The sequence below is a fragment of the Candidatus Binatia bacterium genome (assembly GCA_029243485.1).
Taxonomy (GTDB): Bacteria; Desulfobacterota; Binatia; order UBA12015; family UBA12015; genus VGTG01.
In genome coordinates, this window is the sequence record JAQWRY010000028.1 from 167,982 (window position 1) to 224,222 (window position 56,241).

Sequence of the window (56,241 nt, forward strand, 5' to 3'; positions counted from 1 at the left end):
GCGCCTCCGGGCGGACGGTCACGACTTGTTCGTCCGATTCACGGTTCCCGAGCCGATCAGTCTCCAGGCCGCGCCGTACTCGCTGGCTCTTCTCCTCGATACTGATGGCGATGCCGTCACGGGCTCCGGGCTCGACTACGTGGACGGCGAGACGGATGTGGGGGCCGAGCTGGCGATCGTGTTCTCGCCGCCCGGCGGTCGGCCGCGTCCCGGTGGCGGGAGTGGGGAAGGGGTTGCGGCGCTGCTTCTGCCGACGGACGAAGAAGATTCCAAGGCTCAAGGTTTCGGGCATGAAGGCCTGGATCTCGTCTTCGCCCCGACCCACGAGGCGACCGAGTTCGAACTGCGAATCTCTCGTCGGCTCTCCGAGCAGCCTCTGCTATCCGCGGCCTTCGAGAGTGGGCGCGTATCGGCGCATCTCTTTGGGGTCGGGAAGGATACGAAGCTCCTCTGGGCGGAGGCGCTCGGGTCCATCCCGTTGCCGCCTCTTGCCGCGGTGCCGCATCGGTTGGATGCCGCCTGGCCGGCGCGATCGGCGGAGGACGTGCGCGTCGTGTCGTGGAACGTCCTCTTCGCCACGCCGATGCGAAACCCCGAGCCGTTTGCACGCATCCTTCGCGCGCTCGATCCGGATGTCGTGCTCGTGCAGGAGTGGGAGAAGGCGACAGCGGATGATCTGCGGACATGGTTCGACACGCACGTCTCGCCCGGATGGCATGCTCTAGATTCGCCCGGGTGGGGCGTCGGTGTCGTCGCGCGGGGCGAGCTTCGTCGACTCGGTCCCGAGCGCATCGAACGCCCCGTCGATGCTCCCGCGGATAGTTTCCGACCAGATCGGGCGTTGCGACTCGCCGCAGCGGTGGTGGAAACACGACTCGGTCCTGTCGCCGCCGCGTCGCTCCATTTGAAGTGCTGCGGCTCTCCTGGTGGCTCTCAGGACCGTGCACGTATCGCGGAGGTGAGCGTGATTCGCGGTGCACTCGCCGATGCGCTGGGAGATCTTAGAGACGACGCGCCTGTTGTTCGAATCTTCGGTGGGGATTTGAATCTGGTCGGATCGGCGCATCCCCTGAACATGCTGCGTGCGGGCTTGGCGGCTGACGGCGGGGATCTCGCGGTGGCGAAGACCGACGTCTTGGGTGATCGCGCGCTTTATACGTGGCGGGGCAGGGGGTCCCGGTTCGGCGCCGGACGGCTCGACTTCCTCGCGTACGCCGGCGCGGAACTCTCTCGGGCGTTCGCCGTCGATACGGCGCGACTGCAGGACGACGTTCTCGCCGAAGCGGGGCTCGAGCGGGCCGATTCGGCGGCCAGTGATCATCTCGCGCTTGTGCTTGATCTGCGGCCTTTTCGGAGTTCGTCTGTTACGGGAGCGGAATGATCCCGGACGTCTTCACTTGGGCCTACGACCTCGCCGTGAGTTGGCTTCCCCCGTTGCCCTCCTTGCTATGGGGAGAGACAGACGACGAGAACTCGACGTCGACCGAGGAAACCGCAACCGCGCCCGGAACCTCGGAGGCGCTAGCGCGGGCAAAGGAAGCGCTCCGGAAGATCGAAGCGGACGATACGAAATCCGCGCGAAGCTCCGCCCGCCCACTCGACGCTCGGTTTCGTTCGTCTTCTTCGTCGATTCTCGGTGGCGGTGGTGGGATCCACCGGCTGGTCGGACGACTCGAAGAGGTCGACGTCGGCCAGTTGGCGTCGCCCGATCGCGAGGCCTTGATGGGCGCGGCGACCGATCTCATGACGCGCCTTCGTCAGCGCTGAAGTCTCACCACTCCGTCGGAAATCCCCGGAACGGGCTTTCGATGCGCTGCACGTCCTGAAGGAGTTCGCGAGCCGGTCCTTCGGGGATGTCGGTCGGGGTGCCAAGCGTGATGCTGTCGGTGATTCCGCCGAACCGGTCCCGGAGCTTGCCCACGAGATCATCGTACGGCGCGATGACGGCAAACGTGTCGAGCACTTCGTCCGGGACCTCGGCGGCCATCTCCTTCCACTGTCCGTTCTTGGACATGGCGTGGAGCTTCATGCCGAGATCTTCCCAGCCGTGCACCGCCAGGACCGGGTGGTAGCTGCGTGTCGAGCCGTAGAACGCGATGCGGTACCGGATCTGTTCGCGTCCCTTCGCGAGTGCGGCCTCGTCTGTTCCGGTGACGACGAATCCGCCGCCCCAGACCTCGAAGGAAGAGCGATCGCGTCCGGCCTTGGCGAGCCCCTCGCGAATCTGCGGCATCGCGACTTCGTCGACGTATTTCTTGGTGGCGAATCCGTGGAGGCGCACGCCGTCGCAGGTGCGTCCTGCGAGTTTCAGCATCGCGGGGCGCACGGCGGCGATGCTGATCGGGATGGGGGAAAGTCCGGACGGCGGCGGTACAAACTCGGGTGTCATCAGCGTGAAGCGATAGTGCTCCCCCTGGTAGTCGAGCTTCTCTCCCTTCTCCCAGCAGCGCCAGATCGCGCGGAGGGACTCCACGTACTCGCGGAGCCGGGGTAGGGGCGGCGTCCACGGCACGCTGAAGCGTCGCTCGTTGTGTCCTTTTACCTGCGTGCCGAGTCCGAGGGTGAAGCGTCCCTTCGAGTGGACGTGCAGATCCCATGCGGTGTTGGCCGTAACCATCGGGCTGCGCGGAAAGCACACGGCAATGGCGGTTCCGAGTCGCACGCGCTCCGTGGCGAGCGCCGCGAACGCGAGCGGTGCGAAGGGGTCATTGGCGATCTCGAAGCTCAAGAGGCCGTCGAACCCGGCTGCTTCGGCCGCCGCGGCCGCCGGGCCAACCTTACGCCAGTCGGTGATGGGAAGTCCGGTCTCTACTCGCATACAGGTTCTCTTTTCGGTCAGGAGCCGATGCCGCCCGCGTCGCGGACCGGCAATAGGATACGGAACGTGGCGCCGCCGCTGGTACGGCTCACACCGGTCAGCGCGCCGCCGTGCGCATCGACGATCGAATCACTGATGGCGAGACCCATGCCGAGGCCGTGATCGCGGGTCGTGAAGAACACGTCGAACATGTGAGCCGCGACGTCGTCCGACAGTCATCTGGTCCATCGTAGCGACTCGTAGGAAGTTGGCGAGGGCTCCGCGCTGGATCTCCGCGGACTCCTCCGCGCGGCGGATTTCGGTCAGGTCGACGCAGGTACCGACGTAGCCGATGAACGCACCGGGCTGGTCGTGGATGGGGTTGCCGCTCGCCATCATGAGGCGATACTCCGCGTCGGCCCGTCGACCCGTCGGAAATGATTCTCGAGGGAGAACCCGATTCGCTCTGCGAACGAGTCCGTCCAGATGCGGTACGCGCGTTCCCGCTCGTCGGGGTGGATCAACTCGACCCACCGGGGCCCGAGCATCTCCTCGACAGTGCGACCGGCGAACGGAGGAACTCGCTGTTCACGTAGCTACAGCCCAGATCGAGCCCGGCGGGCCAGACGGCGAAGGGCGAGGACTCGGCCATCAGGTGGAAGAGGGCCTCGCTGTCTCGCAGTTCCGTCACCTGCTTGGTCCCGTCTCTCATGACGCCCGAGACGTGGCGGCCGGAGGTCCCCGGGCGGGTCGCGATGCCCTCGCGGGCGTTGACCCAGCGAAGGGTGCCGTCCGGTCCTACGATCCAGAAGGTGAGATCGAGCCGCTTGTTCGCATCCGCGGAGTACGCGGCGGCACTGGCGAGGTCCCGGTCTCCCGGGTGCACCAGGTCGAGTGCACGCAGGGTCGCGTCCGCGAGTTCCGCCTGTTGGGCTTCCTGCTGCTTGTCGGTCTCCATCCGCTGGCCCACCCTAGCGCGGATTCGCCGAAAATGCCGAGCGGTTCCCGGTGCCGTCCCGGTGGAGTATAAGCGGAGCCCTGTGGCTGGCGTCGTCTCACAAGATCGTGGCCCCACGGGCGCATCGATCGACCTTCAGGCTCTGCGCGAGAGCATCGATCGCGAGATGGATCACGAGTGCTTCGTCGCGCGACTCCAGGTCGCTCGGTTCAGCGCGGACGACATCCTCGACATCGAGCTTTCCTACAACCTCGCTAAGTTCGGCCACCACGAGCAGTTTCGTGAGAGCGGCGAGCCGTACTTCGAGCACCCGAGGGCCGTCGCGGTCCAGCTCATCGAGATCCGTACCGCGTTGCTCGAGGGGGGGCGCGAGGCCGAGGCGCTGGCGGGCGTCACGAAGGATGGGATCATCCTGGCGCTCCATCACGACACGGTCGAGGATACGAAGTTGTTCGGGGGCGCGGGGCTTCGAGGCCCGTTCGCAAAAGAGATCAGCGCCTTTCGGTTGCTGTGGGCTTACGGTGTGGATGTCATGTGCGGCATCGAGGCGCTCACCAAAGTCGAAGCGGGAGACCACGGGATCAGCCCGGCCGAGGCGAAGCTCGCTTCAGTCGAGAAGGTGACGGCGTCCGACCCGATGACGCGACGGGTGAAGCAGAGCGATCGCCTTCACAATCTGCGCACCCTCGGCGCCACCCCGCCCGCGAAGCAGCGTCGCATCGTGCGCGCGACCGTGGAGCAGTACATCCCGAGCTGGGATCGCGACGCGCGCGGTGACGACTCCGGGCGAGTCGTTTCGCAGATCCTGTTGGATCTGGTCAACGAGACCATCGAAGAGTTGCGGGCGTCGTGGCTAGGGCAGGACGAGTCGAAGCTCTCGCCCGAGCCTGCGTCGGAGCCGGTTCCGATCGACCTGGAGCGCGCGACGGCCTACGAGATCCTCGACGGCATTCCCGGCCTGACGATCGTCGAACGGCAGCTGGTCCACTTCGCGTATGACATCGCTGCCTATGGACACACCTCGACCGAAGATGCGGGGCAGGACGGCGAGCTCTCGTTCGAGCAGATCAAGGGGGCGACTTTCGACCTGATCGACGAGATGACCAAGCGCAACTCGCACGACTGGAAACTAATCGCCGCCTCTCTTTTGCGAGACACGGTCGAGCATACGTACATCTTCGGCAGCGACTCGATTGCGGGCATGCGTTACGACCAGGTCGCGGCGCGCAACATCGGCAAGGTCTTCGGCAGCGAGGTGCGTCACCTGGTCCTGTCCCAAACCCGGCAGGAGCCCGGCCCTCGCGCGGGCGCAACCGAGTCGACGTACCTCGAGAGCCTTCAGGGGGCGGGGCCCGCGGCCGTGGTTCTGCAGATGACCGACACGGTCGAGCGACTCAAGAGAATCAACGACGTTCCGGGCGACGAGCAGAGCTCCTTCATCGAGCACCTCGAGAGGGACTACATGCCGATGTTCGAGGTCTTCTCGGAACGAGACGGGCGCCTACAGGAGTTGATCGGGCGTTATCTCCACAAGATCCAAACGCAGAAGCGCGGCGTCGAACAGGCGCGGAACGGCTGAATCAGCCGAGCCGACGGGGCGTGCTCGCCGGCGGAACCCCGACGTCGAACGTTTCGGCGTCTCCGGTGGAGCTGCGCAGCTCGATTCGGTGTTGGCCGGCGCCGAGCCAGGCGGCGGGGAGCGTGAACTCGAGGGCCGGGCCCTCGCTCGGGCGGGCAACGGGCTGACGGAGTTCGCGGCCCGAAGACGTGACGACGCGGAGTTCGAGTGGCCCGGTTCCCGGCAGGTGTGTGACGACGGTCACGTGGAGTTTGTCGCCGTCGCGCACGGCTTCGACCGGCGGGTTTCGTGGAGCTGGAGCCATCGACTCGAGTGGGGCTGCCGAGGCCGGGCGCGCCGGGGCCGGGCGTGCTGGCGGCGGAGCCATCGGCTGTATCGCAACGTCCCCCTCGAGTGCGAACAGCTGATCGCGTTTCTCGATACCAGCAGGGGCGCCGGCGCGTTCCCGCTGCGCTGTCGCGCGCTGCGCGACGACAGCCTCCTTCATTGCCTTCCTCGCGGGTGCGAGCTCGCTAGTCACCGGGCGCCGAGCCGATTGCACGATCGGTTCGACCACGACGTCACGGCGTAGGTAGAGGAGCGGCAATGTCACGACGAGAAGCGCGGCGTACGCAAAGGCGGGCGTCCAGATGACCCGTCCGACCTGAGTGGTCCAGGGCACGATGTCGTCTGCGTCGGCTTCGATGTCCGGCTCGAGTGCGAATTCGATCTCCGGCTCGGGTTCGATGTCCGGTTCGGGCTCGTCTTGGGTCGGAAGGGTAGGCCTCGGAGCCGGAGTGTCGAAGCGCCTTCCGGCCGAGGAGAAGCTGCGTTCCACCACCGGCTCGCTCATCGCGAACCCGGAGGGGATGGCGTCTTCCGACTCGGGCAGTGCGGCGGCGGCCACTGCACCGAAGTCCTCTTCGGGCGCGAAGGACTCGAGGGACTGGATTTCTTCCGTACACGGGTCGCAGGAGGCGACGTGGGCAAGGAGGCGTGTTCGATCCTTGCTGGACAACGACGCCGGGGCGTCCTGCAGCATCAGGATCTCGTCGATGGAGGGATGGGCGTCGGCTCCGAGCTCCATGTGGAGCTCGGTCCAGATGTGGATCTCGGCCGAGCAGTCCCGGCACGCGGGATAGTGCTCGCGGAACGAGAGGAAGTTCTCGTCTGTGGGATCTTCCAGGAAACCCGGGAGGTCCAGCTCCTCGATTCGTCGACAGGACATGGCCTCGCTCAGTAGGTCTCTTCGCACGGCTCAGCCGGATCAACCAATGTCATGACAATCCCGCCTCGGAGAGTCGTCGACGCAGATGATCGAGCGCGCGGCGTTGGTAGCGTTTCGCCGTTCCCAGGGGCAACCCGAGGGTGTCGGCCATCTCCTGAACGGTGTGGCCCGCCCAGTACGTCCCAAGCAGAAGGCTTCGGTCGGGCTCGCCCATGTGCTCGACCTCGGACCGAAGGCCCGCGGCGTTGGCTTCGGGGTCATCCTCCCACCCGGCTTCGAGAGAGCCCCTCGGGGGAACTCGATTCTGGTTCTCGTCTTCCCAGGCCTGGGTATCTCGCTCGTGGTGGCGTTTGCTGAGGGAGAGGCGGTCGAAGAACTTGTTGCGTGTGATGATCCGCACGTAGCCCTCGAATGCGCGTGGGTCGCGCAGTCGATCCTGCTGGGCGTTCGAAACGAGCGCCAGCAGCACTTCTTGGCGGAGGTCGTCCCACTCACCAGCGAAGTCCCACGCGCGCAGCTGCCCGAGCACTCGCGACACCAGACGGTTCACCTGCAGAACGGCTGCGCGGTCGCCCGCGAGGAGGCGTTCCTGGATCTCGGTCCAGTCCTGTCGGGCCATCGCCACCCCCCCACGGTAGCGGAGCCCGCGCCGAGCAGAAACGCGACTCCGGGGCTTCTGCGCAAAAAAGTGCTCGGCGGGTGATCCGGCAGGGCTCGGTCGCAAGACCTCCTGTTGTGAAGCCCAAGCCGAGCCCTGCGGGGCCAGAAGGAGAAGCCCATGTTCGAAGATCTGCATGCCTTTCCCGTCGGAGCGCCCCTGCTCGCTCTGCTCCTGTTCGGTGGTGTTCTCATACGCCCGAGCACGTCGTCCGGATCCCAGGTTCCACCGCCGCCGCCCCCGGGGTGGAGCGCCGAGGCTCCCCTGGGACTCGAGGCGTTGGGTCCGGACGGTGCTCGGCTGGGCCCGTGCCCGCTCGAGCACACCGATGTGCAGGCCGAGATCGCGGGCTTCGTCACGCGGGTTCGGGTGAAGCAGACGTTCTCGAATCCCTTTGAGGAGCCGATCGAGGCAGTCTATACGTTCCCGCTTTCGTCGGACGGCGCCGTGGACGCAATGACGATTCGCGCGGGGGAGCGCACGATCAGTGGGGATATCCGCCGCCGCGAAGAGGCGCGCAAGATCTACGAGGACGCGAAGAGCGCCGGTAAGCTCGCGGCGCTCCTGGACGAGGAACGCCCGAACATCTTCACGCAGTCGATCGCGAACCTCATGCCGGGCGAGTCGATCGACGTCGAGATCCAGTACGTCGAGTCCCTCGACTACGCGGACGGGCGGTTCGAGTTCTCGTTTCCGATGGTTGTCGGACCGCGCTTCGTGCCGGGCGCGGCCGCGGAGAGGGAAGGGACGGGGTGGTCGCCCGATACCGATCGGGTTACGGACGCTTCGCGCGTGACGCCGCCCGTGGCACCGCAGGGTGTACGCGCCGGGCATGACGTTTCCCTCTCGGTGGAGCTCGCGGCAGGGCTCCCCATTGCGGACCTGCGATCGCGATTACATGAGGTCGACGTAGAGGAGGTCGATGGCACCCGGCGCCGCGTTCGCCTTCGTAACCGGAACGAGATCCCGAACCGCGATTTTGTTCTGGAGTGGACGGTCGCGGGAGAGCAGCTCGCAAGCGGAGTGCTCGTCCATCGCCCCGAGGGCGATGTCGACGGCTACGTCACCTTCTTATTGGTTCCGCCCGAGCGCGTCGCGCCGGTCGAGGCCGCACCGCGTGAGATCGTATTCGTCGTCGACCGGTCCGGCTCGCAGTCGGGGAAGCCTCTCGCGCAGGCGAAGGCCGCGATTCTCTACACTATCGGAAGGCTGAACCCGCGCGACACCTTCCAGCTCGTCTCCTTCAGCAGCGCGGTTGAGAAGCTCTTCGATGCGCCGCGCCCGGCGACCGCGGCGAATCGGCGAGCAGCGAAGTCGTATGTGGAGGCACTCCAGGCCAACGGCGGCACCATGATGGCCGAGGCGGTGCGAGAGGTCTGCGCGGATCGGGCACCGGAGAACCGGCTGCGTATCGTGTCCTTCATGACCGACGGGTACGTCGGCAACGATCACGAGGTCCTCGGTCTGGTTCAGAAGCTGCGCGGCCGGTCGCGCTGGTTCCCGTTCGGAACCGGCAATTCGACGAATCGCTACCTGCTCGATCACATGGCGCGCGTAGGCGGCGGTGAGGTGGAGTACGTCCTGCTGGACGAGGACCCCGAGGCGGCCGCGCGCCGGTTCTACGACCGTATCGCGGCACCCGTTCTGACGGACGTCCGCATCGACTTCGAGGGCCTGGCTATCCGGGAACTCGCCCCGCACCGTCTGCCCGACCTGTGGGCGCACAAGCCGCTGATCGTGCACGCGCGTTACACGGAGCCGGGAGCGGGGCGTGTCGTCCTGCGAGGATTCCGTCAGGGGGAGAAATGGGAACGCGCGCTCGAGGTGGAGCTCCCGGCTCGATCGACGACGAATGCGCCCATCGCTTCGATGTGGGCCCGGGCACGGGTGGACGAGCTGCTCGCGCTTGATCTTCGCGGGCTGCAGCGGGGCGAGTTCGTAGAGGCTTTCCGAGACGAAGTGGTGTCGATTGCGCTCGCCCATCACCTTCTCACGCCGTTCACTTCATTCGTGGCGGTCGAGGAGAAGATCGTGAACGAAGGGGGGAAGACGCGAACGGTCACGGTCCCCGTCGAGGTCCCCGACGGTGTCGACCGCGGCGCGATCTTCGTCGAAGTCAGCGCAACGATGGGCCCGGCTGCGGCTCTGGCGATGGCTCCCGGAATGAAGCTGCGCGCACTGGGATACACCCAAGGCGCTCCGGCGGTCGCGCGGGAAGAGGAGCGGTACCGGCCGTCGGCGGAAGTCACGCGAGGCGGGCGCGTTGACGGGGTGCGGAAGGACGTGCGCGCCAGGGCTCTTCTCTCTGGCCCCGGTTCGGACAAGCTGGGCCGTCTCCTCGTCGCTCAACTGGAAGAGGCGCCAGAGAACACCGCGGAGTTGTCGGTGCGGGTGACTCTCACCCCCGGCGTGAACCCCGAGGCCGAGCGGGCGCTGGCGAAGGCCGGGCTCCGGATCGGGTTGGTGTTCGGCCAGGAGGTGGTGGGCACGATCTCGGTGGCCGATCTCGAAGCGCTGGTGGCGCTCGGGTGGGTGGAGAGGGTCGACCTCGCCTAGGGCGGGCTTCCCGGGGGCGCGTGCGCGCACCCCCGGGGGGCCCCTTCAATCGGCGTCGCGGTGGACGGTATCGGGTGCGAACGCAGGGAGACAGATCGCGAAGTATTCGGCGCCTCCGTCCTCGGGGGTACTGTACCGGACCCATTCGCCGGGCGCGGTCACGACGGCCTGCCCGGCGCGTACCTGAAGCTTGCCGGCTGCGTGCTCGACTTCGAGCATCCCGGCGAGCACGACGGTCAGCTCTTCGAATTCCGGTCGCTGGCCCGGCTCGAGCCAGCCCTGCGGCGACTTCATTCGCGCGACACTCGCGCTCTCGTGTCCGGAGTTCACGCGCCCGAAGTATTCCTCGATGCGTTTGGGCTTGGTCCCGGCCGCTTCGATGATCGATGGTTGTTCGATGAGCCTTGGCATGGAGGCAGACATGCCACGTTCGGCTCCCCGGTCAAGGACGCCCCTGCAGCGCTCGATCTTCGACGCGCCTGCGACTCCCACGCCCCGGGGTCGTGCACATCAGCTCGCGTCTCGGTGTTGGGCCGGCCGAGTTGCGGGGGGACGGCCGTGGACTAGAGGCTCTCGTTCGTGGGTCGGCCGAAGAGGAGGTTCAGGAAGCTCTGGTCGTCCGTTTGGGTGAAGAGGCACACGTAGTCTCCGGGCGAGAGTGAGCTGTCGCGGCGTGGGGGGACCACGTCCGGGCCGCGCAGGATTAGGGTGACGACCGTGTTGTCCGGCAGCGGGAGATCGCGCACGTAGGCACCCGAGACGGCCGAGCGCGCGTCGAGGTTGTACCAGACGAACTCACCGGGGTACTCGCCGTGCGAGAACAGCTCGACGCTCGCGGGCGGCGCGGTGGGTCGCGGGTCGGCGAGGTCCGCCTTCTTGGCGAGCCACGCGACGGTCGAACCCGGAATGAAGTTGTTCACGAGGACGGCGAAGAACACCACGTCGAAGATGAGGTAGGCGTCCGGAACGCCGCGCAGGAGCGGGTAGGTCGCGAGGATGATCGGGACGGCGCCGCGCAGTCCGACCCAGGAGATGAAGAGCTTGTGCGGGAACGGCAGACGGATCGGGAGGAGGGTGATCAGGACCGCGGCGGGGCGCGCCACCAGCGCGAGCGCAAAGCCGACCGCGAGTCCGTCTTCCCAAACGGCTGCGAGTCGCGACGGGAACACGAGCAGCCCGAGCAGAAGGAACATCGTGATCTGCGCGAGCCACGCGAGGGCCTCATGGACGCGGCGAACGCCGGGTCGGTAAGGAAGAGGGCCATCGCCGAGAAGGATTCCCGCGATGTAGACGGAGAGGAATCCGCTCCCGCCGACGCTCGACGGCAGACCGTACGCGAGAAACGCGAAGGCGACCGTAAACGCGAGGTAGAGGCCGGGGGAGGGCAGTCGGATTCCGGCGAGCAGGAACTGTCCCCCGTACCCGATGGCGACGCCGCCGGCCGCTCCGATCACAAGCTGCTGTGCGAGGAAGAAGCCGGTCTCGCCGCCGAGTGTCGTCGTGCCCAGGATGATCTCGGTTCCGACCATCGTGAGGAGTACGGCCATCGGATCGTTCAGTCCGGACTCGACCTCGATGATCGGGCCCAGCTGGCCTCGCAGGTGGATGCCTCCCCCGCGAAGCACGGAGAAGACGGCCGCGGCGTCGGTCGAGGAGACCACGCATCCGGTGAGCACGGCAATCGGGACGGGCAGCCCGACCAGAATCCCGATGCCGGCCGTGATGCCCGCTGTGAGCACGACCCCGACCGTCGCGAGGAGGCCGGCGGGGGCCAGGGATCTTCGCAGGGCCGCGACGGGCGTGTTCAGCGCTCCGTCGAAGAGGATGAGGACCAGGGCGATCGTGCCGATCCGGTAGGCGTCGTCGTAGCTCTCGAATGGGATCCCGCCGAGGCCCTCGGATCCGGCCATCATCCCGACCACTAGGAAGAAGAGCAGGGACGGAATGCCGAGCCTGTGGGAGAGGGGGCTGGTGAGCGCCGCGGTGACCAAGAGGAGACCGCCTGCCGTCAAAAAGAGAGAGGTTTCGAGCGGTTCCATGGGCGCCTGGCGCGCAGTCGTATGATACCTGCGGGCCCGAAACCAGAACGACGCCCCATCAGATGCTGGGGCACCCACGCGTCCCTATGATTTGAGCCACTCATTCGGCCAAACTACATTTGTTAGGTTGGCCGGTTTCCCGAGGTTCGGTAAGATGACTTTCGTGGTTGCGGCCCGAAAGCCAATGAAGGGGATCAAGGACGTCTTTTACGAGACGCGGGTCCTCCTCGGCCGGGAGTACACTCTGCGGCGCTTTGTCGACGAGGTTCTCGGCAAATCCGTCGACCCCGTAATGCTCGGTTACATCGAGAAGGGGAAGCGGTTCCCCAGTGAGGCCCTGGTCCGACGCTTGGCCGTCATCCGCAAGGAGGATGCCCACGAGCTGCTCGCGATCTTGTGGCGCGACCGGATGATCCACGCCTTCGGTCGCGAACTGAAGAAGGTTCTCCAGACGCCGCGTGCGCCGACGGGCGTCGACGATGCCGACCTCGCCGTGCTTCTGAGTCAGGGCATTGCCGCGCTTCCGGACGACGGTACCTGGGTCGCGGCCGACGGGTGGCGCAAGACGCTCAAGGCGTCGCCCCGTCGCCGGCCTCGCGCGAAAGTCCCCGAAACCCTGGTGAAGCAGGTCGAGAAGGTCTTGAAGGAGCGCGACCTCATCGAGACCCGCAGCGGCAAGGTCCGAAAGAAGGCCCGTCACTTCATCGCCGAGGGCCAGGCGGAGAAGCAGGCTCTCGCGCTCGAGTTCTGCGCACTCTTCGCAAAGAGCATGCTCGACAAGCTCGCCCTCGTCGACAAGGACACGCACACCTACCTCCGGGACCACTACTTCCACATCGACGAAGCCCGCCTCCCGGAGTTCCAGGAACGCCTCGACCAAGCCGTCCGAGAGCTCGCCGAGGAGTTTGCCGGCGACGCGGACAACCCGTTCCTGAACGTTCTGATCAGCTCGACGACGATTTAGTGCGGCGCACTAGGTTTCACCGCGGCCCTCATCGGGGGCTCGGGTCCGCCTTGAGATTCAGCCCCGGTGGGCATAGATCGATCGCGTGCCGTTTCTCGGAATCGATCTCGGAACCTCGGGCGTAAAGACACTCCTGGTCGACGACGACCAGAACGTTCTGGCCGAGGCGACCGCGCCGCTCGACGTCAGCCGACCGCAGCCCCTTTGGTCCGAACAGGACCCGGCCGCCTGGTGGACGGCGACGGAAGCGAGTGTGGCCCAGATCCGTGGCTCGCACGCAAAGGAGCTCGCCGCCGTGCGAGGTATCGGTCTGTCGGGCCAGATGCACGGCGCGACCCTGCTCGACGACGGAGACGAAGTCCTTCGCCCGGCGATCCTCTGGAACGACGGGCGCAGTGCCGCGCAGTGTGCGGAGATCGAGAAGAGGGAGCGGCGGTCGCGCGAGATCAGTGGCAACCTCGCGATGCCCGGTTTCACCGCACCGAAGCTTCTATGGGTCGCGCAGAACGAACCGGACATCGCGAAGCGCGTCGCACGCGTTCTTCTTCCGAAAGACTACCTTCGTCTCTGCATGACCGGCGATCATGCCTCCGAGATGTCGGACTCGGCGGGTACGCTGTGGCTCGACGTCGCGAAGCGCGCGTGGTCGCCGGAACTCCTCGCCGCGACGAACCTCACCCAGGCCGCGATGCCCGAGCTCTTCGAGGGCTCCGCACCGACTGGGCAGCTTCGCCCCGAGGTCGCCGAGGCGTGGGGAGTCGACCCCGGCGTCGTCGTTGCCGGCGGGGGAGGGGACAACGCAGCAGGCGCGATCGGCGTCGGCGTGATCGACCAGGGCCAAGCCTTCTTGTCGCTCGGCACGTCGGGCGTCTACTTCGTCGCGGGCAGCAACTACGCCCCGAACCCGGAACGGGCCGTGCACGCATTCTGCCACTGCCTCCCGGGACGTTGGCATCAGATGGCGGTCATCCTGAGCGCCGCGAGCTGCCTCACGTGGGTCACCGCACTCACCGGTGCGAAAGACGAAGCCGCACTTCTCGCCGAAGTCGAGTCGGCCGATCGCGACTCTCGCGCCGTCTTCCTTCCGTACCTTTCCGGAGAACGCACGCCGCATAACGACCCTGAAGCCAAGGGCGTGTTCTTCGGGCTCACGCACGATACGTCGCGTGCCGATCTCGGCCGGGCCGTGCTCGAAGGCGTGGCGTTCGCTCTCGCCGACGGCCAGGATGCTCTCCTCGCCGCCGGCACGACGATCGATACGGTCACCGTGATCGGAGGCGGCGCGCGCAGCCATTTCTGGGGCCGAATTCTCGCAAGCGTACTCGGCCGTCCGCTTCGCTACGCCGCCGGCGGCGAGCTCGGGCCGGCCTTCGGGGCTGCGCGCCTCGGACGGCTCGCCGCGACCGGCGAAGAGCCGACCGCCGTCTGCCACGCACCCTCGGCCGACCATGAAGCGGCACCGGAGGCTGAGCTGGTTCAGCGCTACGCGGAACGACGCACTCTCTATGGGCGCCTCTACGATAGCCTGAAAGAATCCTTCGCAGCGCTCTGAGCTGAGCGTCCTCGTCCACAACTCCAGAGGAGTCAAGCATGTCTGCGCCGCTGTTCGATCAAGTCGAGAAGGTCACCTTCGAGGGCCCCCAGAGCGACAATCCGTTCGCCTATCGCCACTACGATCCGGATGCGCAGGTGCTCGGTAAGCGGATGGAAGAGCATGTGCGCTTCGCCGTCTGCTACTGGCACAACTTCGTCTTTCAGGGGCAGGACATGTTCGGCGGCGACACGTTCGACCGCCCCTGGACGGGCGACGGTGGCATGCCCGCGGCGCATCGAAAAGCCGAGGTCGCCTTCGAGCTGTTCGAGAAGCTCGGCGCTCCCTACTTCACCTTTCACGACCGCGACATTGCACCGGAAGGCGCCACGCTTTCCGAGACCAACGGCTTCGTCGACGAGATTGTCGCTGTCTTTGAGGAAGAGATGGCGCGCACCGGTGTGAAGCTGTTGTGGGGAACGGCGAACCTCTTCAGCAACCCGCGATTCGCCGCGGGTGCCGCCACGAACCCCGATCCCGAGGTCTTCGCGTACGGAGCCGCCCAGGTGAAGAAGGCGATGGACGTCACGCACGCTCTCGGAGGCGAGAATTACGTTCTCTGGGGCGGCCGCGAAGGGTACGACACTCTGCTGAACACCGACCTGCGTCAGGAGACCGAACAGTTCGGCCGCTTCATGCATCTGGCCGTCGAGCACAAACACAAGATTGGCTTCAAAGGGACGCTCCTCATTGAACCCAAACCGATGGAGCCGACGAAGCACCAGTACGATTCCGACTCGGCGGCCGTTCACGCGTTTTTGCGGCGCTTTGGACTCGAGCGCGAGATCGCTCTCAACATCGAGGTGAATCACGCGACGCTCGCCGGCAAGAGCTTCGAGCACGAGCTGGCGTACGCAGTCGCGAACGATCTCCTGGGCAGTGTCGACATGAATCGCGGCGACCCGCAGAACGGGTGGGATACCGACCAGTTCCCGAATAGCGCCGAGGACATGACGGTCGCGTTCACCGAGATCCTGCGCGGGGGCGGCCTCAAGACCGGCGGCTGCAACTTCGACGCGAAGCTTCGCCGTCAGAGCATCGATCCTCACGATCTGTTGCACGCTCACATCGGGGGCGTCGACACGCTGGCCCGTGGCCTCCTCCAGGCGGAGAAGCTGATCGAGGAAGGTCGCGTGGATGCGTTCCGCGAGGAGCGATACGCCGGCTGGAAGGAGCAGCTCGGCCGAGACATCCTTGCCGGGCGCAAGAGCCTCGACGACCTCTCCGCGCTCGTCCTGGACACCAACCTCGAGCCGAAGGCCGTTTCGGGCCGCCAGGAGATGCTAGAGAATCTCGTGAACCGGGTCCGCTGAGCCCGCGTGGTCGAACCCGGCAACGAATATCTGTGGTACCTCGCGTTCGCGCTGATCGGCGTTGTCGCCGGGTTCGTGAATACCCTCGCGGGGGGAGGCTCACTCCTAACGCTGCCGGTCCTGATGCTCGCGGGGTTGCCGCCGCACATTGCGAACGCGAGCAATCGGGTCGCCGTCTTTCTGCAGGGCGTTGCGGGAACAACGGCTTTCGACCGCGAAGGACGACTCGACCGCTCGAACGCGTTCGCGATCTCCGCTCCCACCTTGATCGGCTCGCTCGGCGGCGCGGTAACGGCCGCATACCTCCCGAACGACATCCTGAAGCCGGTGCTGCTAACTGCCATGATGACGATCGCGGTGGTCTTGTTGGTTCGCCCGACGCTCCTTGCGCCGCCGCCCGAGGGTACGCCACGAACGCTCAGTGAGGCGCCGATGGCGATCCCCGTCTTGGTCGCGGTGGGGTTCTACGGTGGATTCGCGCAAGCGGGTGTCGGCATCTTTCTTCTCGCCGCGTTCGGAGGAATGTTGCGCTACGACTTGGTCCGCGCGAACGCGCTGAAGCTGCTGGTGACGACGGCCTTCACCGGATTGGCGCTCCTCGTCTTCATCGGGGCGGGGCAGGTCCGATGGATTCCCGGTCTGGCCCTCGCGGTGGGTATGGTGACGGGCGCGCGGATCGCGGTTCGCTTCGCGATTTCGACGGGTCAGGAGACCTTGCGGAAATTCGTGCTCGGGGTGGCCATCGTGAGTTGCATCGCCGCCTGGGTGCGAGGGTAGCCGGCGACACCTACGGGAGCGAACTCTTTCACCCACCGGGTTGGTTCACCGCCGGGCTCGCGGACGAACTCCGATAGCCAGGGCGCCGGGTCCAGCGTGTCTACATCCATACCGAGCACTTGAAGGGTGAAGGAGTTCATCCACTGGCTATGCCCGGAATCACCAAGCGTCCGGCCACGTCATGACGAGCGGTCGCCGGGCCTACATGCCGCTCAACGTCGTCGTTGCTGCCTACGAAGCCGAAGCATCCATCCGAAACTGCGACGGCTTCGGCCCATGGCTGCTGCTCGTTGGCGGTGTAGATGTGGCCTCCGCAGAACACCCGCTGGGCCGGCGCTGTGGCGGTCGAGGCCGTGTTCTCCTTGTCGCCGCAGGCCGCAGCCACAAGGGCGAGCCTGATGCCCACGCAGAGGATTGTACTCGCTTGGAACATCGGCGCCTCTTTCCTGCGTGGGCGCTGCCTCGGCCCGACGTGGTTCGTGCGGGGTGGTCTATCCCTCTTCCGCCCACACCCGAAGCAGCTGGTGCGCGATCGCCATCTTCGGTGGCACCGCGAGTTTGTCCGTTGGGCGGCGGAGCGACTGGCGGGCCTCGTCGCGGGTGAACCAGAGGGCTTCCTCCAGCTCCGACGTGTCCACGGTGATGTCTTCGCTCGTTGCTTCGGCCATGCAGCCCATCATCAGCGAGGCGGGGAAGGGCCATGGCTGGGACGAGTGGTATCGGACGGCGCCGACCTCGATCCCGGCTTCTTCCATGACCTCTCGGCGGACGGTTTCCTCGAGCGTCTCGCCGGCTTCGACGAAGCCGGCAAGGGCGGAGAAGAACGGGCGGGGCCACGCCGGCTGGCGGCCGAGGAGGCAGCGGTCGTCCTTGTAGACCAGCATGATCGCGACGGGGTCGGTGCGCGGGAAGTGTTCGGTGTCGCAACTCGGGCACTGGCGGGCCCAGCCGCCGTCTTTCGCGTGCGTGGGCTGACCGCAGCCGGGGCAGAAGCCGTGGCGCGCATGCCAGTCGACCATGTGGCGGGCCTGGGCTGCGATCGAAGCGTCTTCGACCGAGAGTCGGGTGGCAATGGCGCGGAGGTCGGGGAACTCGGCGTCGCGCAGGCCGAGCTTCTCGCCCGGATGCTCTACGCCGGTGACGTCGACTGCGAACAGCATCTTATCGCCGCGCGACCCGAGGAAGATCGGCTCGCTTCCGGGGGCACGCAGGTCGAGGACATGCGAGCGGCACCAGGCGAGGCCCGGCGTCTCCTGCCCCTGAACGGCCGGCGCCAACTTCGAGACGGCGAGGAATCTCGTGGTCTTGGCTTCGAGTTGCGCGGCCATCCAGTCGGGATCGCGTCGGTGGCGGTCGAGACGGTCGAGTGGGCTTCCGGCAAAGGTATGCGGCTGAGTCACAATCGGAGGCTAGGCGACCGGGCCCCGGCGTTCAATGCGTCGGCCCGTGAAGCCCCGGCCGGGTCTGGTAGACCCTCCGGATGCGTTTCTGGTCGATCGTTCTCGTCGCAGGGCTTCTCTTCGGTTGTGCGAAGTCGGCTCCGCCCCTGCCTCCCGCGGATCATACCTACTCGACGAGGGGGATCGTGGAGCGCCTGCCGAGTCGGAGCGACGCTCACATCATCATCTTGCACGAGGAGCTTCCCAACTTCATCGGGATCGACGGCGACGCCGCCACGATGCAGTCGATGGCGATGCCGTTCGCGTTCAGCCCGGGCGTTTCGGCTGCCGGGGCGAAGGACGGCACCAAGGTGGCGTTCACGTTCGAAGTGCGTTGGACCGGTGCGGAGCCGCTGTTGATCACGAAGCTTGAAGTTCTCCCGGAGGACACGACGCTCGAACTCGAGGATTGAATTCCGTGCGCTGATCCCGGGTCAGGCGAGGGCAAGTCGGAGTCGTACCCGGGTTCCGCTCTCGCCGAGTGCCAGCGTCGAGACGAGCTGTCCGCCGATTCCATCGTGGACGTCTTGCATGATGCGTTCGCGCTCGGCCGCGATGGCCGACTCGCGCTCGAGGACCCGTAGGCGCTGGTAGTTTGACTCCAGGAGGTCGTGCTTGTGCTGGACGCGTCTCTGGAGTTCACGGTTCAGGGTCTCGGCCTCGGTGAGGCTACTGGTCAACGTCGCGAGGATCGTCCACCCCGTGAACAGCATGGCGACCGACGCGGCATAGGGGGCGAGTCAGAAGCCCGAGATCGGGCCGCCCCAGAACACGGAAGCGAGATTGTGGCCGGCGAATAGGGCGCCCACGATGGTCGCCGTGGTCAGGGTCTTCGGGTACGTGATGAGCCCCCGCGTCGTCGCGTGGTAGACGAGGAGCAGGATGTACCCGGCCACTGTGCCCGTGATGACCCGCCAGCTTATCCACGACGCGAAGGCATAGCGGGTGGGTCGCGCAGGAAACCCTGGGTGAGGACGACCGCCCAGAGGATGAAGGCTGCGGCGAACCACGGGTTCGCGCCTTCGTCGTCGTCGCGTACGAAGACGCCGAGGATGAGAAGCGCGACCGCTAAACACAGGGTCGCCACGATCTGCGGGACGAGAACCGTGAACGTCGATTGGGTTTCGAAGCTCGGTTGGAGGACCGCGTGGGGCCCGATGAGTACGGGGTCGAGGATGCCGGAGAACGCCGGCTCGACCACCAGGCGGATTCGTACCACGTTGCGGCCGGCCTGGAGCATGCCGGTCGGCACGTTGGAGAGCAGTGGGCGGTTTGCGTTTCGGCTGAGCGGCCGCTCCATGCTGCCACCGTCACCGATGAAGTAACCGTTGACGTGGGCCGGCGTTCATGGCGAGCCGCGCAAGGAACACCGCCCACAACTCGTCAGTTGCTTCGTCGAGATCCGGGGAGAGCTCGTAGGTCGCCTCTTGATGCTTCAGCCGCCGGTCCGGCCGCCAATAGTCCGGCAGTTCGGCCTTCTGCGGAACCTCATCCGCATACCGGATCGTACCCTCGTCGAGAGACACGACGGGGTCCGAACCGGACGGGGTGCATCCCGGGAGAGGGACCGCGACGGTCATCGCTAGGAGCAGCAGTAGTCGCATGGCGAATTGAAGGCTCTCATCTTGAACGAGCGGGCCCCCTTGGTCAGAGCGGCGCTCGGCGCTACTCTCGGACTCCTTGAGCGAAGAGAAGCCAGAACCGGTGGACATCCCCTACGCGCAGCTTTCGAAGGATGCGTTGCAGGGGCTGATCGAGGAATTCGTCACGCGGGACGGGACCGACTACGGGGTGAGCGAGCGCACTCTCGGATCCAAGATCGCCTCCGTCCACGGGCTGCTCGAGCGGGGGGAGGCGCGGGTGGTGTTCGACCCCGAGACCGGGACCGCGAACATCGTCGTCGCCGTTTGAACGGTCGTCTCAATTCCGGAAACGCCCGACTTTCGGCGGACGCGTCCCTTCCTTATGGTTGCTGGATACCCCAAGCGCCAAATTATTAAGGAGGTTCCAGAATGGGTGGTTTTCTCGAAGGAAAGGCGGTCGCCATCACCGGCTCGGGCCGGGGCATCGGACGTGCGATCGCGCTGGCCTGTGCGGCCGAGGGCGCGAAGGTCGTGGTCAATGACTACGGCGTCTCGATGGACGGCCAGGAGCCGACCAGCGAAATCGCCAACGAGGTTGTCGACGAGATCAAGTCGGCTGGCGGTGAGGCCGTTGCCAATGCGAACTCGGTTGCCGAGATGGAAGGCGGGGCGAGCATCGTGCAGTCGGCCGTCGACAACTTCGGTCGAATCGACGGTGTCGTCTGCGTCGCCGGCATCCTGCGCGAGCGGATGTTGTTCAACATGACCGAAGACGACTGGGATCCCGTCGTCGCCACCCACCTGAAGGGTCACTTCACGGTCTTCAAGGCGGCCTCGGCCATCATGCGCAAGCAGAAGAGCGGTACGCTCATCGGATTCACCTCCGGAGCGTTCGCCGGTTCGGTCGCGCAGGCGAACTATGCCTCGGCCAAGGGCGGCATCGTCTCGCTGGTGCGCAGCGCCGCGGTTGGCCTCCACAAGTATGGCGTCACGGCGAACTGCATCGCGCCGGTCGCGCGTACTCGCATGAGCGCCAACGTGCCGATGGAGATCGCCGGCATGGGCGACGCGGAAGATGTCGCGCCGATGGCGGTGTACCTCATGAGCGACAAGGCTCGTCACATCACGGGGCAGGTCTACACCGTCTCGGGTGGCAAGATTGCCGTCTGGAACCAGCCGGCCGAGCAGCGTTCAATGTTCAAGGACGGTCGCTGGTCTCCGGGCGAGATCGCCGAGCGGCTCGACGGACAAATCGGCGTCGAGAAGATGCCGATGATCGACCGGCTCGAGGCGATGGCCAAGGCGGCAGCCTCGGGCGACAAGCCGAACGGCTGAGAGCGCACCTCGCGAGCTCGCGAAGAAGGCCGCTCTCCTCGGAGGGCGGCCTTTTCTCGTTTCAGGATTCCCTGGGGTGCGGGGTCGGGGATGGACACGAACAACGTCGAACCCGACCCGGGTTCGCTCTGCACCCGCACCGTTGCCCCGAGCCTTCCCTCGACGAGAACCTGGACGGCGATCGCCGAGACTGTGCCGAAGTGCTCTATGACGGATCGTTCCGGCGCGGGGAAGTCGCGGGCCACGCCCTGGACCGGCTCGCCGCGCGATGAGCAACGACGCGATGAACGTACGTCCGGTCCGCTACCGCGGCCTCGCCGACGAGCGAGAGGACCTCGGGCAGGGCCTCTGTGGATTGGGCAGACTTCAGCATCGCGGCTGCACTGCGTGTGACGGCCAGAAGGGGACGATCTCCTGCTTCGTGCGGGCCTGGCATAGCTCGGTCGCCTATCCTGACGGCCCTGCCACGTCACGAGTCCGCCGTTGGTTGAGAGCGGGCGCCGCGGGAGCTACGAAAACTTATCGCGGTCGCGCTCCCTTGCACTCGGGCCCGTTCGCATCATGACCATGGGAACGAGGCAGGAACAGGAAGACGCGAGTACCGAGGTCACCGAAGTGGCGAAGGACGTCCTTCGGATGCAGTTGCCGATCTCGATGCCGGGACTGGGGCATGTCAACTGCTACGCCCTCATCGATGGGGACGGGGCGGCTGTCGTCGACCCGGGGCTGCCGACCCCGGGCTCGTTCGCGGCGCTGCAGGATCGCCTTCGTCAGGCCGGGCTCAAGGTCAAGAACATCCACACTGTCATCGTCACGCACTCGCACGCGGATCACTTCGGTGGGACGGGGCGGATCGTGAAGGAGTCGGGGGCGCGCGTCATCGCGCACCGCGCGTTCAGCTTCGGTGGCGCGCCCGCGGAACCCGAAGTCTCGGTCGACGACCTGCACGCGCATGGCCACAGCCACGGCGTGCAAGCCCCCGGTGTCGAGGAGTTCGGCAAGCGTTCGCCTATCGTGGTGAAGTCGTCCTCCAAGGGCTGGAAGGGCAAGACCCCGTGGGGTGGTGAGAAGCCGAAGCCGCCGCTCAAGATGCGGTTGCGTTGGCAGGCGATGCGTCTCGTCGGTCGCGCGATGTCGTTCCCGCCAATCACCGATCCGGTCGACCAAGGCGACGTCGTGAGGCTTGCCGGACGCGAGTGGTTCGTGCTGCACACGCCGGGTCACACCAACGACCACTTCTGCCTCCACAACGCGGAAGACGGGATGTTTCTCGCGGGCGATCACGTGTTGCCCACGATCACGCCTCACATCTCCGGACTGTCGATGGAGAAGGATCCGCTGGCCGCCTTCTTCGACTCGCTCGATCGTGCTGCCGCCTTGCCGCATGTCGACTTGGCCCTGCCGGCGCACGGGCATCCCTTCGACGATCTCGCCGCCCGTTGCGAAGCCATCAAGACGCACCACGACGAGCGTCTCGACAAAGTGAAGGCCATTGCGCGGGAACTCGGACCGGCCACCGTCCAGGCGTTCAGCCGAAAGCTGTTCCGCGAACGGAGCTGGGGTTCGATGGCGGAGAGCGAGACGTATGCTCACCTCGAGCACATTCGTCTCCTCGGCGACGCCGAGCGTCGGTCGAACGGCAGAGGCCAACTCCTCTACGAGATCTAGGAATCGATCGGGGCCGGTGATAGGTCGGGGCCATGGAACTTGGCCTCACGATCTTCTTCACCGATTCGTCGATTGGTCCGGTCGAGTTGGCACTCGCCGCCGAAGAGCGCGCGTTCGAATCGCTCTGGGTTGCCGAGCACTCGCACATCCCGACGAGCCGGGCGACGCCGTTTCCCGGCGGCGGCGATCTGCCGAAGATGTACTACGACGTGATGGATCCCTTCGTCACGTTGTCCGCTGCGGCCGCCGTGACGAAGAACCTGAAGATCGGGACGGGGATCTGCCTCGTGCCGCAGCGTGACCCGATTCAGACGGCCAAGAGCGTCGCGAGTCTCGATCAGATCTCGAAGGGGCGTTTCCTTTTCGGTGTGGGCGGTGGTTGGAACGTGGAGGAGGCGGCCAATCACGGGGCCAAGGATTTCAAGGGCCGCTGGAAGCTCATGCGCGAACGCATCGAGGCGATGAAGGCGATCTGGAAAACGAGCAAGGCGGAGTACCACGGCGACCTTGTCGACTTCGATCCCATCTACGCCTGGCCGAAGCCGGTTCAGAAGGGCGGTCCGCCCGTTCATGTTGCGGGCATGCATCCGCACGGACCGAAGCGTGCCGTTCGGTACGGTGACGGCTGGGTACCCATCAACCCCGGCCGCAAGGTCCTCGGTTCGCAGATCGCCGACTTCAAACAGATGTGCCGAGACGCCGGCCGCGAAGAGCTGCCCGTAACCCTCTTCGGTGCACCCGGGAAGGCGGAATCGCTGGCGGGTTCCCGGGACGTGGGCGTGTCGCGCGCGGTCTTTGCTCTGCCGCCCGCACCGCGGGACGAGATTTTGCCGCTGCTCGATCGCTTCGTACAGTTGCGCGACGAGATCGGCTGAACCGCGCGCAGATGTCCGCGACGGCCCCGCGGGAAGACCCGGTCCTGCAGGCACTCGCAGCCGAAGAGATGCGTGGTCTCGCTCTCGCCATGCGCGTCCGGTTGATTGGGCTCGCGATCATCGCGGGCTGGGTGACGATCTAGAACGCGTTTCCGGTCGGCCTCTGGTGCCTGTTCCTCATCGGATTGATCGCGCTGAGTGGCAGCGTGCCGCTATTCGTACAGCGCGGTCGCCTGGGCCTCGGCTGGCGTTACGTGCAGGCCGTCGTGGATGCCGCGACCGTGGTGATCGCCGTGTTGGTCGCCAATCCCTTCGACGCGCCCGTACTCCCTCCGCAGATACAGCTGCGCTTCTCGAATGAACTCTACCTCTGCGGACGAGTCGGCCTGTCGGCGCTGAGCTACGCACCGAGACTCGTTCTGTGGACCGGCTTGGTCGGCGCGGCCACATGGTCCCTTGCCGTGGCGTGGGTGATCTGGCTTCCGGAGACGACCCTGAGTCTCCCGGCAGAATAGTTCATGGGTCTGTCGTTGGCGGATCGGGTCGCGCGGGTGGCCGATCCGAACGTGGTCCTCATCCGCGCAACTACGCGAACGGCTTGTCGAGAGCCTTGCGCATCAGGTCTTGCACGTCGGAGGCGCCGAGGATCTGAGAGTAGCGTCGGTGCACCCACCAGCGCCCCTCTTGCTTCACGAGTTCCCAGTGGTTGACCGCCATGCGGATCATACGGATGTCGTCCCCGTCCTTGTGATAGATTCGGGTGTAGCCCGTCGCGGTCGCGTTGTTGCCGTCGACATTGACGACGGCCGGCCCGATGGTGTGGGCCGCGTTGGGGAGAAGCTTCTGGTGGGCCTCGGAGCGCACCATCTCACCGACGGCGCCGCGGCCGCGCATGACGAGGGTCTGACCTGGGTCGCCGTCTTTCGCGCCGATCGCGTGCACTTCGTACTGGGAGTCCTTGGTGAACAACTCCATGGCGGCTTCGGGCTCGCCGGCGTCCACGGCCAGGCCGTAGCGCACGATGAGGCGATGGATGGCCAACTCGTCCTGAACCCGGTCGACCCGCTCGGTCAGGGCTCGTACTTGATCTTCGATGGAATCGCTCATGCGGACGGAGCGCTACCATCCCTGGCGGAAGAAGACCACGAGCGGACTACCGCACCCAGGAGATCGTGCACGGGACGCGGCCGCGCGGGAGGTCGACCTCGAATTCGTCTTCGGCCCGGCGGCCGAGCAGCGCTTGCCCGAGCGGCGAAGCGGGCGACAGCGCCTGGATGACGCCAGTGCTGAACGGAAGCTTCTCGCCACCGCCTTGAGGCACGAGGAAGTGAACCGTCGTCGCACCGTCTTCGTCTTCCACTCCGACGAGGGCGCCGAGCGCGACCGGCGCAGCGGGCGGGAGTGCCGGCGGCGCGAACTCTGCGAGACCGATGATCGCGCTCTGCAGCTGGCCGACGCGATCGGCGAGGCCGCGCGCTAGATACGAGGCCTCGGTCGAGCGGGTGTCTTTCGGATGCTCCGAGCGCGCCTCCGCGTGGGCAGCCCCCGCCTGGGACGCCTGCTGTGACTCGGTCAGCGCCTCGAGTTGCGTTCGCACGCGGTCGCGCAGTGCGGCGACGATCTCCGCCTTCTCCGGTTGGGTGGTCACGTCAGTCGACGGGCTTGCGAAACTTGTAGACGAATCGGTCAGTGCTTCCACGGATCGTGGGATCGAAGACGTTCTTCGTGCGGTCGTCCTGTGGGTGGCTGAGCACGTCGCTTTCGGCCTCGAGGGTGAAGCCGGCGCCAAGGATCTCTTCCTTCACGATCGATGCATCGACCCGGTGGGTTGTGTTCACGTCGCGGTCCTTTGAGCCGCCCTCTGCGTGGTGGTCGATGACGGCGTAGATCCCGCCCGGCTTGAGGGCGTTCAGGATCTGTTCGTTCATCTTCTTGCGGTCCGTCTTTTGCCAATAGGTATCGTGGTAGAAGAGGACCATTACGACCGCGTCGAGCTCGCCGTCGGGCAGGTTCAGTGCGTCGAGTTCGCTGTTGAGGCGTTGGCAGTGTTTCAGGGCGGGCTGCCCGAGTCGCTTCTCCAGCGCGGGCTCCATGACGGTGCCGAACCGTCCCAGCACGTAAGCATTATTCTGGACGTAGACTTTGCCCGCGGGGCCCACGGCGCGACACAGAATGTCGGAGTAGTAACCGGATCCGGCGATGAGGTCGGCGACGTTCATCCCGGGCTCGATCCCCAGGAAGGTCAGCACCTCTGCGGGGCGTCGTCCGGGATCACGCGCGCGATCGGGCGCGGGGCGATCCTCGTGCGCGACGGCCGCGGCAATCGCGTCCGGGGTGGGGGCGCCGTCCTTGGCGAGGGTGGGGGACGAGCCGAAAGCAAACAGGGCGCATACGAGGAAGGCGATTTGCTTCATCCCCGCACCGTACCAACGATACGAACCGGCGTGAAGGCGTTCGGTGGTTTGGCAACGGGGGTCCACCGTTCAGGATGCGCCGCGAGATGACGCCCCGGGAATCAGTCGAGGCGCTCCGCGAGAGGATGGGACGGTCGATCGTCGGTTAGGCCGAAGTGGTCGAGCGGTTGCTCATCGCGTTGCTCGCCGACGGACACGTGCTGGTCGAGGGCCTGCCCGGTCTGGCGAAGACGCGCGCTGTGAAGAGCCTCGCTTCGAATTTGGCCGCTGGCCTGTCCCGGATCCAGTTCACACCGGACCTGCTGCCTTCCGACGTGACCGGCACGGAGGTCTATCACTCTGCCGGTGGAGAAGGGGAGTTCCGATTCGAGCCTGGGCCGATCTTCAGCAACATGATCCTCGCTGACGAGATCAATCGAGCGCCGGCCAAAGTGCAGTCCGCCCTCCTCGAGGCGATGGAGGAGCGACAGGTCACGGTCGGAGGAAAGACCCGCCCGCTCCCGGATCTGTTCCTGGTGATGGCGACCCAAAACCCGATCGAGCAGGAGGGCACGTACCCGCTTCCCGAGGCGAAGTTCGAGCCGTGCACGTCTCTGATGCGATGGATCGCTACTTCGTCGATCTCGTGAACGCGACGCGGTATGGAAGCGAACTCGCGACGTGGATCCACGTTGGCGGCAGCCCGCGTGGCTGATGGGGCGCGATCACGTGACCCCCGATGACGTACGCGCCGTGGCGCACAACGTTCTGCGTCATGGTCTGCAGCTCACCACGAGGCGAATGCCGCCGGCGTCACGTCGGATCGGGTCGTGGCCGAAGTCGTCCGCGCGCACTGCGTCGCGGCGCTCTCGACCGACTTGATGCCGACAGCGGGGAAGGATGCCTCCGCGGCGCTCGCCGAGGCTCGCGCGCTCCTGGCAGAGGAGACGAACCCGGGAGCCGTCGTTTTCCTCACGGACGGGTTCGAGTCTGGAGATCGCCCGGCCGTGGAGGCTGCACGAAAGCAGGGGATCGAGGTGCTGGCACTTGCGGTGGGGCCGTCCCCGGGGCTCGCGCCGGTTTCCGACCTTGTGGATGTCGTGGGACTCACGGTGGACGACCGAGACGTCGACCGGATCGCGCGGCAAATCGGTGCCTCTTCCGGCGCGACGACCGAAACTGAGCGCGCCGAGCGGCGAAAGGACTTCGGCTTGTATTTGTTGTACCCGATCGTCGCGCTCGCACTGTTCGGGTTCCGACGAGGCTTTGCGGTGCGCCGGAGGATGCCGTGCGGCGCCCGGTGCGCATCCGGGCGGAGAACACCCGTGTAATGTTGCTGCCGGAGTTCGCAACGGGGCCGATCTCGGGCTTCTCGGCGTATCTCTATACGCCGAAACTGGCGGACCTGCCCGGCCAACGGGGCGGCGCGCCGACCGCCGAGCGGGCGAGTCGACGAGTTGGATCCTTGAACGGCCCGGTATCTACGAGCTGCCGCCGATCTACGTTCAGTGGTGGAACGTGGCCGACGAGCGTCTGGAGACGGCGCGGGTGCCCGGGGTGTCGTTCTCCGTCGCACGGAATCCGGGGTTCGAAGAAGGGGCCGGGGAGGAATCGTGCGGCCGCTTGCGGATGTTGCTTATCGGCGCCGCGTTGGGGACACGCGCGCGATTTTGACGGCTCTGTTCTCGTGGCTCGACCGGAGTTCCCCTCCGGACGTGACGGCGACGACCGCGGAGCTCTCCGAGACTTCGGGGGATACTGGCCTCGGTGAGGAGTTAGCGGGGTTGGAAGCCCCGTTGTTCGCGGATGACGAGGGGCGCCGGGCAGCGGCAGGCGTCTGGTCGCCGGCGGGTGTCCGCCGCAAGATGGTCATCGCTCGCGCGCGGCTGCAAGAGGCGGCGGACGCCGAGGACACGGGGCTCGACCCCCTCAACCCTCCGGTGGGCTTAACCCCAGAACCTCTCGTCTCCGCGCAAGCATCACCTAAGATTTCGGCCATTCTGCGGCAGGTGGTGAGCCGCTCCTCAGCGCGGTTGGGGCGGGCGAAGGGGTCTTGTCGCCACGAGTGATGAACTGCGCCACGCTTCCACGGTTATGAGGTTACGCGCCGAGAACCACCTTCATGATGCCGTCTTGCCGCGCATGAAAGCGCGCGTAGGCGTCCGCCCCTTCGGTGAGAGGAACGCGCGTGGTGATGACGCGCTCGGGGTGGAGGCGTCCCTCGAGGACGAGGGGGATGAGCGCGTTCCACGTGGATTGGACGGGGCACAGGCTCAAGCGAAGTGTCTGGTTTCTGCCCTGCACGGCGAGCGCCGGGAAGCTCACCTCGGGGGAATCGGGAACGCCGACGACCGAAATCGTGGCTCCACGTCCGGCGATGTCCATCGCGAGCTTGATGGAGTCGTCGCGGCCGACGGCTTCGATCGAGGCGTCGACGCCTCGGCCACCGGTCAGCTCCTGAACGCGTGCGACGGTGTCGGCGTCGACCGGAACCGGCTCGGCACCTACGGCGGCGGCCGCGGCGAGACGCTCCGGGACGAGATCCAACGCGAGGACGCGTGAGGCGCCGAGTACGAGCGCCGACTCGACGGCGTGCTGGCCCACGGGACCGAGTCCGACGACGGCCACCGTCGAGCCGGGGGCGATGTCGGCGCGCGTGGCTCCGAACCAGCCCGTCGGTAGGTTGTCGGTCAGCATGAGTGCCTGCTCTTCCGTCATTCCTTCGGGGATGATGGCAAGGGTGTTGTCGGCTCCGGGTACGGCCACGGCTTCGGCCTGTGAACCCGCGAGACCGATTCCGATTCCGAACACGCTCGCGTTACCGGAGTCACAGAGATCCATTCGGCCCTGCGCGCAGGGGAGGCAGGTCGCGCACGCCGCCGCGCCTGAGATGAAGACCCGGTCCCCGGTCCGAAAGCGTCGGACGTTCGATCCGACCTCGACGACCTCGCCGACGGCTTCGTGGCCGGTGCTGTGCCCCGGGGCGCCCCAGCCATGCCCTTCGTAGATGTGGAGGTCACTCCCGCAGATCCCCGAATGGGTGATTCGCACGATCGCTCCGTCGACGGCTCCGGGGTCCGGATTCGGAACGTCGTCACAGCGGATGTCGTGGGGGGCGTGGTAGACTAGGGCTTTCATGGCTCTGTTGAAGAGCACCGGCCCACCGGTTGCAACTTTATTGGGGTGGACCAGAGCGGGGTGCGCCGGTTAGCCTACGATCTACGGGCGACTCCGCCGGACCGCACTAGAGGAACTCCGACTCATGCCGAACCGAATTTTGCTCTCGTTATCCGTCCTACTGCTCCTGGCCGCGCCGATTCCGGCCGCCGCCTACGACGTTCAGACCGGGATCGGCTTCGTCGCCCTCCGGGGCCTGGTGGAAGGGGCCGAGGTCGAGATCTCCGAGCCGTCGGGTGGAGTGATCGAAACGGGGGTTGTGGATCGGTTCGGGAGCGTGCTGTTCCGCGAACTCGGCGAGGGCAAGACGTACGCGCTCGCCGAAGTCGGTTCGGCCGCACCGCCGACGCTCGCGACGACGCGCGTGTTCGTTGAGCACCCCGACTTGTCGTTCTACGAGGCGCAGACGCTCGTCGACGGCTTTCAGTACATTCAGATGCGCGACGGCACGCTGCTCTCTGCGATGGTTCGGCCGCCGCTCGGTATGACGATGGCGCAGGGGCCGTTCCCGACGCTCGTCGAGTACTCGGGGTACGATCCTTCGAATTCGGAGTCGCAAGAGCCGTCGTCTCTTCTTGCGTGGGCGCTTGGTTACGCGACCGTCGGTGTGAACATGCGAGGCTCGGGTTGTTCGGGGGGCGTCTTCGACCTTTTCGATCTCCCCACGACCGCGGACGGGTACGACGTGGTCGAGGTCGTCGCGGCGCAGAGTTGGGTCGCGGGTGGCAAGGTCGGGATGATCGGCATCTCCTTCTCTGGCATCAGTCAGGTCTACGTCGGGGGCGCCGAGCCGCCACACCTCGCCGCGGTAGCGCCGCTCTCGGTTATCTCGGACATCTTCCGCTTCCCGGGTTTTCCCGGCGGCATCCGGAACTCGGGCTTTGCTGAGAGTTGGCTTCAGGACCGAAAAAACGATGCCGAGCCGGCGCCCGAAGGCGGGCAGGGATGGGCGCGCAGGCGCGTCAACAACGGCGACGCCGTGTGCCTCGACAATCAGAAGCTGCGGCTGCAGACTCTCGATCCGATCGAGTTCACGGCGGTCGAGCCCTACTACGTTCCAGAGTTGATGGATCCGCGCTCGCCGGCCACTTGGATTTCGCAGATCGAAGTACCGATCTTCCTGGGCGGTACCTGGCAGGATGAACAGACGGGGGCCGGTTTCACGACGATGCTACCGAAGCTCCCTCGCGGTCGCGATGTGAAGGTCTCCCTGCTCAACGGCGTCCATTCGAGCACGCTCGAACCCGAGATCCTCTACGAGTGGATCGCGTTCCTGGACATCTACGTCGCGGAAACCTTGCCCGACCCGGGTCGTTCGGCGCCGTTCGCGTCGGTGATTGCGGCCGAGATCTTGGGCCCCGGAGCGCCGACGCCGCCGTTGCCCGTCGATCGCTACGACGGGTTCACGAATCTGACCGCGGCGCGAAAGGCCTTCGAAGCACAGCCTCGGTTTCGTGTTTTGCTCGAGAACGGAGCCGGCTCACCGACCGCCGGCTTGCCCGCGCCGACGTTCGAACTCGGCTTCGAGACGTGGCCGCCGCGCGAGAAGAAACACACGCGGTGGTATTTTGGCCCGAACGGGACCCTGACGCCGCGGCGTCCGAGCCGCGCGGCGTCGGGGGTCGATTCCTATCGGCCCGATCCCGCCGCGCGCCCGCAGCAGACGCTGCCGGGCTCAGGTGCCGCGGACTCGTGGAAGGTCATGCCGCCGTATAATTGGCAGCCGCTTCTCGGCGACACGGCAGTCGCGTACGCCACTCCGCCGCTCACCGAAGACATCACGATCGTGGGCCCGTCGAGCGTCGATCTCTGGTTGCGCTCGGACGCCGCCGACACGGACATCCAGGTGACGCTGAGCGAGATCCGTCCGGACGGTCTCGAGACCTACGTACAAAGTGGCTGGTTGCGCGCGTCGCACCGCCGTGAGGATCGCCGTCGGCGCACCCGTCTCCAGCCCTGGCACACACACCTCGAGGAGCATTCGATGCCGATGCCGGAGGGCGAGTTCGAGCGCGTTCGCATCGCGCTCCTCGCGGTCGGTCACGTGTTTCGCAGAGACTCCCGAATTCGGATCAGCCTCGAAGCACCCGGGGGCGATCGTACGCGCTGGCGCTTCGACACTCCGGCCACGGGTGGCGCGGTGGTCAACGAGGTTTCTCGGACGCGCGCGCGGCCCTCGAGATTGATGCTCCCCGTGATCCGAAACGTGGATCCGCCGGAGCCCCGCCCGCCGGGCCGGAGCCTGCGCGGTCAGCCGTCGCGCACCTACGTCCCCGCGAGCAACGGCGGCTAAAGCGGACTCGCATCGGCGCCGGAGGTCTAGCGGTTGATTAGAAAGCGCGCCGGGTTGCTGCGTTGTTCCCACCCGGCGCGGCTCAGCTCCGGTGACGGCGACTCCTCTGCCGGATACCCGATGCAGAGGTAGGCGATGAATCGCCACGACTTGGGGACGTCGAGAGCTCGTACGACGTCTTTCGGTGCGAGGATCGAGACCCAGCCGACGCCGATCCGGTGCGTGCGCGCGGCAAGCCACAGTGTGTAGATCGCCATCGCGGCCGAATACGAGACCGTCTCCGGCATCGTGCCCCGGCCGAGGCCGTGCCCCTGCTCCGGGTCCGGGTCGACGAAGACGGCGACGTGAACCGGAGCGGTGTCGAGTCCTTCGAGCTTCAGATGTGCGTACACATCGGCCCGGTCACCCGAGAACGAGGCGAGCGCTTCGGCGTTGCATGCGAGGAAATTCTCGCGGATTGTCGTTCGGCGTTCGGGCGTGTCCACGGATACGAAGCGCCACGGTTCGGACAACCCGACCGACGGCGCAAAGCGTGCCATCGAGATGAGTTCCCGTACGAGCTCGGGTGAAATGGGGTCGGGTCGAAAGCGGCGGACGTCCCGCCGCCAGACCAGGAGCTCCAGGAAGTGGCGCCGAAACGCGGCGTCGAACTCCGGCGGGGGCGAGGACGGTGCCTCGGGGAAGCGAAACAGCTCACCGGTGGCGTCGGACATGTCTCCAGCCTACCTCGGAATCGGGGGTGAGCCCACCAATTGGCGCGCGCTCCTTTCGTCGTTAGGTGTTAGCGTGCGGCTCATGGTTTCGTGGAGCAGACGCCTTGGGATGTTCGCGCTCGTCCTCGCGCTCGCGAGCGGCTGCGGGGACGACACCGAACACAGTGGTCCCGGCGGCCGGACTCCGGACCTTTCAGATGCCTATGCGTACTTGCCCGAATCGCCCTACGCGGCCGATCTGGTCGGTTGCGTCGATGCGCGTGCGGCTCCGTCCTCGTGCACGATCGCGACCCTTCCGCCCATCTCCCGCCGAGACTCGGAGCCCGATGTCGCCGCGATCATGGAGCACGTGGTCGTCTCGCACGACTGGATGGGGGAGCGCTTCGAGGCGATTCTGGAGGAGGTCCCCGAGGATCTTCGTCGCGTACTGGGTGGAGTGACGGCGGTCGTCATCGACGACGACGTACGGCCGTCGTTCTACTGGTCGCTCACCGGTGCGATCTACATCGACCCACGTCACCTCTGGCTGACGCCGGAAGAGGAGGCGACGATCGGCGACGAGCAAGACTATCGGTCGGGTTTCGGTTCTGACCTCAGCTTCATCCTATTCTCGAGCTATCTGGACGAGGGTGCTCCCGCCTTCGCAGGCTCGGCCGGACCGAACCGAGCACTCGAGGATCGAATCCCCGCGGTCGCCGCGCTCTTGTTCCACGAGGGGGCGCACGCGAACGATTTCCTGCCGCCGGTGGCCGTTGCGACGCTGCGCTCGGGCGAGACCTTTCTCGAGACGATCGAGCGTCTCGAGTCCAGTCGGCTCTCGAGGAGCCTGGCGGCTTCGAGCCCGCTGCGTTCGGAGTTGTGGGAGGGCCTCGCCGAAGTGCTCTACCGCGGAGAGGAGGCGACCGCCTCGCAGAGAGGTCTCACGGCGGAAGACGTCGGGCGCGCGTTCGAGCCGGATGGCGGCAGCGATCCGTACGCGTACAGCTCGCAGCAAGAAGACTTCGCGATGCTGTTCGAAGAGACGATGATGAAGTACCACTTCGATTTCGACCGTCGAGTAGGCTTCGCGACGGCGTCTGGGGATGAAGTGACGAGTTGCGCGGACTACGAGATCGGCTGGGGGTCGTTGAACCGCATTGCCGCCGCCCCCGTGGCACCGCGCGCGCGTCGCGTCGCGGAACTCGTTCTCGGCGACCCACTCGACGACTTCTTCTCCGCGCTTCCGGGGACCTCGCTTCTGACCCCGGGCCAGAATCTCTGCATCGAGGCCTCGTCGCCACCTGCCTCGGCTTTGCGCTGGATGTAGGGCCGAGCCCTACTAGAGCGCTACGTGGTTTCGGCCGCCTGCCTTGGCGCGGTACAGGGCTGCGTCTGCGGCTTCGACGAGCGCGCCGACGCTAGGCTCGGGGAGAGTCGAAAGGTCGGCGACGCGGATCGAAGCGGTCACATTCAGGGAGATGTCGCCGGACCGGAACGGCTCGGAGGAGACGACCGAGAGCACCGATCCCGATCTTGTCCCCCCGTGCGAGCGTCTTCGAAGTGAACCGCTCGCCGTCCACGAAGAGGCCGTTCGTCGAACCTTCGCCGGTGATGACGTATCGAGTGTCCTGCAGTTCCAGAATCGCGTGCGCTCGCGAGATCCCCTCATCTTCTAGGTGAATGTCGGCTTCGCGCCCGCCGCCGATCGTCAGCTTGGGTTTGCTCAGGACGAAGCGCTTCCGGGTCTGTGCCCCACTCAGGACCACCGGAACGAAGCGCTGCATTCCCTCGCCGGAGCGAGCGTCGGATCGCTCGCCATCCCCAAGGACGACAGCCTCCCGGAACATCCTCTCATCGTGCCCTCGCCGCCCGTATGAGACAAGGAAGCGAGGTTCAGGGGACCCAGCGGACCCGCTCGAGGAACTTCTGGATGTAGGGGATGTGCTGGTTGATCTGGGCGTGCCCCCAGCCGACCGCCTTGTCGAGTTCGGCGCTGCTCGGGAGCAGGTTGATCGGCGAAAGGGTGGGGTACATCTCGAGACGCCGTTGCGCGTACCGCGCATTCAGCGCGACCTGGTAAGAGATGAGCCTCGTCACCGGCTGAAGCCAGATGTGTCCGAGGCCGTACTGCGGGTAGAAGCAGTCCATCGCGAGGTAGTAGCAGTTCCGGGTGCCGATCTTGCCGCGTTGCACTTGATGCCATGCGGTTCGCGCCGGAACGTTGTTGGCGACACCCCCGTCGACGAGGGCGCCCACGTCCTCGCGCTTCATCAGCTCGGTCAGAATCCCGTCCATGTGGGGATCTTCGCGGGCGACGTCGTAGTGAAGGATGCCCGGAATCGCGGCGGAGAACCCGGCGGCGTCGACGACGTTGAATTCGCGCGTGAGCTCGTCCGAGCCGATGACGATCTCCTTTACGACGCGAGGGCTGATGAATCCGGCAAGGCCGACGAGCTGTGCACCGATCTGCGCGCGCAACTGCAGCGGTCCCGGTCGCTTGTCGACGGACAGGTGATGCGAGCGCGTATCCTCGTCGGGTGACTCCGTGATCGCACCGCGTCGAATACCGGCGACGACGGCCTCGTATGGAATCTCGAGGTCGGGCAAGAGCATGTCGTCGCCGTTGTCTCTCTGGAACGCGGAGCCGACGGCCGCATGGAGATAGAGGCGTACGATACCCGGGAAGCCGTAGCGCGTGCTCAAGCTGACGTACCGGAAGATGTCCTCCGACCGGGAGCGCATGCTCTTTGCGAACTTCACATACGCGCCGAAGTCGCCACGCTTGCGCATTGCGCGGAACAGCCCGAGCAGCGCCCCCATGGAGGAGCCGATCACGTAGCCGGGAACGAATCCCGCGTCTTGCAGTGCGGCCCATGCGCCGATGTACACGTACGCCGCCCCACCCCCGCCCCCGGCGATCGTGACGAGTGTCTTCTTGCCGACTTCTTGGTCGAGAGCCGCGGCGGAGAAGTCTCCCGCGTACCTTTCGAGGATCTCGGCGCGAGCCTTCTCGAGCTCGGGGAGCAGGGGCGCGAGGGCCTTTGCCGCGTTCCCGAGGCGTTCGTCGCCGGAGCGTGGCAGGAGGATCTCGTCGCGAAGTTCGCGCAGGAGTCGTTCTCGGAATCGGTCGAGCAGTGCGGAGCGCACGCGAACTTCCGCGCGGTTCGTCCGGCCACCCTTGCGAGCGGCGCCGGGCTGGAACGTGTCGACCCCGGCCAGGGTGATGGCGTAGCGGAGCTGTTGCTCGGCCCGTTTGCTGATCGCGCCGGGGTAGTTCACGGCGGCCGCGACGATCTTCGACTCCATGCGCTGGAGCTGCAGAAGCTGCTCTTCGCGTTCGGTTTCTTGCTCCGCGTCCGCCACCGACCCATTCTCCCCGCCCGGGGAAGCGTACTGGATGAAAGCCGGGACTACGAACCCTCGCCGGGATCGTCCCTCAGGATGAGATCGGCCACGTACTCCGGCGTCTCGAGCGGGATGAAGTGCGTGCGGTCGGCCAGGAAGATCTCGCGACCCTGGCGGAACTCGCCTGCGAGCCCGGGCCAGGTGGGCGACGAGGAGAAGTCCATGATCTGTCGGTCCGCGAGAGGTAGCTTCGCTCGGACGATCAAGGTTGGGATCTCGAGCGATCGCGCACTGTCGTAGATGCCGGGGTTGGAGCGACTCGTCATGTAGACCGAAGCCTCGGTCGCTGGCGAGCAGGCGAGCACGCAGCCGTCGCCGTCGGGAGCGGGGAGGAGACCGTACGTGCAGTAGTCGCGTAAGCACTCCGGAAGGAAGTTGGCGTAAGGGGGGCGGTCGCGGAACCGGTCGATCATGGCCTGCGGCGACGCGAATCTGCTCTTGCGCTTTGCGGTCGGATGCAGGGAGCCCGGCGGCGGCGACAGGGTCCAGCCTCCCGGGCCGTAGTCGTCCGGCGAGGCGATCACGGGATCGATGAGGAGGATCCGGGTGAATCGTTCGGGGCACCAGGCGGCCGCTTGGGTCATGGCGTGCCCGCCCATCGAGTGACCGACGCCGACGATGTTGGTCAAGTCGCGCGCCCGGACGATCTCGGCGAGGTCCTGACCGAATACCTCCCAGTGGGTGATGCCCGGCGCCTCGCTCCGGCCGTGCCCCCGTTGATCGACGGCGAGGATGTGCTGCGGTCCGAGATGCCGGACGACCTGATCCCAACAGCGCGCGTGAAAGCCGGTCGCGTGAGCGAGAAGGAAGGTTGGTTGTCCGGGTTGCGGATGGCCCCACTCGAAGAGGCAGAGTTCGACGCCGTTCACGCGGATGCGTTGTGAGGAAGGCTCCATTCGGTCGCAGGCCGGGTCAGGTCGGAAGCGCCGAGCGAACATCGAGAGGAATGCCGGTCTCTCGTTTTGAGACTGCCCAGAGCGTTCGGATCGCGCTTGAGAGTCCGAGGCGCCGGAAGATTGGACGGCGAACGGGGACACCGGTGTTCGTGAAGCGTGGGATGTAGAACGCGCCGCCTCGGGCGCCCGGGTCAGTCGCGGCGCGGAGCTGGAGGAGGGCATCGTTCGCAGCCGTCATGCCGGTCGATCCCGCCAGAGAGTGGAAGAACTTCTGGGTGAAGCCACCTCTCGACTCCGCGGCCCGGGCCAGGGTGCGAGCGGCCCTCAGCCCGAGACCGCCGTTGGCGCCGGCCACGACGGTGGTCCGGCTACTAAGGTTGGGAATGTCTTTGGTGGGCCATGCCATGCGGCGCTCTCAGGATCTTCTGGACTTAATCAGAATCAGTCGCTGAAACGAACCTCGGTTTTCCGGTAGGACTCTGTCATGCTCGATCTGGGTCGATTTCGTGTTCACCTCGTGAGCGATGGCCGATTCGCCATGGACGGCGGAGCGATGTTCGGCATCGTGCCCAAGCCGCTGTGGCAACGGCATGTGCCGTTCGATGATCAGAATCGGATCGACATGAGCCTTCACTGTCCGCTTGCCGAAAACGGCAAGGAGGCCATCCTCATCGATACCGGCCTCGGCGACCGTCTGTCGGAGAAGGAGCACATGCTGTACCGGGTCGATCGTCAGGGCGGACTTCGCGCTCGCCTGGCGGAGTTGAAGATCGACCCCGAGGAGGTGACGCACGTCGTGTTGACCCATCTCCACTTCGACCACCTGGGCGGGGCTGTCGTGCGGAACGGGGCCGGGCATCTCGTGCCGGCGTTCCCTCGGGCGAAGCACTTCGTGCAACGCGCGGAGCTCGACACGGCTCTCCACCCTACCGACGCGCGAACCGCGGGTGCCTATGGCCATGCGACCGAATGTCTCGCGCCGCTGCAGAGCGCCGGCCTCATCGAGCCGCTCGAAGGTGAGACGGACATCACGCCGCAGCTGCGGGTTCTCGTGACGGGCGGCCACACCCCGAGCCACCAGTGTCCCGTGCTGTCCGACGGCGGGAGTAGCTTCGTGCACCTTGGGGACGTCGCGCCCACGCGAGCGCATCTCCGCCCGGCGTGGAATGCCGCCTACGATCTGGATCCCCTCGAGACGATGGACGCGAAGAACCGACTTCTCACGCGAGCGGCCGAAGGAGAGTGGTGGGTGTCGTTCGACCACGATCACGAGATTGCGTGCGGTCGCTTGTCCGAGAACTGGGCGAAGACCGGGGAACTCGACGACTCCCGCCCGCTTTAGGCCCCGCCGGGTCTGCACGGCCGTCCTCTGGATTGGCAGCGGAATGTCCCTTAGGTTTCCGATCGAACATCCACTCAAACAGGGGGAGCACAGCATGTCGGAAAATGCGCAGAAGGCGTTCGAGATCTGGAAGGCTGCAGAGGGTGCCGAGAAGGGCACCGGCGAGTGGATGGTGATGACGCAGGAGCGCATCAACCAGTTCGCCGACGTCACCGAGGACCATCAGTTCATCCACGTCGACCCGGAAGCGGCCAAGGCCACTCCGTTCGGCACCACCATCGCCCACGGCTTTCTGACGCTCTCTATGCTGACGCATCTCGACGCGACCACGCCGCCTCCCGCGGACATGTCGCGCTACCAGGGCATCGCGATGGGCATCAACTATGGATTCGACAAGGTGCGATTTCCCAGCCCGGTTAAGGTGGACAGCAAGATTCGCGTGCACAGCCTGCTCGCCAAGGTCGAGCTCAAGGGCAACGCGGTCCAGACCACGCGCACCATGACCGTCGAGATCGAGGGCAGCGAGAAGCCGGCCCTAGTGGCCGACTGGCTCACCCGTCTGATGTACGGCTGACCCGCTCAGTTCTCTCGAACACCGAACCACTGCCCGACCCGTCGGGTGCCTCTCCGGCCCGTTCGCGTCGCTGGTGTGGTCTCTCGGGGGGGCGGGAGATATAGCCGAACCCGAAGCATGTCCGAACCCGCGATCACAAATCAGCCCGAGGAGTCGATGTCCGGGAAGCTCTCTTGGGGGGTGAAGCTTGCTTACGGGGGGCCTAGCTTCGCCGGCGCGGCCATGGCGATTCCGATCGGCATCTTCATGCCGGTCTTCTACAGCGACGTCGTCCTCGCCCCGCTCGGGATGATCGCGCTCGCAACGGCAATGGCGCGGGCGTTGGACGCGCTGACGGATCCGGTCGTCGGCTGGCTGTCGGACAAGACCCGGACGCGATACGGCCGTCGTAAGCCCTGGATCCTCGCCGGCACGCCGCTCGCGGCGCTCTTCTTCTGGCTCCTGTTCTCACCGCCCGAGGGCCTCGATCCGAGCTCGGCGGTACTGTGGTTCGGTACGATGTTCGCCCTGTTCTTCTTGTTCCAGACGATCGAGGGCGTGCCGCTTGCGGCGCTTGGCGCCGAGCTGACGCCAGACTACAAGGAGCGAAACAGCGTCTTCGGTGTCCGCGCTCTGTTCATCGCGCTCGGTACGATGGTCGCGGCTCTCGTGCCGGCGATCCTGACCGGCCAACTGGGGCCCGGTCGAGAGCGCGAGATCTTCTCCGGGATGTCGGCGACGTACGGCGTAGTGTGGCTTGCCTTGATGTGCATCATGCTCGCGGTCGTTTCTGAGCACCGCGAGTACGCCGAACGTCCGACGAATCCTCTGGTGCCTGGCGTCCGACGCGCGTTGCGGAACCGCCCGTTCGCGATCCTGCTCCTCTCGGGCGTCGTCGGCGCGATCCCGGGTGCGGTGCCGGCGGTTCTGATGCCGTACTTCGTGCGCTACGTTTTGCAGCCGGAGGACCCAGTGGTGTGGACTGGCACCTTCCTCTTTCTCTATCTCGGCACCGGGCTGCTCTTCGTTCCCCTCTGGCTCTGGGTTGCGCAGAAATTCGGAAAGCTCCGGGCGTTCATCTCGGCGACTTGCGTCGGTGTGTCGGCGAGCTTGCTGTACTTCTTCGCGGGTCCCGGTGATCTGGTCTGGGTCGGCGCGGTCTATTTCGTGAGTGGGACACAGGCCATGGCGGGAACGTTCCTGATTCCGGCGATGGCGGCCGACGTGATCGACTACGACGAGCTTCGCACGGGCTTGCGACGGGAAGCGCAGTACACTTCGTTCTGGTCGGTCATTCCGAAGTTGGTGTCGATTCCCGGGTATTCGATTCCGCTCGCTCTGCTCGCCGGCGTCGGGTACGTGCCGAACGAAGTACAGACCGCCGAGGTCCAGTTCACCATCAGCTTCCTCTATTCGCTTTTCCCGGCAGCCTTCTTCGTGGCCGCGCTCGTCATCGTCTCTCGGTACCCGATCTCCGAAGAGATCCACGCGCAGATCCGCGACGGAATTGGTGCACACGCGCGTGGGGAGGTCGCGACGGACCCGCTCACGCAGGAAGAGTTGCCGCCTCATCGCTTGAGCTCGGAAGAGGTCGCAGAGGCATGGTTCCTCGACAATTTCTCCGCCGGTGAACTGCGTGGGGCACTCCTCGGCGGGGCGTCGGTCGTCGTGCGCAAGGTCTACCTAGCGGCCTCTCTCGCGTTCCTGGTTTGCGTGGTCTCTGCCGGGCTCGCGGCCGCGGGTGTGCCCTCGCTCGCGAGTGACCCGCATCCGCTCTCTGTCGTAGGCGTCGTGGTTGCCGGTTTGGCGTTCACGGCGTTCGTCTTTCATGCAATGCGGATTGGTGCAGCGCGTCGCTTGGTGGAAGCGAGGCCTTCACGCGAGGTCATCGAAGCGCACCTCGTCGCGACCGCGAACTAACTCTGGAGTTCGACGAGCCGGCGGTACGCGCCGGTCGCCGACGACATCAGTTCCTCGTGCGTCCCGCGCTCGAGGATCCGGCCCTCATCGACGAAGAGGATCTCGTCGGCGTTGCGGACCAGGGCGAGTCGGTGTGCGATGAGCAGGACGGCGTGGCCGTCACGGAGGTCGTACAGCGCTCGCTCGATGTGGCGCTCGGTTGCTGAATCGAGCGCGGAAGTCGGCTCGTCGAGGATCACGATCGGCGTGTCGCGGATCAGTCCCCGGGCGAGAGCGAGTCGTTGGCGCTCGCCGATCGAGAGCTTGCCGCCCCCGACCCCGACGTTCGATTCGAGCCCGCCGGGGCGGTTCTCGATGACGTCGGTGGCGGCGGCTCGGGCGAGCGCTTCGCGCATCTGTTTCTCGGTCGCTTCAGGCCGCGCGCGGCGTAGGTTCTCGGCGACGGTCCCGTCGATGAGCGCGGTTTCCTGAAAGACGTACGCGACCTGCTCCCGTAGGGACCGGAGATCCAACTCAGCGGCGTCGATGCCGTCGAAGACGACGCGGCCTCTGGAGGGATGTAGGAACGCCGGGAGGAGCTGCGCGATCGTGCTCTTTCCGGCACCGGCGGGGCCCACGAGGGCGACCACGCGGCCGGATTCGAGCGTGAGGTCGACGTTGTCGACCACGGTTGGCCCGTTGGGGTAGGCGAAGGAGACGCCTTCGAGGCGAACGCTCCGGACGGGGGACGCGCAGGCGGCGCCCGGGACGCTCGGATCTCCTTCGGGCAGGTCCATCATCTCGAAAACGCGGTGGAGGCCGACGGCGGCACTCTGGACGCCGATCCAGATCGAGCCGATGTCGTAACAGGCGCTGCCCAGGTAGAAGAAGTAGGTTATCAGCACTGTGAAATCGCCAGGGCTCAGGCTCTCCGCAATGACGAGGTCGACGATGTACGCAAGGCCGGCGCCGAGGATGAGGAGGACCGGGACGGTCACCACCGCGATCAAGATCAGGATCACGACGATGAAACGGAACCAACGACGGAAGGTCGCCCAGCTTTCCTCCGCGAAACGCGCGCGGTCATGCTCTTCGGTGCCGAGGCCCTGAACCGCAGCGACGTTGTGTAGCCCCTCCTCGAGAGTCGCGGTTGCGTCGGCACCCTGCTCACGGCTTCGGCCGCTCCATCTCCGGATGGTGCTTGCGAACGGGGCGGTGCCGATGAAGCCCACCACGAGCAGGCCGAGCCCGAGGCCGGGGATGACCGGGTGATCACCGAAGAGGCTCCAGAGGAGGCCGACGACCACGAGTGCGAAGGGAATCGACGCGAGCGGTGAAAGGACGATCTGGTACACGCCCTCCGTGATCGACGCGGTGTCGTACATGACGCGGTAGATCGCGTCGCCGACGGTGCCGTCGTAGTGCCGAGCCAGCGGTTGGTGGAGAAGGCTACGCAAGAGACGGGTGCGCAGAAAGTGGTTCAGGCTTTGCGTGAGCCGCATCGTGTAGCGGACGTCGGCGAGCCCGATGAGGCCACCGATCAACGAGAATCCGGAGTTCGCCTGATTCTCGGTCGTCGAGGCCTGCTCGACGCCGCCACCGATCTCCGCCGAAGCGATACTGCGTTGTGCGAGGTCGGCTCCGGCTGCGCCGACGAGAAGCACGAGAAGCAACTGCGCGCCGGCGACGTGAAGGAGTGTCTCTTCGGGGGACGCCCCGACCAGGAGGGTGAGGAGTGGTCGCAAGAAGTCCGGGATCCGAGCCGCTTGGTCCAAGGGGAGACCGAGGATGTACTGGTCGATCAGGATCTTCACGGGCCACGGGAGAAGGAGCAGTGCGGCGAGCCCCAGGTACAGGAGACCCACCTTCACGAGCAGCCGACTCCAGAACGGGCGCACGAGTCGAAGTGCGCGAGAGAGGTCGGCGACAGCGGTGCGGAGGCTGATTTCGCGCGAGCCCGCGTCCTCCGGTGGGTTGCTCACGACGGCGTCTCTCCGGCCGGCCGGTCCTGGACGCGCCCGTGCGCCAGTGCGAGGATCTGGTCCGCCATCGCCGCGGTGGCCGGCCGATGCGTCACGATGAAGAGGGTCCGGTCGCGGCCCCACGCGGTGAGGCTCGCCACGAGCTTCCTTTCGGTGTCCACGTCGAGGGCCGCGGTAGGCTCGTCGAGAAGCAGGATCGACGGGTTCTTTAGAATGGCGCGGGCGATCGAGAGTCGCTGACGTTGCCCGGTGGAGAGCTTCACCCCGCGCTCCCCGAGCGGTGTCTCGTACCCTTGGGGTAGGGCTTGGATGAAGTCGTGCGCGCAGGCGACGCGCGCCGCCGCTTCCACTCGAGCATCGCTCGCGGCAGGTGCCGCCCACCGAATGTTGTCGGCGATCGTTCCGCCGAAGAGGAGTGGTTCCTGCAGGGCGATCGCGAGTTGCTCGCGTAGGGAGGCGCGACGCACCCGGGAGAGCGCTAGGCCATCGATTTCGATCGAACCGGAGTCGGGGTCCGCGAGGCGCAACAGGAGAGACAGCAGGGTGGATTTCCCCGCGCCGCTCGGCCCGACGATCGCGGTGATGCTTCCGATGGGAGTGAAGAAGTCGACCCCGTCGAGCGCCGCTCGCCCGGCATCGTAACGGAAGCTTACCGACCGGAGGCGAACTCCTTCTCGCGGGGTCGGGAGGTCGACTGCATCGGGAGCGTCCGTTAGGTCCGGCGCGCGGTCGAGTAGGTCGAATACGCGCCCGAGTCCAGCGAACACGTCTTGTGCGCGACCCCAGTTAACGAACAGGGACCGCGCGTTCGTGCCGGCCTGTGCGAACCGGGCGCAGAAGTAGGTCCAGAGCCCCAATGTCCAGGTGTGGATTCCGAGAATGGTTGCAGAGGTTGAGTGGCCGGAGCGCGTGTGTACTGCTCCCGCGGCGAACGCGATAACCATCGCGGCTCCGAGCACCCAGTAGATCTGAATCTCGTACGTCACGACGTGAATGCGTGCGGAGTGCGCGACCTGGAACGACCGCCGGCTCTCTTCCTCGAAGCGCTCTGCGTCCCAGTCTTCCGAGCCGCATGCCTTGACCACGGGTAGGGCGGCCGCGAGTTCCTGAACCCGGGTGGTGACCCGCGCATTCGCCGCACGTGCCGCCAGAAGCCCGTGTCGCAGGTTCCCGGTTCGGAACCAGGCGAGCAGCGTGAGGGGGAGCCAGATGGCGAGAAGCAGGCCGGTGAGTCGCGGATCAAATAGGGAGACGATGCCGAGCTGAAGCAGAAACTGTGCGACGGCTCCGATCGGCGTGATCACGAGGCTCTCGAGAAATCGTGACACCGTCGCGGCGTCTTGCACCATGCGGTAGATCGCGTCGCCCGCGGTATGCTCCTTGTGGAAGCGGAGCGACAACGACTGAAGGCGGTCGAGGATGTCGAGGCGGAGCGTTTGGTTGATCTTCTGCAGGATCCAGAGTCGGTAGGCGTAGAGCGACAGGAGGCCCGGCACGCCGAGGCCGAAGGCGAAGGCCGCGAGCTCGAGCCACCGGTTGAGTACCTCGTGGCGCTGCGGACCGGTCAGGGCTTCGCTTGTGAAGGGCTCTACGGCGAGCCGAAGGATTTCGGCCTGCTGAACCGTGAGCGGGCTGCCGAGCAGGATCCGGGTCCACAGGAGGTCAACTAGCAGCAATCCGACCGGCACGAGAATCACCGCGAGGGCGGCGAAGCCCAGGAACATGCCGGTCAGGTGCGGCCACATCGGCCGGAGGTAGTGCAGGCCCTTGCCGCCGACCCGGGCCATGCGCCGCCAAGACCTGTCTCCCTGTTCCGTGGGAGGCTCGTTTGCGGGCTGGGGTGGGGGCATCGTGATTTGGTGTGGGCCCGGTCGCGTGTGTGCGTCCGTCGGCGGCATTCGCCTAGCACGGGACACCGGTCTGTGGCGAGAAATGCGGCCTTTGTCGTTCACGGCGCAGGCTCATCGGTGCGGACGGCGTTCTGAACGGATCTCCGCTCGACACCCCGATACCTCTTCGGTAGATTCGGCCCGGTCGTGAGGGTTCTAGAGTCGCGGGTCGACGCTGGCTCGGCGCGTTACGCCGAGAACTTTGCCGCGTACGAGAAGATACTCGCAACGCTGCGTGAACGCCAGACGTGGGCCATAGAAGGCGGTGCGGGGCGGGCGCGCTCGATCGAGAGGCACCTCGCGCGCGGGAAGGTGCTGGTCCGGGACCGGATCGACCTCGTCATCGACGACGGCACCCCGTTCCTCGAACTCTCGACGCTCTCGGGTTACGGCCAGTACGAGGACGCGGCGCCAGGGGCGGGCATCATCACCGGCATAGGGCTCGTGCACGGTGTGCCCTACGTCTTCGTCGCGAACGACGCGACGGTGAAGGGCGGCTCGCTTCTGCCCGTGTCGATCAAGAAGCACGTAAGGGCGCAGGACATCGCCCTCGAGAACGGCTTGGGAGTGATCTATCTCGTCGATTCGGGCGGGGCATTTCTCCCGCTCCAGGACGACATCTTTCCCGACAAAGATCACTTCGGCGGTAGCTTCTATCGCCAGGCCCGTCTCTCTGCGCAGGGCCTCCCGCAGCTCTCGGTCGTCCTCGGCGGATGTACGGCCGGCGGGGCCTACGTTCCGGCGCTCAGCGACGAAGTGATCATGGTGGACGGCATCGGTCGAATTTTCCTCGGGGGGCCTCCGATCGTTAAGGCGGCACTCGGCGAGATCATCGAACCCGACGATCTCGGCGGCGCGGTGTTGCACACGCGGACGTCCGGGGTGAGCGACTATCTCGCCGATGCCGAGCGCGAGGCGTACGGCAAGCTTCGCGAGATCTGTGCAACGACGAATCAGCGGCCGATCACCGAGCGCCAGGGATGGGCGAACTTTGCCGACCCGGAGCCGCCTGCGTTCAATCCGGCCGAGATCTACGGGATCGTGAGCGCCGACGATCGCATCTCGTTCGAGGCGACCGAGATCATCGCTCGTCTGGTCGACGGTTCGCGGTTCTCTCCGTTCAAGCCCGAGTGGGGGGAGTCGATCGTCTGTGGGTTTGCGCGCGTCTGGGGGCACCTCGTCGGTGTGATCGCGAACGACGGGATCATCTTCAACGAGTCGGCGTTGAAGGCGACGCACTTCATCGAGCTCTGCGAGCAGCGGCGGGTGCCCCTCCTGTTCCTGCAGAACACGTCGGGCTACATGGTCGGTCGCGACTCCGAGGCCGCTGGAATCGCAAAGAACGGCGCGAAGATGGTGAGCGCCGTCGCGAACGCGACGGTGCCGAAGTACACCGTTTTGATCGGCGGGTCCTACGGGGCCGGCAACTACGGGATGTGCGGGCGCGGCTTCAACCCGCGCTTCTTGTTCGCGTGGCCCAACTCGCGCATCGCCACGATGGCGTCCGAGACCGCGCAGACGGTTCTGGTGGACATTCGCCTCGCCGGGATGAAGGGGCAGGAGACGACGGACGAGCAAGTCGCGGCGCTTCGCGCCGAAGTGGCCGCGCAATACGACACGCAGTCCGATCCGTATTACGCCACGTCCCGGCTCTGGGACGACGGTCTGATCGATCCCGTCCACACGCGGGATGCTCTGGGCCTCTGCCTTGGAATGGCGGCTCGACAGGACGAGCCGGCTCCGGGGCCGGGCATCGTCTACCGGATGTGAGGCTGTCGTGAGGATTCTCATCGCTAACCGGGGAGAGATTGCCCGGCGGATTCAGCGCACCGCGCACCGACTCGGCCACGAGACCGTGGCAGCCTACGCGGACCCGGACGCGAATGCTCCGTTCGTCGCGGAAGCAACGTTCGCGACGCGGCTCGGCCCCGTGGGGCTCGGGGAGTCCTACCTCGGGGTGGAAGCACTACTCGCGGCCGCCGAGCGGACCGGCGCCACCGCCGTGCATCCGGGCTACGGGTTCCTCTCGGAGAACGCGGCGTTCGCGCGCGCAGTCGAGGGCACCGGACGGATCTGGATCGGCCCCCACGCCGAAGCGATCGAGAAGATGGGCTCGAAGATCGAGGCCCGCCGAATCGCAGCCGCGGCGGGTGTCCCGACGATCCCCGGTTTCGATGAATCGCAGGACCCGGCGACGTTGGCCGAGGCCGCCGGTCGCATCGGGTATCCGGTCCTGGTGAAGGCGGCTGCGGGTGGGGGCGGGAAGGGCATCCGTATCGTTCACGAGGCGGGAGCGTTTGCGGACGCCCTCGACCAAGCGAAGTCCGAGTCGCGCCGCTCGTTCGGGGACGATGCGATGATCGTCGAGCGCTACATCCAGCGCCCACGTCACGTGGAAGTCCAGATTGTCGGGGATCGCCACGGTGCGCTCGTAGAGCTCGGGACGCGTGAGTGCTCGGTGCAGCGCCGCTATCAGAAGATGCTGGAGGAGGCGCCGGCCCCGAACCTTCCGGATGCGACACGCGAGGGCCTGCGTAAGTCCGCCGCCGATTTGGCGCGTGCAATGCGGTACGATTCCGCAGGCACCGTCGAGTACGTGGTCGACGCGGAGACCGGCGATTACTTCTTCCTGGAAGTGAACACGCGGCTGCAGGTCGAGCACCCCGTGACGGAGGCCGTGACCGGCCTCGACCTCGTCGAGCTGCAGATCCGTTCTGCTGCGGGCGAGCCGCTCCCGATTTCGCAGGAGGAGGTGTCGCTCTCCGGTCACGCGTTCGAGGTGCGCATCAACGCCGAGGACCCGGCCGCCGGCTTCGCGCCGCAGATCGGATCGATCACCGCACTGCGCGTACCCGACGGCGTGCGATGGGACAGCGGTGTGGAGCGCGGCTCGGAAATCACGCCCTACTATGATTCGATGATCGCGAAGCTGATCGTCTTCGGCCCCGACCGCGAGGTCGCCCGGCGACGTCTCGCTGCAGCGCTCGACGAGATCCTCGTCGGAGGGATCACGACGACGGCCGGATTCCATCGATGGCTCGTCGAGCAACCGGCGTTCGTCGCGGCCGAGATCACGACGCGCTTTCTCGACGAGACGGAGATCGGCGGTGCGGGAGAGCCGACGGAGGCGGCGGAGGCCGCGGCGCTGGCGTGGGTGCTGGCCCGTCGTGAGCACCGCGATCCGGGCCCGTGGGGTTCCCTCGGGCCCTTCCGGGTCACCGGCCATCGCCCGTCGCGCAAGGTGTTCCTAGTGGACTCGGACGAGAGCGTGCACGAAATCTGCCTGCCCGACGTTCGTGCGACACTCGGCACCCACCTGGTGGTCGAGGGATCGGACCAGCGCTCGTGGCCGGTGGAAGTCGACGTCGAGGAGCGAACGGTGGCGATCGGCTCCCGGGGGCACACGCACAGCTTTCGGGTGCGCTCGCGAAGCGACCACTGGGCGCCGTCGGCCGACGCGGGGCATGGGTCGGCGTCGGCCATCGTTGCGCCGTTTCCGGGCGTGGTGACCGAGGTCCGAGTCGTGCCCGGGGGCGAGGTCCGGGCGGGCGACGTGCTCGTAGTGATCGAAGCGATGAAGATGCTCCACTCCCTGGCGGCGACAGGTCCGGGCTGCGTTGCCGAGGTCCGCGTGGCCGTCGCGGACCAGGTCGTGTCCCATCAGGTGCTGGTCACCTTCGAGGAGCGCGCAGGCGACGCTTGATCACGAGCGATGGATCCCCGAGGATCACTCTCATGATCACCAGCACGATGCAGGACCGCCCTCTGGGCATTCGTGAGATTTTCGAGTATGGCCGTCGCGTCCATGCGGGTTCGAAAATCATCACCTCCGAGGGCGATGCGACCCGCGAGTCGACGTTCGCCGAGGTCGCCGCCCGAGCGGACAAGCTCGCGGCCGCGCTCACGAAGCTCGGTGTCGGGGAGGGCGATCGGGTCGGCACGTTCTGCTGGAACAATCAGCACCATCTCGAGGCGTACTTCGCGGTGCCGTGCATGGGAGCGGTCCTCCATACGCTGAACCTCCGGCTCTTCCCCGAGCAGCTCGCGTACGTGATCAACCACGCCGAGGACAAAGTCATCCTCGTCGACGCGTCGATCGCGCCGCTCCTGGCGCGGGTGCGCGATCAGCTGACGACTGTAGAGCACATCATCACCGTTGGTGAGGGCGACACGTCGGGTCTGGGCGACACGCTCGATCTCGAGACGCTGCTCGCCGCCGAGGAGCCGGGGTACACGTATCCCGACCTCGACGAACGGGCCGGAGCCGCGATGTGCTACACCAGCGGAACGACCGGCAATCCCAAGGGTGTGATGTACAGCCATCGGTCGTCGTATCTGCACTCCTTCGCGGTCGTGGGTGCGCACGCGCTGGCTCTGAACCAGCACGATCGAATCCTGCTCATCGTGCCGATGTTCCATGCGAATGCATGGGGGCTTCCATACGCCGGATGGATGGTCGGCGCGGACTTCGTGTTGCCACAGCAGTTCCTTCAGGCCGAACCGCTCGGAGGCCTGATCGAAAAGACGAAGCCGACCTTCTCCGGCGCGGTGCCGACGGTCTTGAACGACATGCTGCACAATCGACCAAACACCGACATGTCCTCGTTGCGTCTCGTCATCTGCGGCGGAAGCGCCGTCCCGGCGAGTCTCATTCAGGCCTACGACGACGCGTTCGGAGTCCCGATCCTGCAGGGCTGGGGGATGACGGAGACGAGCCCGCTCGCGGCGCTCGCCTGGGTTCCGAAGGGCACGCCGCCTCAGGAGGCGATGGATTGGCGCGTTCGTACGGGGCGCGTGTTGCCTGGTGTGTCGATGCGGATCTGCGATGACTCCGGAGCCGAACTTCCTTGGGACGGCGAGACCGTCGGCGAGATCGAGGTCGCGGGCCCGTGGATCGCCGGTGCTTATTACAAGGATCCCGCGCCCGACAAGTTCCACGACGGTTGGTTGCGCACAGGTGATGTCGGAACGATCGAGCCGAACGGCTTCGTGCATCTGAGTGACCGCGCGAAGGATGTCATCAAGTCGGGCGGCGAGTGGATCAGCTCGGTCGACCTCGAGAACACCCTGATGGGCCACGACGACGTGTTGGAGGCCGCGGTCATCGGGGTCCCCGACGAGAAGTGGGACGAGCGTCCGCTCGCCTGCGTCGTTCGCAAAGAGGGCAGCCGGGTCGCCCCGTCGGAGCTTGGGGCTTACCTCGAAGGGAAGGTCGCGAAATGGTGGACGCCCGAGAGATGGAGCTTCATCGACGAGGTTCCGAAGACGAGCGTCGGGAAGTTCGACAAGAAGGTGCTTCGCGCCGCGTTTGCCAAGGGGGAACTCTCGGTGGAGGCGCTCGACGGAGGCAGTTGATGCTGCATGTAATTCCTTGACGGTCGACAAGGGATCCGCGTAATCGCCGGGTCGCGCGACGGGGAATCTACGTAGGGTCCCGGTCGCTCGACCAGGAAAATGCCCCGGGCAGGAAAAGCCGATCGCGGCCGCCAAGCCCTCACGGGCAAGAGACGGCCCGAAGCGCGCAAGCGCTCGCCGGGTCCAGCCTCGCTCCTAGGAAACCCGCTCCCGGATCGAGAGCGCGGCTCTCGAGGCCGATGTTCGACGTCGTTCGTGAGTGGTTGGAGTTCGCGCAGGGCGCCGGTGTCGCCCGAACTCATCGAGGAACAAGCGCACCTAATCGTCCGGCTTCTGTTGCCCGGCCCCCTTTGGGCTGCCCTATTGCAGCAGCCCCTTGCAGTGCCCGCGTGCGCCGGTGTCCTGACAAGCCCACCAGGTCTCGGCGCGGCAGATGATGCGCTCTTCCTCGAAGCGGATCTGAAACTCGACGAGGCGACTGCGCACCTGTCCGGCCTCCACCTTGTCGAGTAGGGCGTCCATCCGGTCGTCTCCCGGAAGCTCGAGGTTGAAGCGGCTGTAGTTGTTGTTGATGCGCAACGTCATGAAATCGTTGGAAGCGTCGTCGTGCTCCCAGCCGTGGTTTCCGCTGCGTTCGAAGTACGAGAGGCTCCCGATCGGGAACTCCCGCTCGAAGACCACACCTTCCTGCGGTGTACTCGCCTGTACGACGACAGTCTCCTGGCCCAGGTCGACGACGAGGTCGTCGGAGGGTCCGGCCACGGTGACGTCGATCGCCTCCATTCGGCCGTTGGCCTTCAGGCGGGCGTTGCCTTGCTGGTCGCGGGAGAAGGACGGATCGCGGAACATCTCGCAGAAGCGGTACGCTGGGGGGTCGTCGGGGGGAACGACGCACTCGTTCGAACAGCCATCGCCTTGGGCGTCGTTGCCGTCGTCGCACTCCTCTGTCCCGTCCAGCAGACCGTCCCCGCAGTAGCTGCAATCGTCCCGACAGGTCCGGGCCGGTACGCCGCCGTCCACGGGTGCGAGGACCATGCCGACTTCGCAGGTTTCGCCGACGGCGGGCTGGACCGCGCCGTCACCGCAGGTGGGGGCTGGCGGAGAGATGGGCGGGAAGCAGTTGTTCGAACAGCCGTCGTCTTCGATCAGGTTGCCGTCGTCGCAGGCCTCGCCGGCGTCGACGTTGCCGTCACCACAGAAGGGTCCGAGCGGGGAGGGCTCACACTGGTTCGTGCAGCCGTCGTCCTCGACCGAGTTGCCGTCGTCGCAGACCTCGCCAGCATCTATCGCTCCGTTCCCGCACGTCGCCGACGGCACGCGCGGCTCCGGGAGGCAGGTCACGCGGACGGTCGCGAGATCACGGTAGTACGCACCGTCGATATCGCGGTGTCTGTGGAAGGAGAAGGGATTGGACGTGAGCGCGCCGTCCTCGAGGAGCATTGTCCCCGGCGGCTGCAGCGGAGCCCGGGTCAGGTTCGTCGCGTCCGTGGTGACAATCGGCGTCGCGCTGATCTTCACACGGTACGGACACCTCGAGGGAAGGTCGATCTGGAACGTGTTTGTCTTCGCGTGCGCCTGCTTGCGGCAGCGCAACTTGTCGCCGACTTCGAAGCAAACCTCCGGTACGACGAAGTACCGGCGTTGACGGACGCCGTTCTTCCGCGGGCCCCAGACCATGCCTTCGAGGGGAATTGGGTCTTCCGTCAGGAGATCGTTTTGAAGGACGATCTCGTAGTTCTCGATCCGGCACGAGAGAGCCGGGCCGCGGCCCGTTGCGTCGGCCAACACGTAGAGATCCTCTTTGCGGGCCCCCTCGGTGTCGCTCGCGTCTCGACAGACGACACGGGAGTACGCGTCGCCCTCTTCGAATTTCCAATCCACTTTCGCATCCGAGCCCTGCGCGGAAAGCAGGACGACGAAGGTGAGAACGGCACCGAGGCACTTCTTCATGGCGGAGGTCCTTCCGAAATTTGTGGGAAACGTGCGGGAGTCGGGCTGGGGCGCGGTCCGCGGGGGAGATCAGCATGCGGGATCGGTCTCGGAGACGGCAAGGCAAAAAAAGGAATGCAAACCGCCTTGGCCTCGGCTGTCCTCGTGCCGATGGCGCATGCGCTACAGATCGATCGCCCGGGCACCTCAGTCGCGCGGATGCCCTAGGTTGCACGTCGTAAGGAGCTGGTCGGGACACCGGGCCGCGATGTCAGGTTAGGAGGTGCGCAGACGGAACGCTCCCGAAGCAGCCCGATGGTCCGAGCTGGATTCGTATTGATCTTCATGATGATGGCGGCGGCTTGCAGCGCAAGCGGATCGTCCGGCGAGGGCTCCGAGCAAGGTTACGCCCAATAGTGTCGGGTCGATGATGGGCTTGGGCAAGTTGCCGTCGAAATCGCCTGCGATGTTGGGCGGGGCTTCGGCCATGCTCGACCACAGAACCGGGAGTCGGTCGAAGGGGGGGCCGAGCTCGCGTAGCCGGAGGATCACCTGGTCGGTGCGGAGGTCTTTCTTCTCGAGGTTCGTGATCAGGACGCCCGGTCGGGTTCGCGCATTCCGGGGAAGGGGGAATCCGCGCAATCGTGCAGCCGGGGGTGGCGGGGGCTAGGAACCGGTCATGGCCATCTATGAACCCATCGAGACCCAGAACGGCCGGCGATCGTATCGCCTGCGATCGCCCGTCGACCTCGAGCCCATCGGGGAGCTGACCTGCGCGACCCGCGAGGAGGTCCAGGCGGCGGTCGACCGTGCGCGCGCGGCGCAGCCCGCGTGGGCGGCGAAGAGCTTCGAGGAGCGGGCGGCGGTGATGTACCGGATGACCGAGCTCCTGATCGAACAACAGGATCGCGTCATCGATACCGTCATCCGTGAGACCGGCAAGCCGCGCGCCGAGGCCATGGCTATGGAGGTCTACGCGGCCTGCGATTCACTGGTATTTTACGCGAAGCGCGCAAAGAAGTTTCTTCGCCGCGAGAAGCGGCGGCTGCACGGGGTTCTGGCTATCCTCAAGAAGGCCTACGTCGTGTACAAACCGCGCGGTGTCGTGGGGGTGATCACCCCGTGGAACGGCCCGTTCGTTCTGTCGCTGAACCCGGCAGTTCAGGCGCTGATGGCCGGCAACGCGGTGGTCATCAAGCCGTCGGAGGTCACACCTTATTCCGGCGCACTGGTCGCCGATATGTTTCGCGAGGCGGGACTGCCCGAAAATCTGGTCCAGGTCGTCATGGGTGACGGCGTCACCGGTGCAGATCTGATCGCGGCGGGGCCGGACAAGGTCTCTTTCACCGGCAGCGTCGCGACCGGCAAGAAGATCGCAGTGGCTTGTGGAGAGCGTCTGATCCCGCACACGCTCGAGCTCGGCGGAAAGGATGCGATGGTTGTCTGCGGGGACGCGGACATCGACGCCGCGGCGAAGGGCGCCCTGGTGGGTTCGTGCATGAACACCGGGCAGTATTGTTGCGGTACCGAGCGAATCTATGTCGTGAAGGACGTCTACGACGACTTCGTCGCCAAGGTTGTCGAGGGGGCAAAGGCCCTGCGCCAGAGCGACGATGTGGACCAGGCCGACGTCGGTGCCACGTTCTGGGATCGGCAGCTGACGATCATCGAGGATCACGTGGAAGACGCCCTTCGCAATGGTGCGCGAGCCGAGGTCGGGGGCGGGCGAAACCCGGACCTGAAGGGGCTCTATTTCCAGCCGACGGTCCTCACCGAGGTCACGCAGGACATGAAGATCATGCGCGACGAGACCTTCGGGCCGGTGGTTTCGATCATGAAGGTCGCCGACGAGGATGAAGCGGTTCGGCTCGCGAACGACTCGCCCTACGGCTTGAACGGCAACGTCTGGACGAAGGACGCGGCCCGAGGCATCGAGATCGCGGTGCGCATGGAGACTGGCGCCGCGAGCGTCAACGACATGGCGCTCAGCTACGGAGTGAACGAGGTACCTTTCGGGGGGGTGAAGGAGTCCGGGGTTGGGATGGTGAACGGCCCCGAGGGTTTGCGCGGCTACTGTCACGCGATGCCAATCATCGTTCACCGCTTCGGGTCCGGGCCCGCCAACTCCTACCCGTACACGGCAAAGAGTGTTCAAGACATGGCAAAGGGGATGAAGTTCTTCTGGGGGTCGAGTTTGATGCGGCGCTTGTTCGGCTAGGTTCGCAGCCGGCCGAGTGCGGGCTGGGACTCAATCGGACCAGTTGACCGGGCCGGGAAACTCTTCCTCGAGCGCGCGCTCGACCCACGGTTTGATGTCGTAGTTTTCCTCGAAGAGGCCCCCGCAGCGGCCGCCCTCACCCTCGACATGCGCCTTCCAGGGCTCATCGAACATCGAGAAGTACAAGCCGATCACCTCTTCCATGCGCGTCCACGTGACGAAGTTGTGGAAGTAGAACGCTGCATTTTCCTCGCTCGGAATCGCCGCGCCGACGTCTTGGTGCGCGAGTACAACGCTGTGCACGTCCGCCGTGGTGACGGATACAGCGGGCGAGGCACGCGAGTAAGACGTCGATTTCGAGCTGCGCGTCGGGGAGATTCGTGCCAAGGGCGGGATCCTGGCCCTCGTGGTGGTAGGGCCCGACGTTCACCCCCGGCTGTCGGGTCGGCCGAGTGCGGAGGCTTCAGCCGAGGCCAAGTCGCTTTGCGACGATCACCTTCATGATTTCGTTCGTGCCGGCGCAGATGGTCTGGACGGCCGCGTCACAGTAGTCAGTCGAGATCGGGTACTCCTCCATGAAGCCGTACCCGCCGTGGAGCTGCAGGCACTCGGACGCCACGCGCTTCTGGAGATCGGACGCCCAGTACTTGCCCATCGAGACCTCGGTCACGATGTCGTCGCCACGCACGTGCGCGGCGAGCAGCTTGTCGGTGAAAGCCTGCCCGATCCCGTAGTGCGTCTCGAGTTCCGCGAGCTTGAACTGGGTGTTCTGGAAGTGGCCGATCGACTGCCCGAACGCGCTGCGCTGCTTCACGTAGGCGAGGGTGTCGTCGAGCGAGCGGCGGACGAAAGCCATCGAGCCGACGCAGATGCAGAGCCGCTCCTGTTGGAGCTTTTCCATCAACATCGTGAAGCCCTGGCCCTCCTCGCCCAGCAGGTTGGTCCCGGGGACGCGGCAGTCGTTGAAGAAGAGCTCGCTGGTGTCCTGACCCTTGAGGCCGATCTTGTCGAGATTGCGACCGCGCTCGAAGCCGGGGCGATCGCCTTCGAGGAGGATCAGGCTCATGCCCGCGAGCCGCTGACGACAGACGAGATGGAACCCGTTCGCCGCTGGATTCAGGCGGGAGCGCCCGAGGGGGGTACGGTCCTCGAGAGGGAAGAGCTGGTCGATGGGTGCCTCCCGAAGCCGCAGCCGATCTCGATCGAGCCCCTCGAGCCGCCCGCGCCGGACGCCGGCTTTCAGATGGCGATGCCGCCCTGGTCTCTCGCCGCGGGTTCGGAGAACGAAGTATGCTTCGCAACCTGGGCCGACTCCTCGGATCAGGTGCCCGACGAGTTCAAGTCCGAGGACGGGAACCACTTCTACTACAAGGCGTTCGAGGTTCGGCAGGATCCCGCGAGTCATCACCTCGTCCTGCACGCACCGGTGCAGACGTTGTCGGCCGGAGAGTACGTCGATCCGTCGCGGGTGAACGGTTGGGCCCGCATGGGCGGCGCGAACGAAGGGCAGACGTCTGACTCTCTCGACGACCCGTGCCGCGAGGGCATCTGTGCCAGCCGGATCGAGGAGGTGAGTGGGTGCACGCAGTACAACAACGCTCGTGACCTGCTCCTCTTCTGAAATTCGCATGCGTTCAACCTCACGACGACCGACCTGAAGCTGAACAGTCGGGCCAACTTCGAGTTCGCGACCGAACGCGAGTACGCTCTTCGAAACTTAGGTGGTTTCATCAATAGCGTCGGCATTCAGCGCCTCATCGCGGAGGGCACGGCGCCGTATGCGGAAACGCCGATGTGCGACGAGTTCATCCTGCCCAAAGGGGCGCGCGTGACGTCGCTCAACTCTCATACGCACCCGCGCGGCGTTCACTTCTGGTACGAGCTGCCAAGCGGCGAGCACGTGTACGACGTCGGCTGCGACGACGCAGCCTGCGACTCGTCTCGCTAGCTGCGGGCGACGGCGTCTGGGATGCCTGTCAGATCATGGGCGGCGTCACGACTGAGAACGAGATGTTTGGCGCCGATATCAGCTACTACGTTCAGTAGATCCTAGCCTGTATGCGTGACGCGCGGTGGTGCCGCCGCCGTCACGCCTGCGGAAATTCATCCGGCTTCGCCGATGAGCATCCACGCTCCGATCGCGATGAAGCTGACCGCCGCAATCCGTTGCAGGACTTCGGGGGACACCCACCGCGTGACGACGCTCCCCCCGAGGACCCCGAGCAGCGTCACTGCCACCAGGGCCAGGCTCGCGCCGAGGAACACGGCCCCCGGCGCGCCGGTCCGCGCGACCATGGTGACCGTCGCGAGTTGGGTCTTGTCGCCGATCTCTGCGAGGAATATCAGTCCGAAGGTCGAGAGGGTCGTGTTCCAGTCCATGGGACCGGGTTCTATGGGGCCGGAGCCGCAATCGGAAGCACGCGGTCGATCAACGCCCGCTGGAACTCGTAGGGAGCCTCGATCGGCACGAAGTGTCCTGCATTCTCGAACCAGACCAGCTCGATCTCGGGTGCGGAGAGCTGGGCCGCCCAGTCCTCCACGAGGGGAGTGGGCGTGTTCCAGTCGTGGCGACCGTTGAAGAAAAATACCGGCACCTCGAGCCGAGGGATCTGCGTGCGTAGGTTGGTCTTCTCGACCTCGGGCCAGAGGGTCGCGAGGCTCCGTTCCATGCAGCTCAGGTACGAGAGGCGGTTGGCCAGCGTGTACTCCCGGCCGAAGAACAGCGAGGGCAGAACCGTCTTCGCTTGATCGACGGCGTAGATGCTGCCCCGGTAGCGGTGGAGGATTTCGCGCTGGGTCCGCAGCTGGTCGTTGTCGGCGTACGGGGGCGCGATTTGTGCGAGCGCGGCGAGGGCCTCGGTGTCCTCCCGGCGTTTCGC

The 56,241-nt window shown here is 66.0% G+C and carries 55 protein-coding genes and 2 pseudogenes (2 of these 57 running past the window's edge); 28 read left to right on the forward strand and 29 right to left on the reverse strand.

What is annotated here, in order from left to right:
- On the forward strand, positions 1–1,381 hold the 3' portion of the coding sequence (locus tag P8R42_09755) for an endonuclease/exonuclease/phosphatase family protein (protein MDG2304926.1). Its footprint begins 146 nt before the window's first position; only the last 1,381 of its 1,527 coding nucleotides appear in the window; its start codon lies off the left edge, out of view; the stop codon is at positions 1,379–1,381.
- Positions 1,378–1,767 (forward strand): hypothetical protein, encoded by a 390-nt coding sequence (locus P8R42_09760; GenBank protein ID MDG2304927.1) that lies wholly within the window; start codon positions 1,378–1,380, stop codon positions 1,765–1,767. The genes P8R42_09755 and P8R42_09760 overlap by 4 nt, the downstream gene beginning before the upstream one ends.
- A gap of 4 nt (positions 1,768–1,771) precedes the next feature.
- On the opposite strand, the gene P8R42_09765 is transcribed toward P8R42_09760, so the two are convergent.
- The 3 genes from P8R42_09765 to P8R42_09775 form a co-directional block, all read right to left on the reverse strand.
- Positions 1,772–2,818: a TIGR03617 family F420-dependent LLM class oxidoreductase gene (locus P8R42_09765; GenBank protein MDG2304928.1), complete on the reverse strand. Its 1,047-nt coding sequence runs from the start codon at positions 2,816–2,818 to the stop codon at positions 1,772–1,774.
- A gap of 17 nt (positions 2,819–2,835) precedes the next feature.
- Positions 2,836–3,009, reverse strand: coding sequence for a hypothetical protein (locus tag P8R42_09770; protein MDG2304929.1), 174 nt, complete (start codon positions 3,007–3,009; stop codon positions 2,836–2,838).
- Positions 3,010–3,317: 308 nt separating this feature from the next.
- Positions 3,318–3,755, reverse strand: coding sequence for a hypothetical protein (locus P8R42_09775; protein MDG2304930.1), 438 nt, complete (start codon positions 3,753–3,755; stop codon positions 3,318–3,320).
- Positions 3,756–3,837: 82 nt separating this feature from the next.
- On the opposite strand from P8R42_09775, the gene P8R42_09780 reads away from it, so the two are divergent.
- Complete coding sequence (locus P8R42_09780; protein ID MDG2304931.1) at positions 3,838–5,334, forward strand: hypothetical protein; 1,497 nt, start codon at positions 3,838–3,840, stop codon at positions 5,332–5,334.
- A 1-nt stretch (position 5,335) separates the two neighbouring features.
- On the opposite strand, the gene P8R42_09785 is transcribed toward P8R42_09780, so the two are convergent.
- Both P8R42_09785 and P8R42_09790 read right to left on the reverse strand, forming a co-directional pair.
- Positions 5,336–6,541: a hypothetical protein gene (locus P8R42_09785; GenBank protein ID MDG2304932.1), complete on the reverse strand. Its 1,206-nt coding sequence runs from the start codon at positions 6,539–6,541 to the stop codon at positions 5,336–5,338.
- 49 nt (positions 6,542–6,590) lie between these two features.
- Complete coding sequence (locus tag P8R42_09790; protein ID MDG2304933.1) at positions 6,591–7,160, reverse strand: RNA polymerase sigma factor; 570 nt, start codon at positions 7,158–7,160, stop codon at positions 6,591–6,593.
- A 159-nt stretch (positions 7,161–7,319) separates the two neighbouring features.
- Here P8R42_09790 and P8R42_09795 point away from each other — a divergent pair, with 159 nt between their 5' ends.
- Positions 7,320–9,755: a VIT and VWA domain-containing protein gene (locus tag P8R42_09795; protein MDG2304934.1), complete on the forward strand. Its 2,436-nt coding sequence runs from the start codon at positions 7,320–7,322 to the stop codon at positions 9,753–9,755.
- A gap of 45 nt (positions 9,756–9,800) precedes the next feature.
- Here the strand turns inward: P8R42_09795 and P8R42_09800 are convergent, their stop codons facing one another.
- Positions 9,801–10,166 (reverse strand): cupin, encoded by a 366-nt coding sequence (locus tag P8R42_09800; GenBank protein ID MDG2304935.1) that lies wholly within the window; start codon positions 10,164–10,166, stop codon positions 9,801–9,803.
- Between the two features lie 152 nt (positions 10,167–10,318).
- Complete coding sequence (locus P8R42_09805; protein MDG2304936.1) at positions 10,319–11,794, reverse strand: potassium/proton antiporter; 1,476 nt, start codon at positions 11,792–11,794, stop codon at positions 10,319–10,321.
- 154 nt (positions 11,795–11,948) lie between these two features.
- Between P8R42_09805 and P8R42_09810 the strand changes: the two genes are divergently transcribed.
- The 4 genes from P8R42_09810 to P8R42_09825 all read left to right on the forward strand — a co-directional run bounded on the left by P8R42_09810 (position 11,949) and on the right by P8R42_09825 (position 16,439).
- Positions 11,949–12,758 (forward strand): hypothetical protein, encoded by an 810-nt coding sequence (locus P8R42_09810; protein MDG2304937.1) that lies wholly within the window; start codon positions 11,949–11,951, stop codon positions 12,756–12,758.
- Between the two features lie 85 nt (positions 12,759–12,843).
- Positions 12,844–14,310 carry a xylulokinase gene (gene xylB / locus P8R42_09815; GenBank protein MDG2304938.1) on the forward strand — a complete coding sequence of 489 codons (1,467 nt, stop codon included), beginning with the start codon at positions 12,844–12,846 and terminating at the stop codon, positions 14,308–14,310.
- Positions 14,311–14,348: 38 nt separating this feature from the next.
- Positions 14,349–15,662 (forward strand): xylose isomerase, encoded by a 1,314-nt coding sequence (xylA, locus tag P8R42_09820; protein MDG2304939.1) that lies wholly within the window; start codon positions 14,349–14,351, stop codon positions 15,660–15,662.
- 6 nt (positions 15,663–15,668) lie between these two features.
- The gene (locus tag P8R42_09825) at positions 15,669–16,439 is read left to right on the forward strand and encodes a TSUP family transporter (protein ID MDG2304940.1); all 771 of its coding nucleotides are present in this window, start codon (positions 15,669–15,671) and stop codon (positions 16,437–16,439) included.
- A 136-nt stretch (positions 16,440–16,575) separates the two neighbouring features.
- Here P8R42_09825 and P8R42_09830 read toward each other — a convergent pair whose 3' ends face one another.
- Positions 16,576–16,872 (reverse strand): hypothetical protein, encoded by a 297-nt coding sequence (locus P8R42_09830; GenBank protein MDG2304941.1) that lies wholly within the window; start codon positions 16,870–16,872, stop codon positions 16,576–16,578.
- A 58-nt stretch (positions 16,873–16,930) separates the two neighbouring features.
- Positions 16,931–17,839 (reverse strand): NAD(+) diphosphatase, encoded by a 909-nt coding sequence (gene nudC / locus P8R42_09835; protein MDG2304942.1) that lies wholly within the window; start codon positions 17,837–17,839, stop codon positions 16,931–16,933.
- An 80-nt stretch (positions 17,840–17,919) separates the two neighbouring features.
- Between nudC and P8R42_09840 the strand changes: the two genes are divergently transcribed.
- Positions 17,920–18,291 (forward strand): copper-binding protein, encoded by a 372-nt coding sequence (locus P8R42_09840; GenBank protein ID MDG2304943.1) that lies wholly within the window; start codon positions 17,920–17,922, stop codon positions 18,289–18,291.
- Between the two features lie 21 nt (positions 18,292–18,312).
- Here P8R42_09840 and P8R42_09845 read toward each other — a convergent pair whose 3' ends face one another.
- The 4 genes from P8R42_09845 to P8R42_09860 are packed head-to-tail and all read right to left on the reverse strand — an operon-like array spanning position 18,313 to position 19,482.
- Entirely contained in the window at positions 18,313–18,591 is a 279-nt protein-coding gene (locus tag P8R42_09845) for a hypothetical protein (protein ID MDG2304944.1), read from the reverse strand.
- Between the two features lie 27 nt (positions 18,592–18,618).
- Positions 18,619–18,774, reverse strand: a complete 156-nt coding sequence (locus P8R42_09850) for a hypothetical protein (protein ID MDG2304945.1) — start codon at positions 18,772–18,774, stop codon at positions 18,619–18,621.
- A 23-nt stretch (positions 18,775–18,797) separates the two neighbouring features.
- Positions 18,798–19,178, reverse strand: a complete 381-nt coding sequence (locus P8R42_09855; protein ID MDG2304946.1) for a hypothetical protein — start codon at positions 19,176–19,178, stop codon at positions 18,798–18,800.
- Between the two features lie 10 nt (positions 19,179–19,188).
- Entirely contained in the window at positions 19,189–19,482 is a 294-nt protein-coding gene (locus P8R42_09860) for a hypothetical protein (protein ID MDG2304947.1), read from the reverse strand.
- A gap of 100 nt (positions 19,483–19,582) precedes the next feature.
- On the opposite strand from P8R42_09860, the gene P8R42_09865 reads away from it, so the two are divergent.
- The 6 genes from P8R42_09865 to P8R42_09890 all read left to right on the forward strand — a co-directional run bounded on the left by P8R42_09865 (position 19,583) and on the right by P8R42_09890 (position 23,854).
- The gene (locus P8R42_09865) at positions 19,583–19,789 is read left to right on the forward strand and encodes a YheU family protein (protein ID MDG2304948.1); all 207 of its coding nucleotides are present in this window, start codon (positions 19,583–19,585) and stop codon (positions 19,787–19,789) included.
- A 101-nt stretch (positions 19,790–19,890) separates the two neighbouring features.
- A complete protein-coding gene (locus tag P8R42_09870; GenBank protein MDG2304949.1) occupies positions 19,891–20,796 on the forward strand; it encodes an SDR family oxidoreductase in 906 nt (301 codons plus the stop codon).
- Positions 20,797–21,363: 567 nt separating this feature from the next.
- Positions 21,364–22,464 carry an MBL fold metallo-hydrolase gene (locus P8R42_09875; protein MDG2304950.1) on the forward strand — a complete coding sequence of 367 codons (1,101 nt, stop codon included), beginning with the start codon at positions 21,364–21,366 and terminating at the stop codon, positions 22,462–22,464.
- A gap of 32 nt (positions 22,465–22,496) precedes the next feature.
- Entirely contained in the window at positions 22,497–23,339 is an 843-nt protein-coding gene (locus P8R42_09880; protein ID MDG2304951.1) for an LLM class F420-dependent oxidoreductase, read from the forward strand.
- 11 nt (positions 23,340–23,350) lie between these two features.
- Positions 23,351–23,482 carry a hypothetical protein gene (locus tag P8R42_09885; protein MDG2304952.1) on the forward strand — a complete coding sequence of 44 codons (132 nt, stop codon included), beginning with the start codon at positions 23,351–23,353 and terminating at the stop codon, positions 23,480–23,482.
- Positions 23,483–23,545: 63 nt separating this feature from the next.
- Positions 23,546–23,854 (forward strand): hypothetical protein, encoded by a 309-nt coding sequence (locus tag P8R42_09890; GenBank protein ID MDG2304953.1) that lies wholly within the window; start codon positions 23,546–23,548, stop codon positions 23,852–23,854.
- Positions 23,855–23,924: 70 nt separating this feature from the next.
- On the opposite strand, the gene P8R42_09895 is transcribed toward P8R42_09890, so the two are convergent.
- The 3 genes from P8R42_09895 to P8R42_09905 are packed head-to-tail and all read right to left on the reverse strand — an operon-like array spanning position 23,925 to position 25,753.
- Positions 23,925–24,446: a nuclear transport factor 2 family protein gene (locus P8R42_09895; protein MDG2304954.1), complete on the reverse strand. Its 522-nt coding sequence runs from the start codon at positions 24,444–24,446 to the stop codon at positions 23,925–23,927.
- 46 nt (positions 24,447–24,492) lie between these two features.
- Positions 24,493–24,987 (reverse strand): GreA/GreB family elongation factor, encoded by a 495-nt coding sequence (locus P8R42_09900; protein MDG2304955.1) that lies wholly within the window; start codon positions 24,985–24,987, stop codon positions 24,493–24,495.
- 1 nt (position 24,988) lies between these two features.
- Positions 24,989–25,753 (reverse strand): methyltransferase domain-containing protein, encoded by a 765-nt coding sequence (locus tag P8R42_09905; GenBank protein ID MDG2304956.1) that lies wholly within the window; start codon positions 25,751–25,753, stop codon positions 24,989–24,991.
- A gap of 155 nt (positions 25,754–25,908) precedes the next feature.
- On the opposite strand from P8R42_09905, the pseudogene P8R42_09910 reads away from it, so the two are divergent.
- Both P8R42_09910 and P8R42_09915 read left to right on the forward strand, forming a co-directional pair.
- Positions 25,909–26,577, forward strand: a pseudogene (locus P8R42_09910) (AAA family ATPase).
- Positions 26,563–27,063 carry a hypothetical protein gene (locus P8R42_09915; protein ID MDG2304957.1) on the forward strand — a complete coding sequence of 167 codons (501 nt, stop codon included), beginning with the start codon at positions 26,563–26,565 and terminating at the stop codon, positions 27,061–27,063. Before P8R42_09910 ends, P8R42_09915 begins: the two are co-directional and overlap by 15 nt.
- A 769-nt stretch (positions 27,064–27,832) precedes the next feature.
- Here P8R42_09915 and P8R42_09920 read toward each other — a convergent pair.
- Entirely contained in the window at positions 27,833–28,870 is a 1,038-nt protein-coding gene (locus P8R42_09920) for an alcohol dehydrogenase catalytic domain-containing protein (GenBank protein MDG2304958.1), read from the reverse strand.
- A 124-nt stretch (positions 28,871–28,994) separates the two neighbouring features.
- Here P8R42_09920 and P8R42_09925 point away from each other — a divergent pair, with 124 nt between their 5' ends.
- Entirely contained in the window at positions 28,995–31,202 is a 2,208-nt protein-coding gene (locus P8R42_09925) for a CocE/NonD family hydrolase (protein MDG2304959.1), read from the forward strand.
- A 26-nt stretch (positions 31,203–31,228) separates the two neighbouring features.
- Here P8R42_09925 and bluB read toward each other — a convergent pair whose 3' ends face one another.
- Entirely contained in the window at positions 31,229–31,915 is a 687-nt protein-coding gene (gene bluB / locus P8R42_09930) for a 5,6-dimethylbenzimidazole synthase (protein MDG2304960.1), read from the reverse strand.
- Positions 31,916–32,024: 109 nt separating this feature from the next.
- Between bluB and P8R42_09935 the strand changes: the two genes are divergently transcribed.
- Entirely contained in the window at positions 32,025–33,221 is a 1,197-nt protein-coding gene (locus P8R42_09935) for a hypothetical protein (protein ID MDG2304961.1), read from the forward strand.
- A 91-nt stretch (positions 33,222–33,312) separates the two neighbouring features.
- Here the strand turns inward: P8R42_09935 and P8R42_09940 are convergent, their stop codons facing one another.
- From P8R42_09940 to P8R42_09955, 4 genes and pseudogenes are all read right to left on the reverse strand, one after another.
- A complete protein-coding gene (locus P8R42_09940) occupies positions 33,313–33,741 on the reverse strand; it encodes an FHA domain-containing protein (GenBank protein ID MDG2304962.1) in 429 nt (142 codons plus the stop codon).
- A 46-nt stretch (positions 33,742–33,787) separates the two neighbouring features.
- Complete coding sequence (locus P8R42_09945; protein MDG2304963.1) at positions 33,788–35,257, reverse strand: patatin-like phospholipase family protein; 1,470 nt, start codon at positions 35,255–35,257, stop codon at positions 33,788–33,790.
- 47 nt (positions 35,258–35,304) lie between these two features.
- Positions 35,305–36,195 (reverse strand): alpha/beta hydrolase, encoded by an 891-nt coding sequence (locus tag P8R42_09950; protein ID MDG2304964.1) that lies wholly within the window; start codon positions 36,193–36,195, stop codon positions 35,305–35,307.
- A gap of 16 nt (positions 36,196–36,211) precedes the next feature.
- Positions 36,212–36,421, reverse strand: a pseudogene (locus tag P8R42_09955) (short-chain dehydrogenase).
- Between the two features lie 258 nt (positions 36,422–36,679).
- Here P8R42_09955 and P8R42_09960 point away from each other — a divergent pair.
- The 3 genes from P8R42_09960 to P8R42_09970 all read left to right on the forward strand — a co-directional run bounded on the left by P8R42_09960 (position 36,680) and on the right by P8R42_09970 (position 40,010).
- On the forward strand, positions 36,680–37,537 hold the full coding sequence (locus P8R42_09960) for an MBL fold metallo-hydrolase (GenBank protein ID MDG2304965.1): 858 nt from the start codon (positions 36,680–36,682) through the stop codon (positions 37,535–37,537).
- Positions 37,538–37,631: 94 nt separating this feature from the next.
- Entirely contained in the window at positions 37,632–38,111 is a 480-nt protein-coding gene (locus tag P8R42_09965) for a MaoC family dehydratase (GenBank protein MDG2304966.1), read from the forward strand.
- A 117-nt stretch (positions 38,112–38,228) separates the two neighbouring features.
- On the forward strand, positions 38,229–40,010 hold the full coding sequence (locus P8R42_09970; GenBank protein ID MDG2304967.1) for an MFS transporter: 1,782 nt from the start codon (positions 38,229–38,231) through the stop codon (positions 40,008–40,010).
- On the opposite strand, the gene P8R42_09975 is transcribed toward P8R42_09970, so the two are convergent.
- Both P8R42_09975 and P8R42_09980 read right to left on the reverse strand, forming a co-directional pair.
- Entirely contained in the window at positions 40,007–41,971 is a 1,965-nt protein-coding gene (locus P8R42_09975; GenBank protein MDG2304968.1) for an ABC transporter ATP-binding protein, read from the reverse strand. The two genes, P8R42_09970 and P8R42_09975, sit on opposite strands and share 4 nt — an antisense overlap.
- Complete coding sequence (locus P8R42_09980; protein MDG2304969.1) at positions 41,968–43,758, reverse strand: ABC transporter ATP-binding protein; 1,791 nt, start codon at positions 43,756–43,758, stop codon at positions 41,968–41,970. The genes P8R42_09975 and P8R42_09980 overlap by 4 nt, the downstream gene beginning before the upstream one ends.
- Positions 43,759–44,007: 249 nt before the next feature.
- On the opposite strand from P8R42_09980, the gene P8R42_09985 reads away from it, so the two are divergent.
- From P8R42_09985 to P8R42_09995, 3 genes are read left to right on the forward strand one after another with little or no spacing between them, the layout of a single operon-like run.
- On the forward strand, positions 44,008–45,630 hold the full coding sequence (locus P8R42_09985; protein ID MDG2304970.1) for a carboxyl transferase domain-containing protein: 1,623 nt from the start codon (positions 44,008–44,010) through the stop codon (positions 45,628–45,630).
- 7 nt (positions 45,631–45,637) lie between these two features.
- The gene (locus tag P8R42_09990) at positions 45,638–47,563 is read left to right on the forward strand and encodes a biotin carboxylase N-terminal domain-containing protein (protein ID MDG2304971.1); all 1,926 of its coding nucleotides are present in this window, start codon (positions 45,638–45,640) and stop codon (positions 47,561–47,563) included.
- A gap of 32 nt (positions 47,564–47,595) precedes the next feature.
- Complete coding sequence (locus P8R42_09995) at positions 47,596–49,215, forward strand: long-chain fatty acid--CoA ligase (protein MDG2304972.1); 1,620 nt, start codon at positions 47,596–47,598, stop codon at positions 49,213–49,215.
- A 360-nt stretch (positions 49,216–49,575) separates the two neighbouring features.
- Here the strand turns inward: P8R42_09995 and P8R42_10000 are convergent, their stop codons facing one another.
- Positions 49,576–51,165, reverse strand: coding sequence for a DUF4215 domain-containing protein (locus P8R42_10000; protein ID MDG2304973.1), 1,590 nt, complete (start codon positions 51,163–51,165; stop codon positions 49,576–49,578).
- Positions 51,166–51,823: 658 nt separating this feature from the next.
- Here P8R42_10000 and P8R42_10005 point away from each other — a divergent pair.
- Positions 51,824–53,362 (forward strand): aldehyde dehydrogenase family protein, encoded by a 1,539-nt coding sequence (locus P8R42_10005; GenBank protein ID MDG2304974.1) that lies wholly within the window; start codon positions 51,824–51,826, stop codon positions 53,360–53,362.
- Between the two features lie 30 nt (positions 53,363–53,392).
- On the opposite strand, the gene P8R42_10010 is transcribed toward P8R42_10005, so the two are convergent.
- Both P8R42_10010 and P8R42_10015 read right to left on the reverse strand, forming a co-directional pair.
- Positions 53,393–53,749: a hypothetical protein gene (locus P8R42_10010; protein MDG2304975.1), complete on the reverse strand. Its 357-nt coding sequence runs from the start codon at positions 53,747–53,749 to the stop codon at positions 53,393–53,395.
- A gap of 76 nt (positions 53,750–53,825) precedes the next feature.
- Positions 53,826–54,428: an acyl-CoA dehydrogenase family protein gene (locus P8R42_10015; protein ID MDG2304976.1), complete on the reverse strand. Its 603-nt coding sequence runs from the start codon at positions 54,426–54,428 to the stop codon at positions 53,826–53,828.
- A 27-nt stretch (positions 54,429–54,455) separates the two neighbouring features.
- Between P8R42_10015 and P8R42_10020 the strand changes: the two genes are divergently transcribed.
- Together P8R42_10020 and P8R42_10025 are read left to right on the forward strand one after the other, a co-directional pair.
- Complete coding sequence (locus P8R42_10020) at positions 54,456–54,983, forward strand: hypothetical protein (protein MDG2304977.1); 528 nt, start codon at positions 54,456–54,458, stop codon at positions 54,981–54,983.
- A gap of 171 nt (positions 54,984–55,154) precedes the next feature.
- On the forward strand, positions 55,155–55,310 hold the full coding sequence (locus P8R42_10025; GenBank protein MDG2304978.1) for a hypothetical protein: 156 nt from the start codon (positions 55,155–55,157) through the stop codon (positions 55,308–55,310).
- Positions 55,311–55,465: 155 nt separating this feature from the next.
- On the opposite strand, the gene P8R42_10030 is transcribed toward P8R42_10025, so the two are convergent.
- Together P8R42_10030 and P8R42_10035 are read right to left on the reverse strand one after the other, a co-directional pair.
- Positions 55,466–55,741, reverse strand: coding sequence for a TMEM165/GDT1 family protein (locus tag P8R42_10030; GenBank protein ID MDG2304979.1), 276 nt, complete (start codon positions 55,739–55,741; stop codon positions 55,466–55,468).
- Between the two features lie 11 nt (positions 55,742–55,752).
- Positions 55,753–56,241, reverse strand: partial view of an alpha/beta hydrolase gene (locus P8R42_10035; GenBank protein ID MDG2304980.1) — the 3' end only. It continues 573 nt past the right edge of the window; 489 of the gene's 1,062 nt are visible here — the last part of the coding sequence; its start codon lies beyond the right edge, outside the window; it ends in the stop codon at positions 55,753–55,755.

Bases quoted from the DNA above. Each gene is read 5' to 3' on its own strand.
- P8R42_09760 (MDG2304927.1), top strand. From the start codon at position 1,378: ATGATCCCGGACGTCTTCACTTGGGCCTACGACCTCGCCGTGAGTTGG.
- P8R42_09765 (MDG2304928.1), bottom strand. From the start codon at position 2,818: ATGCGAGTAGAGACCGGACTTCCCATCACCGACTGGCGTAAGGTTGGC.
- P8R42_09770 (MDG2304929.1), bottom strand. From the start codon at position 3,009: ATGTTCGACGTGTTCTTCACGACCCGCGATCACGGCCTCGGCATGGGT.
- P8R42_09775 (MDG2304930.1), bottom strand. From the start codon at position 3,755: ATGGAGACCGACAAGCAGCAGGAAGCCCAACAGGCGGAACTCGCGGAC.
- P8R42_09785 (MDG2304932.1), bottom strand. From the start codon at position 6,541: ATGTCCTGTCGACGAATCGAGGAGCTGGACCTCCCGGGTTTCCTGGAA.
- P8R42_09790 (MDG2304933.1), bottom strand. From the start codon at position 7,160: ATGGCCCGACAGGACTGGACCGAGATCCAGGAACGCCTCCTCGCGGGC.
- P8R42_09795 (MDG2304934.1), top strand. From the start codon at position 7,320: ATGTTCGAAGATCTGCATGCCTTTCCCGTCGGAGCGCCCCTGCTCGCT.
- P8R42_09800 (MDG2304935.1), bottom strand. From the start codon at position 10,166: ATGCCAAGGCTCATCGAACAACCATCGATCATCGAAGCGGCCGGGACC.
- P8R42_09805 (MDG2304936.1), bottom strand. From the start codon at position 11,794: ATGGAACCGCTCGAAACCTCTCTCTTTTTGACGGCAGGCGGTCTCCTC.
- P8R42_09810 (MDG2304937.1), top strand. From the start codon at position 11,949: ATGACTTTCGTGGTTGCGGCCCGAAAGCCAATGAAGGGGATCAAGGAC.
- xylA (MDG2304939.1), top strand. From the start codon at position 14,349: ATGTCTGCGCCGCTGTTCGATCAAGTCGAGAAGGTCACCTTCGAGGGC.
- P8R42_09830 (MDG2304941.1), bottom strand. From the start codon at position 16,872: ATGTTCCAAGCGAGTACAATCCTCTGCGTGGGCATCAGGCTCGCCCTT.
- P8R42_09840 (MDG2304943.1), top strand. From the start codon at position 17,920: ATGCGTTTCTGGTCGATCGTTCTCGTCGCAGGGCTTCTCTTCGGTTGT.
- P8R42_09845 (MDG2304944.1), bottom strand. From the start codon at position 18,591: ATGCTGTTCACGGGGTGGACGATCCTCGCGACGTTGACCAGTAGCCTC.
- P8R42_09855 (MDG2304946.1), bottom strand. From the start codon at position 19,178: ATGGAGCGGCCGCTCAGCCGAAACGCAAACCGCCCACTGCTCTCCAAC.
- P8R42_09860 (MDG2304947.1), bottom strand. From the start codon at position 19,482: ATGCGACTACTGCTGCTCCTAGCGATGACCGTCGCGGTCCCTCTCCCG.
- P8R42_09870 (MDG2304949.1), top strand. From the start codon at position 19,891: ATGGGTGGTTTTCTCGAAGGAAAGGCGGTCGCCATCACCGGCTCGGGC.
- P8R42_09875 (MDG2304950.1), top strand. From the start codon at position 21,364: ATGGGAACGAGGCAGGAACAGGAAGACGCGAGTACCGAGGTCACCGAA.
- P8R42_09880 (MDG2304951.1), top strand. From the start codon at position 22,497: ATGGAACTTGGCCTCACGATCTTCTTCACCGATTCGTCGATTGGTCCG.
- P8R42_09885 (MDG2304952.1), top strand. From the start codon at position 23,351: ATGTCCGCGACGGCCCCGCGGGAAGACCCGGTCCTGCAGGCACTCGCA.
- P8R42_09895 (MDG2304954.1), bottom strand. From the start codon at position 24,446: ATGAGCGATTCCATCGAAGATCAAGTACGAGCCCTGACCGAGCGGGTC.
- P8R42_09905 (MDG2304956.1), bottom strand. From the start codon at position 25,753: ATGAAGCAAATCGCCTTCCTCGTATGCGCCCTGTTTGCTTTCGGCTCG.
- P8R42_09920 (MDG2304958.1), bottom strand. From the start codon at position 28,870: ATGAAAGCCCTAGTCTACCACGCCCCCCACGACATCCGCTGTGACGAC.
- P8R42_09925 (MDG2304959.1), top strand. From the start codon at position 28,995: ATGCCGAACCGAATTTTGCTCTCGTTATCCGTCCTACTGCTCCTGGCC.
- bluB (MDG2304960.1), bottom strand. From the start codon at position 31,915: ATGTCCGACGCCACCGGTGAGCTGTTTCGCTTCCCCGAGGCACCGTCC.
- P8R42_09935 (MDG2304961.1), top strand. From the start codon at position 32,025: ATGTTCGCGCTCGTCCTCGCGCTCGCGAGCGGCTGCGGGGACGACACC.
- P8R42_09940 (MDG2304962.1), bottom strand. From the start codon at position 33,741: ATGTTCCGGGAGGCTGTCGTCCTTGGGGATGGCGAGCGATCCGACGCT.
- P8R42_09950 (MDG2304964.1), bottom strand. From the start codon at position 36,195: ATGGAGCCTTCCTCACAACGCATCCGCGTGAACGGCGTCGAACTCTGC.
- P8R42_09960 (MDG2304965.1), top strand. From the start codon at position 36,680: ATGCTCGATCTGGGTCGATTTCGTGTTCACCTCGTGAGCGATGGCCGA.
- P8R42_09965 (MDG2304966.1), top strand. From the start codon at position 37,632: ATGTCGGAAAATGCGCAGAAGGCGTTCGAGATCTGGAAGGCTGCAGAG.
- P8R42_09970 (MDG2304967.1), top strand. From the start codon at position 38,229: ATGTCCGAACCCGCGATCACAAATCAGCCCGAGGAGTCGATGTCCGGG.
- P8R42_09980 (MDG2304969.1), bottom strand. From the start codon at position 43,758: ATGGCCCGGGTCGGCGGCAAGGGCCTGCACTACCTCCGGCCGATGTGG.
- P8R42_09995 (MDG2304972.1), top strand. From the start codon at position 47,596: ATGATCACCAGCACGATGCAGGACCGCCCTCTGGGCATTCGTGAGATT.
- P8R42_10000 (MDG2304973.1), bottom strand. From the start codon at position 51,165: ATGAAGAAGTGCCTCGGTGCCGTTCTCACCTTCGTCGTCCTGCTTTCC.
- P8R42_10005 (MDG2304974.1), top strand. From the start codon at position 51,824: ATGGCCATCTATGAACCCATCGAGACCCAGAACGGCCGGCGATCGTAT.
- P8R42_10015 (MDG2304976.1), bottom strand. From the start codon at position 54,428: ATGAGCCTGATCCTCCTCGAAGGCGATCGCCCCGGCTTCGAGCGCGGT.
- P8R42_10020 (MDG2304977.1), top strand. From the start codon at position 54,456: ATGGAACCCGTTCGCCGCTGGATTCAGGCGGGAGCGCCCGAGGGGGGT.
- P8R42_10025 (MDG2304978.1), top strand. From the start codon at position 55,155: ATGTGCGACGAGTTCATCCTGCCCAAAGGGGCGCGCGTGACGTCGCTC.
- P8R42_10030 (MDG2304979.1), bottom strand. From the start codon at position 55,741: ATGGACTGGAACACGACCCTCTCGACCTTCGGACTGATATTCCTCGCA.